The organism is Vibrio sp. 1159 (assembly GCF_033340395.1).
Taxonomy (GTDB): Bacteria; Pseudomonadota; Gammaproteobacteria; order Enterobacterales; family Vibrionaceae; genus Vibrio; species Vibrio alginolyticus.
Genome location: NZ_JAWOWL010000001.1, coordinates 57,672 through 115,342, shown reverse-complemented (window position 1 = coordinate 115,342; position 57,671 = coordinate 57,672). Strand labels below are relative to the sequence as shown.

General features: G+C 46.2%; 55 protein-coding genes and 2 pseudogenes (2 of these 57 cut by a window edge). 27 read left to right on the top strand and 30 right to left on the bottom strand.

The genetic code is table 11. The features are described 5' to 3' along the window. The 3 genes in view from R7127_RS00530 to R7127_RS00520 are tightly spaced (each overlapping or abutting the next) and all read left to right on the top strand, a layout consistent with a single transcriptional unit that may run on beyond the window. Positions 1-6 carry the end of a glycosyltransferase family 4 protein gene (locus tag R7127_RS00530; RefSeq protein WP_318142747.1) on the top strand. It extends 1,026 nt beyond the left edge of the window, so the window shows 6 of its 1,032 coding nt (coding positions 1,027-1,032); its start codon lies off the left edge, out of view; it ends in the stop codon at positions 4-6. Continuing rightward, a complete protein-coding gene (gene coaD, locus R7127_RS00525; protein WP_025533183.1) occupies positions 3-482 on the top strand; it encodes a pantetheine-phosphate adenylyltransferase in 480 nt (159 codons plus the stop codon). The genes R7127_RS00530 and coaD overlap by 4 nt, the downstream gene beginning before the upstream one ends. Then, positions 479-1,402, top strand: coding sequence for a glycosyl transferase family 90 (locus R7127_RS00520; protein ID WP_318142746.1), 924 nt, complete (start codon positions 479-481; stop codon positions 1,400-1,402). Before coaD ends, R7127_RS00520 begins: the two co-directional genes overlap by 4 nt. Positions 1,403-1,420: 18 nt before the next feature. Here R7127_RS00520 and mutM read toward each other — a convergent pair whose 3' ends face one another. The 6 genes from mutM to R7127_RS00490 all read right to left on the bottom strand — a co-directional run bounded on the left by mutM (position 1,421) and on the right by R7127_RS00490 (position 6,175). After that, positions 1,421-2,230 carry a bifunctional DNA-formamidopyrimidine glycosylase/DNA-(apurinic or apyrimidinic site) lyase gene (mutM, locus tag R7127_RS00515; RefSeq protein ID WP_025533184.1) on the bottom strand — a complete coding sequence of 270 codons (810 nt, stop codon included), beginning with the start codon at positions 2,228-2,230 and terminating at the stop codon, positions 1,421-1,423. Between the two features lie 95 nt (positions 2,231-2,325). Then, positions 2,326-2,802, bottom strand: coding sequence for a hypothetical protein (locus tag R7127_RS00510; protein WP_025533185.1), 477 nt, complete (start codon positions 2,800-2,802; stop codon positions 2,326-2,328). Positions 2,803-2,988: 186 nt separating this feature from the next. Continuing rightward, a complete protein-coding gene (gene rpmG / locus R7127_RS00505; protein ID WP_004410866.1) occupies positions 2,989-3,159 on the bottom strand; it encodes a 50S ribosomal protein L33 in 171 nt (56 codons plus the stop codon). Positions 3,160-3,172: 13 nt separating this feature from the next. After that, positions 3,173-3,409 carry a 50S ribosomal protein L28 gene (rpmB, locus tag R7127_RS00500; RefSeq protein ID WP_005384783.1) on the bottom strand — a complete coding sequence of 79 codons (237 nt, stop codon included), beginning with the start codon at positions 3,407-3,409 and terminating at the stop codon, positions 3,173-3,175. A 304-nt stretch (positions 3,410-3,713) separates the two neighbouring features. Then, complete coding sequence (gene radC / locus R7127_RS00495; RefSeq protein ID WP_025533186.1) at positions 3,714-4,388, bottom strand: RadC family protein; 675 nt, start codon at positions 4,386-4,388, stop codon at positions 3,714-3,716. 113 nt (positions 4,389-4,501) lie between these two features. Next, positions 4,502-6,175: a methyl-accepting chemotaxis protein gene (locus tag R7127_RS00490; protein ID WP_025533187.1), complete on the bottom strand. Its 1,674-nt coding sequence runs from the start codon at positions 6,173-6,175 to the stop codon at positions 4,502-4,504. A 319-nt stretch (positions 6,176-6,494) separates the two neighbouring features. On the opposite strand from R7127_RS00490, the gene coaBC reads away from it, so the two are divergent. From coaBC to R7127_RS00475, 3 genes are all read left to right on the top strand, one after another. Beyond that, complete coding sequence (gene coaBC / locus R7127_RS00485; protein WP_025533188.1) at positions 6,495-7,694, top strand: bifunctional phosphopantothenoylcysteine decarboxylase/phosphopantothenate--cysteine ligase CoaBC; 1,200 nt, start codon at positions 6,495-6,497, stop codon at positions 7,692-7,694. 160 nt (positions 7,695-7,854) lie between these two features. Further along, positions 7,855-8,445 (top strand): nucleoid occlusion factor SlmA, encoded by a 591-nt coding sequence (slmA, locus tag R7127_RS00480; protein ID WP_014230582.1) that lies wholly within the window; start codon positions 7,855-7,857, stop codon positions 8,443-8,445. A 5-nt stretch (positions 8,446-8,450) separates the two neighbouring features. Then, positions 8,451-9,401, top strand: a complete 951-nt coding sequence (locus tag R7127_RS00475; RefSeq protein ID WP_025533189.1) for a Kdo(2)-lipid IV(A) acyltransferase — start codon at positions 8,451-8,453, stop codon at positions 9,399-9,401. A 73-nt stretch (positions 9,402-9,474) separates the two neighbouring features. Here R7127_RS00475 and pyrE read toward each other — a convergent pair whose 3' ends face one another. Together pyrE and rph are read right to left on the bottom strand one after the other, a co-directional pair. Further along, a complete protein-coding gene (gene pyrE, locus R7127_RS00470) occupies positions 9,475-10,116 on the bottom strand; it encodes an orotate phosphoribosyltransferase (RefSeq protein ID WP_025533766.1) in 642 nt (213 codons plus the stop codon). A gap of 110 nt (positions 10,117-10,226) precedes the next feature. Further along, positions 10,227-10,943 carry a ribonuclease PH gene (gene rph, locus R7127_RS00465; RefSeq protein ID WP_025533765.1) on the bottom strand — a complete coding sequence of 239 codons (717 nt, stop codon included), beginning with the start codon at positions 10,941-10,943 and terminating at the stop codon, positions 10,227-10,229. A gap of 199 nt (positions 10,944-11,142) precedes the next feature. Between rph and R7127_RS00460 the strand changes: the two genes are divergently transcribed. From R7127_RS00460 to R7127_RS00430, 7 genes and pseudogenes are all read left to right on the top strand, one after another. Further along, positions 11,143-12,009: a YicC/YloC family endoribonuclease gene (locus R7127_RS00460; protein ID WP_020335715.1), complete on the top strand. Its 867-nt coding sequence runs from the start codon at positions 11,143-11,145 to the stop codon at positions 12,007-12,009. Between the two features lie 315 nt (positions 12,010-12,324). Beyond that, positions 12,325-13,575 (top strand): tyrosine-type recombinase/integrase, encoded by a 1,251-nt coding sequence (locus R7127_RS00455; RefSeq protein ID WP_203344852.1) that lies wholly within the window; start codon positions 12,325-12,327, stop codon positions 13,573-13,575. 1 nt (position 13,576) lies between these two features. Then, positions 13,577-13,914 (top strand): annotated as a pseudogene (locus R7127_RS00450) (hypothetical protein). 195 nt (positions 13,915-14,109) lie between these two features. After that, a complete protein-coding gene (locus R7127_RS00445) occupies positions 14,110-14,412 on the top strand; it encodes a type II toxin-antitoxin system HigB family toxin (RefSeq protein WP_203344851.1) in 303 nt (100 codons plus the stop codon). A 31-nt stretch (positions 14,413-14,443) separates the two neighbouring features. After that, on the top strand, positions 14,444-14,815 hold the full coding sequence (locus R7127_RS00440; RefSeq protein WP_000354815.1) for a helix-turn-helix domain-containing protein: 372 nt from the start codon (positions 14,444-14,446) through the stop codon (positions 14,813-14,815). Between the two features lie 25 nt (positions 14,816-14,840). After that, on the top strand, positions 14,841-17,249 hold the full coding sequence (locus tag R7127_RS00435; protein WP_203344850.1) for a TOTE conflict system archaeo-eukaryotic primase domain-containing protein: 2,409 nt from the start codon (positions 14,841-14,843) through the stop codon (positions 17,247-17,249). Positions 17,250-17,717: 468 nt separating this feature from the next. Then, positions 17,718-18,404 carry a hypothetical protein gene (locus R7127_RS00430; protein WP_203344849.1) on the top strand — a complete coding sequence of 229 codons (687 nt, stop codon included), beginning with the start codon at positions 17,718-17,720 and terminating at the stop codon, positions 18,402-18,404. A gap of 125 nt (positions 18,405-18,529) precedes the next feature. On the opposite strand, the gene R7127_RS00425 is transcribed toward R7127_RS00430, so the two are convergent. From R7127_RS00425 to R7127_RS00390, 8 genes are all read right to left on the bottom strand, one after another. Beyond that, positions 18,530-18,991 carry a preprotein translocase subunit SecB gene (locus R7127_RS00425; protein WP_203344848.1) on the bottom strand — a complete coding sequence of 154 codons (462 nt, stop codon included), beginning with the start codon at positions 18,989-18,991 and terminating at the stop codon, positions 18,530-18,532. Further along, complete coding sequence (locus tag R7127_RS00420) at positions 18,984-19,511, bottom strand: type II toxin-antitoxin system MqsA family antitoxin (protein WP_174170359.1); 528 nt, start codon at positions 19,509-19,511, stop codon at positions 18,984-18,986. Before R7127_RS00420 ends, R7127_RS00425 begins: the two co-directional genes overlap by 8 nt. 9 nt (positions 19,512-19,520) lie before the next feature. Next, positions 19,521-19,964 (bottom strand): hypothetical protein, encoded by a 444-nt coding sequence (locus R7127_RS00415; protein WP_203344847.1) that lies wholly within the window; start codon positions 19,962-19,964, stop codon positions 19,521-19,523. A gap of 38 nt (positions 19,965-20,002) precedes the next feature. After that, positions 20,003-20,452: a hypothetical protein gene (locus R7127_RS00410; protein WP_238938848.1), complete on the bottom strand. Its 450-nt coding sequence runs from the start codon at positions 20,450-20,452 to the stop codon at positions 20,003-20,005. 5 nt (positions 20,453-20,457) lie between these two features. Beyond that, positions 20,458-23,598, bottom strand: a complete 3,141-nt coding sequence (locus R7127_RS00405) for a DUF3427 domain-containing protein (RefSeq protein WP_203344846.1) — start codon at positions 23,596-23,598, stop codon at positions 20,458-20,460. Positions 23,599-23,608: 10 nt separating this feature from the next. Continuing rightward, positions 23,609-23,941, bottom strand: a complete 333-nt coding sequence (locus R7127_RS00400; RefSeq protein ID WP_203344845.1) for a MarR family transcriptional regulator — start codon at positions 23,939-23,941, stop codon at positions 23,609-23,611. Between the two features lie 293 nt (positions 23,942-24,234). Then, entirely contained in the window at positions 24,235-25,974 is a 1,740-nt protein-coding gene (locus tag R7127_RS00395; protein ID WP_203344844.1) for a DUF927 domain-containing protein, read from the bottom strand. Further along, complete coding sequence (locus R7127_RS00390) at positions 25,961-26,203, bottom strand: helix-turn-helix transcriptional regulator (RefSeq protein WP_045610741.1); 243 nt, start codon at positions 26,201-26,203, stop codon at positions 25,961-25,963. Before R7127_RS00390 ends, R7127_RS00395 begins: the two co-directional genes overlap by 14 nt. A 393-nt stretch (positions 26,204-26,596) precedes the next feature. Between R7127_RS00390 and R7127_RS00385 the strand changes: the two genes are divergently transcribed. Further along, positions 26,597-27,910 (top strand): ATP-binding protein, encoded by a 1,314-nt coding sequence (locus R7127_RS00385; RefSeq protein ID WP_203344843.1) that lies wholly within the window; start codon positions 26,597-26,599, stop codon positions 27,908-27,910. A gap of 143 nt (positions 27,911-28,053) precedes the next feature. On the opposite strand, the gene R7127_RS00380 is transcribed toward R7127_RS00385, so the two are convergent. The 7 genes from R7127_RS00380 to R7127_RS00350 all read right to left on the bottom strand — a co-directional run bounded on the left by R7127_RS00380 (position 28,054) and on the right by R7127_RS00350 (position 36,287). Next, positions 28,054-29,172, bottom strand: a complete 1,119-nt coding sequence (locus tag R7127_RS00380) for a hypothetical protein (protein ID WP_203344842.1) — start codon at positions 29,170-29,172, stop codon at positions 28,054-28,056. Positions 29,173-29,182: 10 nt separating this feature from the next. Further along, positions 29,183-30,187, bottom strand: coding sequence for an SEC-C domain-containing protein (locus R7127_RS00375; RefSeq protein ID WP_318142744.1), 1,005 nt, complete (start codon positions 30,185-30,187; stop codon positions 29,183-29,185). A gap of 18 nt (positions 30,188-30,205) precedes the next feature. Beyond that, positions 30,206-31,555 carry a type II toxin-antitoxin system HipA family toxin gene (locus tag R7127_RS00370; protein WP_203344840.1) on the bottom strand — a complete coding sequence of 450 codons (1,350 nt, stop codon included), beginning with the start codon at positions 31,553-31,555 and terminating at the stop codon, positions 30,206-30,208. Beyond that, positions 31,545-31,835, bottom strand: coding sequence for a helix-turn-helix domain-containing protein (locus R7127_RS00365; RefSeq protein ID WP_203344839.1), 291 nt, complete (start codon positions 31,833-31,835; stop codon positions 31,545-31,547). The genes R7127_RS00370 and R7127_RS00365 overlap by 11 nt, the downstream gene beginning before the upstream one ends. Before the next feature lie 548 nt (positions 31,836-32,383). Further along, a complete protein-coding gene (locus R7127_RS00360; RefSeq protein ID WP_318148275.1) occupies positions 32,384-33,667 on the bottom strand; it encodes an FAD-dependent oxidoreductase in 1,284 nt (427 codons plus the stop codon). A 42-nt stretch (positions 33,668-33,709) separates the two neighbouring features. Then, a complete protein-coding gene (gene nhaC / locus R7127_RS00355; protein ID WP_318141890.1) occupies positions 33,710-35,194 on the bottom strand; it encodes a Na+/H+ antiporter NhaC in 1,485 nt (494 codons plus the stop codon). Positions 35,195-35,327: 133 nt separating this feature from the next. Then, entirely contained in the window at positions 35,328-36,287 is a 960-nt protein-coding gene (locus R7127_RS00350; protein ID WP_318141891.1) for an ornithine cyclodeaminase family protein, read from the bottom strand. 331 nt (positions 36,288-36,618) lie between these two features. On the opposite strand from R7127_RS00350, the gene R7127_RS00345 reads away from it, so the two are divergent. Continuing rightward, positions 36,619-37,239 (top strand): helix-turn-helix transcriptional regulator, encoded by a 621-nt coding sequence (locus R7127_RS00345; RefSeq protein ID WP_318148274.1) that lies wholly within the window; start codon positions 36,619-36,621, stop codon positions 37,237-37,239. 31 nt (positions 37,240-37,270) lie between these two features. Here the strand turns inward: R7127_RS00345 and R7127_RS00340 are convergent. The 7 genes and pseudogenes from R7127_RS00340 to R7127_RS00310 all read right to left on the bottom strand — a co-directional run. Then, positions 37,271-37,357, bottom strand: a pseudogene (locus R7127_RS00340) (transcription elongation factor GreB); the annotation flags it as partial. Between the two features lie 239 nt (positions 37,358-37,596). Beyond that, entirely contained in the window at positions 37,597-38,022 is a 426-nt protein-coding gene (locus tag R7127_RS00335; protein WP_012841209.1) for a phosphate-starvation-inducible protein PsiE, read from the bottom strand. A gap of 166 nt (positions 38,023-38,188) precedes the next feature. After that, on the bottom strand, positions 38,189-39,028 hold the full coding sequence (locus tag R7127_RS00330) for an ABC transporter ATP-binding protein (protein ID WP_005394930.1): 840 nt from the start codon (positions 39,026-39,028) through the stop codon (positions 38,189-38,191). A gap of 35 nt (positions 39,029-39,063) precedes the next feature. Further along, positions 39,064-39,921, bottom strand: coding sequence for an ABC transporter ATP-binding protein (locus R7127_RS00325; RefSeq protein WP_005394932.1), 858 nt, complete (start codon positions 39,919-39,921; stop codon positions 39,064-39,066). A 9-nt stretch (positions 39,922-39,930) separates the two neighbouring features. Beyond that, the gene (locus R7127_RS00320; RefSeq protein ID WP_318148273.1) at positions 39,931-41,757 is read right to left on the bottom strand and encodes an extracellular solute-binding protein; all 1,827 of its coding nucleotides are present in this window, start codon (positions 41,755-41,757) and stop codon (positions 39,931-39,933) included. Between the two features lie 38 nt (positions 41,758-41,795). Then, a complete protein-coding gene (locus R7127_RS00315; protein ID WP_318148272.1) occupies positions 41,796-42,839 on the bottom strand; it encodes an ABC transporter permease in 1,044 nt (347 codons plus the stop codon). Position 42,840: 1 nt separating this feature from the next. Further along, on the bottom strand, positions 42,841-43,866 hold the full coding sequence (locus R7127_RS00310) for an ABC transporter permease subunit (protein WP_065646536.1): 1,026 nt from the start codon (positions 43,864-43,866) through the stop codon (positions 42,841-42,843). An 820-nt stretch (positions 43,867-44,686) separates the two neighbouring features. Between R7127_RS00310 and R7127_RS00305 the strand changes: the two genes are divergently transcribed. The 12 genes from R7127_RS00305 to recG all read left to right on the top strand — a co-directional run. Next, positions 44,687-47,287 carry a TonB-dependent receptor plug domain-containing protein gene (locus R7127_RS00305; RefSeq protein ID WP_048624621.1) on the top strand — a complete coding sequence of 867 codons (2,601 nt, stop codon included), beginning with the start codon at positions 44,687-44,689 and terminating at the stop codon, positions 47,285-47,287. Between the two features lie 65 nt (positions 47,288-47,352). Then, on the top strand, positions 47,353-48,117 hold the full coding sequence (locus R7127_RS00300) for a DUF3450 domain-containing protein (RefSeq protein WP_006741812.1): 765 nt from the start codon (positions 47,353-47,355) through the stop codon (positions 48,115-48,117). A gap of 3 nt (positions 48,118-48,120) precedes the next feature. Next, positions 48,121-49,482 carry a MotA/TolQ/ExbB proton channel family protein gene (locus tag R7127_RS00295; protein ID WP_318141895.1) on the top strand — a complete coding sequence of 454 codons (1,362 nt, stop codon included), beginning with the start codon at positions 48,121-48,123 and terminating at the stop codon, positions 49,480-49,482. Between the two features lie 9 nt (positions 49,483-49,491). Continuing rightward, a complete protein-coding gene (locus tag R7127_RS00290; RefSeq protein WP_005379363.1) occupies positions 49,492-50,019 on the top strand; it encodes a MotA/TolQ/ExbB proton channel family protein in 528 nt (175 codons plus the stop codon). Positions 50,020-50,044: 25 nt separating this feature from the next. Further along, positions 50,045-50,452 carry an ExbD/TolR family protein gene (locus R7127_RS00285; protein ID WP_005379359.1) on the top strand — a complete coding sequence of 136 codons (408 nt, stop codon included), beginning with the start codon at positions 50,045-50,047 and terminating at the stop codon, positions 50,450-50,452. A 4-nt stretch (positions 50,453-50,456) separates the two neighbouring features. Beyond that, positions 50,457-51,089 (top strand): energy transducer TonB, encoded by a 633-nt coding sequence (locus R7127_RS00280; protein WP_006741809.1) that lies wholly within the window; start codon positions 50,457-50,459, stop codon positions 51,087-51,089. A 9-nt stretch (positions 51,090-51,098) separates the two neighbouring features. Beyond that, entirely contained in the window at positions 51,099-52,322 is a 1,224-nt protein-coding gene (locus tag R7127_RS00275; protein WP_047009404.1) for a tetratricopeptide repeat protein, read from the top strand. A 285-nt stretch (positions 52,323-52,607) separates the two neighbouring features. Further along, entirely contained in the window at positions 52,608-53,231 is a 624-nt protein-coding gene (gene gmk, locus R7127_RS00270) for a guanylate kinase (RefSeq protein ID WP_005394946.1), read from the top strand. A 181-nt stretch (positions 53,232-53,412) separates the two neighbouring features. Further along, positions 53,413-53,685 (top strand): DNA-directed RNA polymerase subunit omega, encoded by a 273-nt coding sequence (rpoZ, locus tag R7127_RS00265; protein WP_005379346.1) that lies wholly within the window; start codon positions 53,413-53,415, stop codon positions 53,683-53,685. A gap of 39 nt (positions 53,686-53,724) precedes the next feature. Continuing rightward, a complete protein-coding gene (spoT, locus tag R7127_RS00260) occupies positions 53,725-55,845 on the top strand; it encodes a bifunctional GTP diphosphokinase/guanosine-3',5'-bis pyrophosphate 3'-pyrophosphohydrolase (RefSeq protein ID WP_005394948.1) in 2,121 nt (706 codons plus the stop codon). Between the two features lie 52 nt (positions 55,846-55,897). Continuing rightward, positions 55,898-56,581: a tRNA (guanosine(18)-2'-O)-methyltransferase TrmH gene (gene trmH / locus R7127_RS00255; RefSeq protein WP_017820702.1), complete on the top strand. Its 684-nt coding sequence runs from the start codon at positions 55,898-55,900 to the stop codon at positions 56,579-56,581. A gap of 252 nt (positions 56,582-56,833) precedes the next feature. Further along, on the top strand, positions 56,834-57,671 hold the start of the coding sequence (gene recG / locus R7127_RS00250) for an ATP-dependent DNA helicase RecG (RefSeq protein ID WP_318148271.1). It continues 1,244 nt past the right edge of the window; the window shows 838 of its 2,082 coding nt (coding positions 1-838); the start codon lies at positions 56,834-56,836; the stop codon falls past the right edge of the window.

The following is a 57,671-nucleotide window of genomic DNA, read 5'->3' as shown; positions in this document are numbered from 1 at the left end:
CGATGAAAAAAGTCATATACCCAGGTACTTTCGATCCAATCACAAATGGTCACCTTGATATCATTGCTCGTGCCGCAGACATGTTTGATCAAATTGTTATTGGTGTCGCGGCAAGCCCTTCTAAAAATACGCTTTTTAGCCTAGAAGAACGCGTAAAACTGGTTGAAGAATCAACAGCACATTTAAGTAATGTATCGACAGCCGGTTTTAGTGGTCTACTTGTTGATTTTGCCAGAGAACAAGAAGCAAACGTATTGGTACGCGGCCTGAGAACAACGGTAGACTTTGAATACGAGTTCGGCCTTACCAGCATGTACCGCAAGCTGCTACCGGGAATGGAAAGCGTGTTCCTTACCCCAGCCGATGAATATGCTTTTCTCTCTTCCACCATTGTTCGTGAGGTTGCTATTCATGGTGGAGACGTAAAACAGTTTGTACCTGAATGTGTTTATACCGCTATCAATAAAAAGGTAGCACAATGAGTTTCAGGAAATTTAAGTATTACGCTGCAAATGGTCTGCAAGTCTTAGTTCCTAACGCTATTAGAAGTAAGTCAGCTCGTCATCTTATCGATAAATACCCGATGGATTCCTATATCCAAGAGCGAGTTGACTACTACAACAAGGTTAACGAGTCATTTGAACTTCCTGAAAACGAGTCGACACGTGTTGGCGAATACAAAAAGACAGGCGGTACAACATACTACTTCGACCTACACAAAGTGGTTAAGTCCTTTCCAGCTCAATACTTTTTCCAGTTTTTGAACGGTGATATTCGTTATGTCCCAGAATATCCATGCTTTCTTAAAAGCCGACCGATTGGTGAGGGGAATGAAAACTCGGTATTACTAAAGCTGAATGAGATTCGCCATTTCTATTTTATAGACGACAAGCTCTCTTTTAGACAAAAAAAAGATATCGCTGTATGGAGAGGCTTGGGGGAAAAACCGCATCGTAAAGTAGTGATTGAGCAATTTTATGATCATCCTAAATGTGATATCGGTCGCACGGCTCCCATCGAAGGGCATCCAAGCGAGAAAGGTTTTCTTTCAATCCAAGATCAGTTGAAATGTAAGTTTGTGCTGGCTATTGAAGGCAATGACGTTGCAACTAACCTCAAATGGGCGATGTCATCAAACTCGCTGGTGATCATGTCTAAGCCTAGATATGAAACTTGGTTTATGGAAGGTCGCTTGCAAGCAGGTATTCACTATGTAGAGGTGAAAGCTGATTACTCTGATTTGATAGAGAAAATGGAGTATTACATCGTTCATCCTGAAGAGGCGGAGACCATCATCCAAAATGCACACGAATGGGTGGAACAGTTTAAAAAACCTCAACGAGAAAAATTAATCTCTCTATTAGTGGCAAAGAAGTACTTTGAAAAATCAGGGCAAATATAATTTGCCCTGCTCCATATTTCACTTCTGACACTCATCACAGAAGAACGTATTACGCTGACCAATTTTTTGCTCTTTAAGCGGCTCTCCACATTCAGTGCAAGGTTCACCCGCTTTACCATAAACCAACAGTTCCTGGGCAAAATATCCAGGCTTGCCATCTGCCTGTGCAAAATCCTTGAGTGTGGTACCACCTTGATTTATTGCGATTTCTAGCGTGGCTTTGATGTTGGTAACCAGTGACTTCCACTCTTCTGCTGCCACTTTACCTGCAGGTCTGGTTGGATGAATCCGAGATTTAAACAGGGATTCATTCGCGTAGATATTGCCAACGCCGACAACAACTTTGTTGTCCATAATGAACTGCTTTACAGCAACACGCCTGCCTTGCGCTTTTTCTGCCACATATTCAGCATTGAATTCGTCAGTTAACGGCTCTGGTCCCATATGATCAAGTACGGAGTGAGACTCACCCGGCGCGCACCATAACCACGCTCCAAATCGACGCGGGTCGTTGTAGCGCAGTACTTTGCCATTAGTCAGCTTCAGATCCACATGATCATGTTTAGCCGGTGGAAAATCGGCATCAAGCACACGTAGCGAGCCTGACATACCCAGATGAACAATCGCGGTTCCCTTATCAGTCTCAATCAACAGGTACTTGGCACGGCGCCGGATTGCACGAATCACTTGCCCTTCAAGCTGTTTCAGTTCCTGGGGGATATCCCAGCGTAGTTTGGGGGTACGAAACACAAACGCCTGGATCGTTTGATCAAGCATATGCGGCGTGATTCCCATACGGCTGACTTCGACTTCAGGTAATTCAGGCATTGTTGGCTCCGTTCAATTGTCTATTCTTATTAATCTGCTCGGCTAGCATAATCGAAAACACGTGGATAAATACAGGGATGATTCAAGCAGTCATATTACTTAGGAAGGAGGTAACCATCATCCACTGAAATCGCAATCCATTTATCTTGCCAGTTCTTAAACAGCCAAAAATCGCTTAAGCGGTAGAAGGTGATACGCTGTGGTTCATCAAGATCCTGGTACCATACTTCGATCGACTCTGGCGCCTTAAGTTGATGTTTCAACGTCTCATATTGCTGCTCAGTAAGCTCCGTGCCCTCTAAAGACTGCCAGCGAGCCACCAGCTCTTCAGAGGGAATACTCACTTTAATATTGGCCTGCCACTCGCCGTTCTTAAGTTCTAATTCCCAACCACTATAGTAAATCGCACGGACGTAGTGATCAGATCGTAGTAAATTAGGATATGGATCCACCTCTTCTGATAATAAGTAGGTTTTGATCCACATCGGCGCATTTAAGATCACGATAAAAGCGATAACACCTAGGATAAGGATATTGTTCCATCGGCGGCGACGAGCCGGACTAACGCGCATAATCACTCCTAATTTCTGTAAGCCACAGTAAATTAGCAAAGCAGGTAAATATTGACTAGAAAATCTGTAAACAGATGCAGAAAAGCAATGAAGAAGAATAGTGAGGATGAATTCGAGGAACTGGAGGCAATAAAAAACCCAACTCGAAAGCTGGGTTTTTCAATACGTAAAAGAGTCAGAAACCAATTATTTGATTTTTGCTTCTTTGTACATAACGTGCTGGCGTACAACTGGATCAAATTTCTTGATCTCAAATTTGCCTGGCATGTTACGCTTGTTCTTATCAGTTGTGTAGAAGTGGCCTGTACCTGCAGAAGATACTAGACGGATTTTCTCACGAACGCCTTTCTTTGCCATTGCTTATTTCCTCTTAAACGTTTTCGCCACGTGCACGCATGTCTGCAAGAACAGTATCAATACCTTTCTTGTCGATGATGCGCATACCTTTAGCAGATAGACGTAGTTTAACAAAACGTTTTTCGCTCTCTACCCAGAAACGATGAGTTTGTAGGTTCGGCAGAAAACGACGCTTAGTAGCATTTCGTGCGTGTGAACGGTTGTTACCCGTTACTGGACGCTTACCAGTTACTTGGCATACTCGTGACATGAATGTCTTCTCCAAAATCGTTTCAGCTCGATATCAACCTTGGTGGCCGAACCTCTCTATCTCTCAAAAAGAAGTTTAGAGGTTAAGAACCGCTATGGAAAATCCATACAAGGCTATCAAAGGTCGCGCATTATACTAACTTGACATGCATTGCTCAAGACCCGAACAGATCCTTTTTACAGGTTTTCGTGATCTTTTTTTAGACAGCAGGTTTTTTCTAGCAGTCCAAGCTGAATTCAGTTTAAAATTTAGTGGCGTGGATGATAGCAGATTTTTTGCAACTAACAACCTAAAAAACGCACAGTTATATCCATCCTCTTCCAGCAAAAGAGACACTTTCTCCATCGCCGATGACGAAATGGTCCAAAATGCGAATATCTACCAGTGCTAAAGCGTCGATTAAACGGCGAGTAATTCTTCTGTCAGACTGGCTCGGCTCCGCCACACCAGACGGATGATTGTGTGCGAGAATCAAGGCTGCGGCGTTATGATGTAAGGCTCGCTTCACCACTTCTCGTGGATAAACCGACGCCGCATCCAACGTTCCTTCGAATAAGATTTCATCTTTTATAACACGGTGCTGGTTATCGAGAAAAAGAATGTAAAAAGCCTCTCTTTGCCGATCTCTTAAAATGGAAGAGAGATACAGTTTCGTTTGCTCCGGACTGGTTAAGGCATCACCACGCTTTAAAGTTTCCGCTAAATAACGCTGAGTCATCTCAAGCACGGCTTGTAGTTGAACATATTTAGCTTGCCCTAAACCTTTATGTTGGCAGAAATCTTTCTCTGACGCCGAAAACAGCTGCCTGAGCGAGCCAAAATCCTGAATGAGGAAATCCGCTAACTCAATCACATTCATGCCTTGCGTGCCTGTACGCAGAAATATAGCGAGTAATTCAGCATCGCTTAACGCTTGTGGCCCTCTCAGGAGCAACTTCTCCCGAGGCATCGACTCATTCGGTAAGGATTTGAGTATCATCGACTGTCTCTTTATAGGTATGAGCCCCTATTCCACAAAACAAAAAGCGAAAGTCGAGCATGACTTTCGCTTTTTTAGTTCCGTTCTGATTTTCTGTGTAATTTAGTGGTTCATCAAAGTTTAAAATTACCAACCAGATCGTTAATCTCGGTTCCGGATTGCGACAGCTTAGTACTGATCGTCTCCGCGTGTTGCAAGGTGTCAGTAATGCTATTTACGATTTGTTGAATCGCGACCAAGTTATGATTGATGTCTTCAGAGACGGCGCTCTGTTCTTCGGCTGCCGACGCAGTCTGAATTCCCATATCCCTGATGGTGCCAATGGATTGATGAACACTCGATAGAGACTGCTGGATAAGCGCTGATTCTTCTGCCGTTTTCACTCCGCGTTCTTGGCTTGCAGACATGGTGGTTACAGCACGTGAAACGCCGCTTCTCAACTGTTTCAACATGTCTCCAATTTCATGGGTGCTGTTTTGAGTGCGGCTGGCAAGCGAGCGAACTTCATCGGCCACCACAGCGAAACCTCTCCCTTGCTCTCCCGCCCGCGCTGCTTCGATCGCAGCGTTCAACGCCAGTAAGTTTGTTTGCTCAGCAATCTCTCCAATCACATCCAATACTTTAGTGATTTGATCTGTCTGCTGGCTCAGCGCCAAAATAGCATCCGATGTGCTGTTAATTTCCGCAACTAAATCAGTGATGCCATCAATCGCCTGCTCTACTTCACGCTGAGCTTCCGTCACTTGGCTGTTCGCATCTTCTATTGCCTCTGCCGTTGCACTGGTATTACTGGCGACTTCTTTTGCGGTCATACTCATTTGTGTTACCGCTGTCACCACCTTATCGGTTTCCAGACAATGGCTTTGCATCTGGTCACTCGCTGTGATGGTTTTGTCATTCAGCTCTTTAGAAACACTCTGTACAGTCGATGCAGAACGGTGAATGTCTGTCATTAACGGATGCAGCTTATCCATGAACTCATTGAATGCTGCAGCCAATTCTCCTACTTCATCTTTACTCTCTACTTTTAACCGAGCGGTTAAATCACCACCGCCAGCAGCCACATCTTTAAGAGAATGGGCCACATGTTGTAAAGGCTTGATGCCTTTGGAGACTACGATGCTAGTTAGGATACTGGTAAAAATGAGGCCAATGACCGAGATCATCACGGCAAATAAAGTGTTTTGATTCAGCTCCTGGATACGTAGCTCACGCTGCTTGGCAACCTGATGGTCAATATCATCAATGTAAATGCCAGTACCGAGAACCCAATCCCATTTCGACAAATACTCTGCGTAACCTAGCTTGGGTGCTTGTGCGTCGATGGTTGGTTTATGCCAAGAGAAAGACAAAAAACCATCGCCTCTTTTTGACGAATCAATTAAGCCCGCAATCACAGCCACACCATTTTCATCTTTTAGGTTGTACAGGTTTTTACCTTCTAGTGATGGCTTGATGGCATGCAACGTATTCACGCCTTTGGAATCGTAAGCAAAGAAGTAACCATCACTTTCAAAGCGCATCGCCCTTAAAATTTCTTTCGCGGCCTCTTTATTGCTGCCGTTTACGTCAGCATCATAAAGCGGCTTAATCGCGGTTACCGCCATCATCATGTGAGCAGCCAGCTCTTTCTTGCGAGTCTCGAACAACTCATGCCTATCGCGAACCAACTCCTCTTCTAGACTGTTACTACTATTGATGTAATACACCACCGATATCAAAGTAGTGATCAACAGTAAGGGAATTAAAGTGATCAGCAACAATTTATTTCGACTTTTTAATATCATGAACTATGACCTTATTTTTCTTTTCAATCATTCAAACTAGGTTCAAATTTGCCGGGAAGTATGCGGAATTTTTATGGCTGCTCAACCGAATACTATTCCGAGTTTGATTTCGATTAGTTTCTGGTGAGAAATACTCCAAATGACTTCAAATTAAGAGTTCAGAGCGTGGTAACTGAGCGCTATTGCCAAGTAATTCGATATAGGAATGGTGGTTGCGACGGTGTTTTCAGCACGAGCTAAAACCGCTTCTTAAGGTTATTTGGGGTGGCAGAAGTTTGAGTTGTGCTAAACTCGTCGCCAGAAAAATTGGAGATCTCACATGCAAACACTAGCAGGAAAGAAAATTCTACTCGGCATCAGTGGCGGTATTGCCGCGTATAAATGTGCGGAGCTAACTCGTCGTTTAATAGAGAGAGGCGCACAAGTGCGCGTCGTGATGACCAAGGCGGCTCAGGAGTTTATTACTCCACTCACCATGCAAGCGGTCTCTGGCCACCCAGTCTCTGACAGCCTATTTGATCCCGCCGCTGAAGCGTCGATGGGGCACATTGAATTGGCAAAATGGGCCGATTTAGTCTTGCTCGCGCCAGCAACGGCTGATTTGATTGCTCGACTGTCGGCAGGGATGGGAAATGACCTGTTGACAACTCTAGTGTTAGCCACTGATTCACCAGTTGCGGTGTCTCCGGCAATGAACCAACAGATGTATAGTAATGTGGCCACACAAGAGAACATCGCCACCTTGGCTCGTCGGGGCATGCACATTTGGGGGCCAGGCGCTGGCGAACAAGCATGTGGTGATGTCGGACCTGGCCGTATGTTAGAGCCAATGCAACTGGTGCATATGTGTGAGCAGTTTTTTCAGTCTAAAGTGCTCGAAGGAAAATCAGTACTGATCACCGCCGGTCCAACTCGCGAAGCGATCGATCCCGTGCGTTACATCAGCAACCACAGTTCTGGCAAAATGGGCTTTGCACTGGCGAATGCAGCAGCGCAATTGGGGGCTAAGGTTACGCTAATAAGTGGTCCTGTAAGTTTAAATACACCTACAGGCGTTGAGCGCATTAACGTATCAAGCGCTCAAAACATGTTTGATGCTGTAATGGCGCATGCCACCAGCCATGATGCATTTATCAGCTGCGCTGCAGTAGCCGATTATCGACCTGAAGACATCGCGTCTCAAAAATTGAAAAAGACCGAAGACAACGACCAGATGGTCATCAAAATGGTCAAAAATCCTGATATTGTTGCGTCGGTTGCAGCAATGACAGACAAACGCCCATTTACCGTCGGCTTCGCCGCTGAAACTAACGATGTCGAAACTTATGCTCGCGGTAAGTTAGTGAAGAAAAACCTTAATATGATATGTGCAAATGACGTATCGGTTGAAGGGCAAGGTTTCAACAGCAATAACAACGCGATAACACTTTTCTGGCCAGAAGGCGAACTCGTACTCGCTTTAGAATCTAAAGAGGCACTGAGTTTTAAAATCCTCGAAAAAATGCACACATTAATGTAACGAGTGCTCATTTTTTGATAATAAACTGGCGAAAATTTAGTACAAACATGACAATTGAGGGTGTTGTAACTCCCAATCCACCCTCAGTAGTCTAGTTTGATCCGACTTAGCGTCTTATAATCCCCTCCGCTCAACTTTGTATTTTGAAAGGAAATAACTAATGGCCGGCAGTAAAAAATCCAATCGTCGTGAAGAGATCTTGCAAGCGTTGGCACAGATGCTTGAATCTACAGAAGGCGCTTCACGTATTACTACGGCAAAACTGGCGAAACAAGTTGGCGTTTCAGAAGCGGCGCTCTACCGCCATTTCCCAAGTAAAGCGCGTATGTTCGAAGGTTTGATCGAATTCATTGAAGAAGCATTAATGACTCGTATTAACCGTATTCTTGACGACGAAAAAGATACCTTAGAGCGTATCCGCATGGTGATGCATCTGATTCTGGTCTTTTCGGAGCGTAACCCGGGGCTGACACGCATTCTGTCAGGTCATGCTCTAATGTTTGAGAATGAACGCCTGCGTGAGCGCATCAATCAGCTATTCGAACGAATTGAAACGCAGCTGCGTCAGATCCTACGTGAACGTAAACTTCGTGAAGGGAAATCTTTCCCTGTAGAAGAACGCATTCTTGCGGCACAGATCTTGGGCCAAGTTGAAGGAAGCCTGAACCGCTTTGTTCGTAGTGACTTCAAATATCAACCTACTGCCAACTTTGATGAATATTGGGCATTGCTCAGCGCACAAATTAAGTAGAGATTATGAGTAAAGACAAACAAATGCAGCCAGAGTTTTCTCTTTCCCTTCTCCATCCACGCAACTGGGGCGTATGGATAGGGTTTGGACTACTGGCGATCATCGTGAATATTCTTCCTTACCGCCTGCTTCTTTCGTTGGGCCAATCCGTGGGTAAGCTCGGTATGCGTTATGGTAAAAAACGAGTACACGTCGCAAAGCGTAACCTTGAGTTGGCTTTTCCGGACAAGTCTCAAGAAGACATCGATCGTATCGTTACCGAAAACTTCAAAAACACCGGCATGGCACTGATCGAAACCGGCATTACCTGGTTCTGGCCAACTTGGCGCTTTAAAACGCTGCTAGTGGAAAAAGATGTTGGTGCTCTGAAAGAAAAGGCGCAAGAAAGAAAAGGCGTCCTACTCTGCTGTGTGCATGCATTGAACCTTGAAATTACCGCACGTGCTTTTGCGGTTATGGGGTTAGCTGGCTACGGCGCATTTCGTCCACACGATAATCCAGCTTATAACTTTATCCAGTACTGGGGCCGTACTCATAACGGCAACAAACTGATTGACCGTAAAGACGTGAAAAAGATGATTCGCGTGCTGCGGAGTGGTGAACGTCTGTTCTATCTACCTGACCACGATTACGGACGCAACAAATCGGTGTATGTGCCATTCTTCGCAGTAGAAGATGCTTGTACCACCACAGGTACGAGCATTCTGGCTTATACATCGAAGTGTGCCATTGTTCCGGGTTCAGGCTTCCGTAATGAGCAGGGCAAATATGAAATCATTGCAGATAAATGCATTGAAGCCGATTACCCGCAAAAAGACGAAGTTGCCGCCGCAGCGTACATGAATAAATACGTGGAAGAAGTCATCTTACGCGCTCCTGAACAATGGATGTGGCTGCATAAGCGCTACAAAACCATGCAGGATGAAAACGTGCCAAAAGGCATTCGCTACAGATAAGTGGTAACAAAATAAAAAGGGGCTGATGGATATCCACCAGCCCCTTTTTTACGTTTTAAAGCTTCAGAATAGATTAAATGCCGTATTCCGCGCGGTATGCTTTTACAGCATCTAGGTGCTCTGCAGCGTTGCCTTTCTCTTCAAGGTAAGTCACTAGGTCACCCAAACTCACGATAGAGATCACCGCACAGCCGAAGTCGCGCTCAACTTCCTGAATCGCAGACAGCTCGCCTTTGCCTTTTTCTTGACGGTCGATAGCCACCAACACGCCAGCTAAGTCAGCACCGTTCGCCTTAATGATTTCCATCGATTCACGAATTGCGGTACCTGCTGTGATCACATCATCAACCAGCATAATGCGACCTTCAAGATCCGAACCGACCAGGTTGCCACCTTCACCGTGGTCTTTCGCTTCTTTACGGTTAAAGCAGTAAGGCGTGTCGATATCATGGTGGTCCGCAAGTGCTACTGCTGTTGTCGTCGCGATAGGGATACCTTTGTATGCAGGGCCAAATAACACATCGAACTCGATACCTGAGTCTGCCAATGCTGCTGCGTAGAAACGACCAAGACGAGCAAGGTCGCGACCTGTATTGAAAAGACCAGCGTTAAAGAAGTAAGGGCTCTTACGGCCTGATTTCAAAGTAAACTCACCAAACTTAAGAACTTCTTTCTCAAGTGCAAACTCAATAAATTCACGCTGGTATGCTTTCATGGATTTCTCTCAATTTTCAGTGTGTGGATATCAGTATTAAAGTTCTAGGACAAAAGCCCTATAAATACGCAAAAAAATAGCTTCCTTTGCGGGGAAGCTACTTTTAAAAATTAATTTTCTAACGCCGCCTTCTGCGCCGTGACGATTTCGCTGATGCCGATTTTCGCCGACTCCAGCAGTGCCATCAGCTGCTCGTGACTAAACGGTTCGCCTTCTGCAGTGCCCTGGATTTCGATCATCTTGCCTTCTTCTGTCATGACCACGTTCATGTCAGTATCAGCGGCTGAATCTTCAACATATTCAAGGTCACACAGTACTTCATCACCTAGCAAACCAACAGAAACCGCCGCTACGTGGCCTTTCATTGGGTTTGCTTTTAGCTTGCCGCTCTCAATTAGGTGCTGGAACGCATCTGCCATCGCAACGCTTGCGCCACTGATTGAGGCAGTTCTTGTGCCGCCATCCGCTTGAATTACGTCACAGTCAACGGTGATCATAAACTCGCCCATCGCTTTTAAATCGACAACAGCACGTAGACTGCGCGCGATAAGGCGTTGGATTTCCATAGTGCGGCCACCCTGCTTACCGTTTGCCGCTTCGCGACGAGTACGAGAGTGTGTTGCACGTGGCAGCATGCCGTATTCTGCAGTTACCCAGCCTTTACCTTGGCCTTTTAGCCAGCGTGGTACAGATTCTTCGACGGTCGCATTACACAACACTTTGGTATTACCGAACTCCACTAACACTGAGCCTTCAGCATAAGCGGTGTAGTTTCGAGTAATTTTGATTGGGCGAACTTGGTCCGCCTTGCGATCGTTTGGACGCATGGGCATCTACCTTAAATATGAGGAGAAGACGATTTGGTTGGGCGAGGATTATAGCGGAATCGATTCCGGATTCCTAGGTCACAAGTCATGCAATCGATGCACATTTCCCTAGTACATCGCGCTACATCCCGCGCACCTATTCTCACTCCGTGATACACTCTCTAGGTAATTTTCAAAAAATTGAAGACAGGAAAATTCGATGATTTACAGTATGACAGCGTATGCGCGCAAAGAAGTGAAAGGCGATTGGGGTTCGGCGGTATGGGAAATCCGCAGTGTAAACCAGCGCTACCTGGAAACTTACTTCCGCATGCCAGAACAATTCCGAGCACTAGAACCCTTGCTACGCGAGCGTTTTCGTAAGCGCCTGGCTCGCGGTAAAGTTGAGTGTAACCTTCGTTTTGAAGCGAACCCAGCAGCGAAAGGAGAACTTAGCATCAATGAAACTCTGGCAAACCAAGTGATTAAAGCGGCAGAGCAAGTGATGCATATGACGGGCGAACTAAGCCGCATCAACCCATTCCAAGTCATGCAATGGCCAGGTGTGATGGAAACGCCAGAGCAAGACATGGATGAAGTAAACAAGGTTTTACTGAGTGCTTTTGATGAAGCTTTGAGTGAGTTTATTGATGCTCGTGGCCGTGAAGGCGACAACATGAAAGCGCTTATCGAACAACGCCTAGATGCCATTACTGCAGAAGTAGTAAAAGTTCGCGCACGCATGCCAGAAATCCTGGAGTGGCAACGTGAGCGTCTGTTCTCTAAATTTGAAGATGCCAAAGTGGAACTGGATGCTTCTCGCGTGGAGCAAGAGCTTATCCTTTTGGCGCAAAAATCTGACGTCGCAGAAGAGCTGGATCGTCTCGACTCTCACGTAAAAGAAACGACTAACATTCTGAAAAAAGGTGGCGCTGTCGGTCGTCGTCTGGATTTCATGATGCAAGAGTTCAATCGTGAATCGAACACACTAGCGTCCAAATCAATCAGCACGGACATTACGGCGTCTGGCGTCGAGCTAAAAGTTCTGATTGAACAGATGCGCGAACAGATCCAAAATATCGAATAGTTTTTTCACCCGTCCAAGAATGTCTTAAAAGCCCTGTTATTTGCTTGTAAATACAGGGCTTTTTTATTTCCCCCGCCCAAATCGGTTTGCAGACGTCCGTTACCAACTGCCTGTTTAGTGGTGGGCAGAATGGTGGGCAGTCCCCTCATTTTTGCTCAATAAGCATTTTGCGGTGAGCAAATTGGTGGGCAGTAAGTTACCCAATTTTCGCATTTAACTCGCCACCACAACAGGTTAGCTGCTGATTCAATAAGCAAATCGGTGGTGGGCAGCCATTATTGCCCCCTCCATTATTTCAGCAACTATGGAGTAAACATGGGAAAACTCACAGCAAAACAGGTTATTGCATACAGCAAAGCCGACCCAAAAAAATATTCAGATGGTGAAGGTCTATACTTTTGCGTCCGCAAACAAGGCTCGCCTTATTGGATGATTCGCTACACCACAGCCAAAGCAAGACGAGAAGCAACCTTGGGGCAATTTCCTTTAATGTCGTTGGCAGACGCCAGAATTGCCGCCGCATACTTTCGAAAGGAAGTACGTGACGGCATAGATCCTCTTCTAGAAAAACAGAAAATCGAGTTACCTGACATTGAAACCGTGGATCAACTGTTCCATGACTGGTATCGAACCGATCTGAGTAGACGACTAAAGCATCCCAAGATTCCGTATCGGGTTTACACCAAAGACATAAGCCCTGTCATTGGCATTAAGTGTATTGCTGAGGTGACCGCACGAGACGTGCGCGAAGTATTAGAACGCATTCGAGAAAGTAACCGCCCTACCATTGCCAACGACACCTTGATGTACATGAAGCAGTTGTTTCGACATGCGATTAAACTCGATTTAACGCTGAATAACCCCGCCGCAGCGTTTACCGTGGACGATGCCGGTGGCGTGGAGTCCAGTAAAGACAGGATGCTCAGCAAAGAGGAAATTCACTACGCCTTTAGCGTGTTTCATACCCATATCAATAGCTTTGGCCGCGATAACTACCTCGCTTGCTGCCTGTTTTTGGTGTTGGGCGTGCGTAAAAGCGAACTGTGCGAAGCCATGTGGCGTGAAATGGATTTAACCACGGGCGTATGGGACCTACCCAAGGAACGCAGCAAAACTGGCGTGCCGATAAGCATTCCCTTACCGCGCCAAGCCATTGCCTGGTTTAACGAGCTGCAAATCCGCGCTTGTGGCTCGCCTTATGTTTTCCCAGCCAGACGAGCAAGCCATCGTCCACATATGGGGCCAGATACGCTGAACCGCGCCATTTCTAAACTCTTTGGTCGCGAGCCAGGGCGCAAAAAACAGCCTCCCAATAAAATGGGCAAACTTGAACACTTCACCGTACACGATCTGCGCCGCACCTTTCGCAGCCTTGCCGCCTCTTTGGGCATTGCAGGCAATGTGGCCGAACGCTGTCTTAACCATAAGCTAAAAGGCGTTGAGGGTATCTACGACCGCCACGATTACTTTGAAGAGCGCCGTATTGCCCATCAAACCGTGGCTGATGTGGTTGAACCGCTAGTGAACTTTGAGCCACATTCGCAACAGCACGCAGGAGGGCATTAACATGCAATTTATGATGCGACTCGCCCCATTACCTTTCCAATAGCCGTGCTGGCAGGGCTTGGCTGGTGTATTGGCATTGCCCTACTCGAACAGTCTCATGGTATAGGCTACGCACTTACTCGGCATTGCCTGATGGTATTCGTGGTACTCGCTCCTTGGCTAATGCTAAAACTCATGTTCTACGTGATTGTCAGTTTAGGACGCAAACTGGGGCTCATCCCGCCTCCACGTCCAACGCACAGCTTGGGGTATGGAGAATCACTCTATTGGTTCAGAGTCTTGGCCTTCTTCGATGGCAAACGCAGCCGCATGCCGAAAAGGCCTATCAGGCGAAACTAACAAGCCCCCATTTGCTCACTTACCGTGGGCAGTTGGGACAATGGGGCAACACTTGATATGCCGAGCTTTAGAGGGTGAATAAGAGGAAATTAAACTGCCCCAAGGAATGGGGCAATTGGGGATGCGGTAAAAACTCCTAACCACATCAAAAATACCAAACTTGCAAAAGTCCCAATATGGGACTACCATCTATTTATGAGAATTATCGCACTATCAACCTTAAAAACATTTTGGGAAGACAGCCCAGAATACATTGACGCTAAAGAGCCAACTTTAGCGTGGTATAGGCATGTATTAAACGCTAATTGGGGATCACCGGCGGATGTGAAACAGGATTTTAGAAATGCCAGCATCCTCAAAGATGGGCGTGTCGTGTTTAACATTGCCGGTAATAAATACCGGTTAGTTGTTTGGATCAATTATGCCTACAAAGTGGTTTACATACGGTTTATCGGCAGCCATGCGCAATACTATAAAATTGATGTGCAAACGATTTGAAGCCAAAAGGTAGTAACAAGAGGTAAATATAATGGACATCAGACCTATTAAAACAGATGCCGACTACCGCGCGGCATTAAACGACATCGAAAACCTAATGATGGCGGAGCCTGATACCGTCGAAGGCGAAAAGCTGGACATTTTGGTTACGTTAGTTGAAGCCTACGAAGCAAAGCATTTCCCAATGGATTTGCCAGACCCTGTTGAGGCAATAAAGTTTGAGATGGAGCGCAAAGGCTTAACGGTTAAAGATCTTGAACCCATGATAGGTAAAAGCAATCGTGTTTATGAAATCCTAAACCATAAGCGATCACTCACGCTAAAAATGATTTGGAAACTTCATGAAGGGCTAGGTATTCCAGCAGAGTCGCTGATCAAACCGCCGCAAGTTCGCGCTTCATAGCGCTGCACATAAAAATTATGTTGTCATGAATGACGCTCGCTACCCAAACATTTCTGCTATTGATAACAGGCTAGCTGAGCTTGAAAACGAAAAGCAGCGGCTTCTCGCATTAAGAGAGGCTTTGCGTAGCGCTCAAAACGAGCGTTCAGTACAGACATTCACGCCAGAACAAAAGGTCGCCCTATTCAGACAACGATTTCGTGGACGAAAGGATATCTTCGCCAATCGTTGGCAAAACCAACAGGGCCGCAGTGGCTATTCCGTAGCCTGTGATAATGAATGGGTAAGCAGGATATGCAACAAACCCCGTATTAAATGCCAAGACTGTTCACACCGAAAGTTTAGCGAACTAAACGAGCACTTTATTTACAGGCACCTTGCCGGTCATCAAGTGGTTGGTCTGTATCCCTTACTGAAAGATAACTCATGCTATTTGTTGGCAGCAGATTTTGACAAAGGCTGTTGGCAAGAAGAAGTCAAAGCAATGTCTAAAGCGTGCCAAGCGTTTGATATTCCACACGCGATAGAAATCTCGCGTTCTGGCAACGGAGCGCACTTATGGATCTTTTTTGACACCAACATCCCAGCTAACCAAGCTCGGGCACTTGGTTTCGCTTTGCTTGATAAGGCCATGGAAATATTTCCAAATCTATCGTTTGACTCCTATGACAGGCTATTTCCTAACCAAGATGTCCTTCCTGAAGGAGGGTTTGGCAATCTCATTGCGCTACCACTTCAAAAGGAGGCTCGCCTTTCAGGCCGTAGCTGCTTTGTTGACAATGACCTGAATGCGATTGACGATCAATGGCAGTACCTTGCTGAGCTTAAAACGCTCACGCAATCGAGTATTGTTCAACTCATAACAACCATTTCACCCAATACCCTATTACTGTCCGAACAAGGTCTAATAGACAACCGCCCTCCTTGGGAAATCACAGCCAAAGCCGCACCAATAAAATTAGAGTCTTTGCCGAAAACCGTGACCATTACCTTGGCCAACCATATCTACTTTTTGATGAGCGAGTTACCTGGGCCACTACTGGCAGGACTCAAGCGATTAGCGAGTTTTTCTAATCCTGTGTTTTTTAAAACACAAGCGTTACGCTTTTCAACCCATGGCATTCCAAGGTTTATTTCCTGTGCCCGTATTGAAAACGGTTATCTTGCACTACCGCGTGGCTGTCTCGATGACGCGATTGCTTTGCTACAAGAGCACAGTATTTCGCCACTGTTTGACGATAAGCGTGAAACCGGCAAACCATTATTAAAACTTACCCCTGAGTTCACTTTGCGAAAGAACCAGCGTGACGCAGTGGCCGCAATATCTAAACATGACTTCGGTATTTTGCATGCGCCGACCGCATTTGGAAAAACGGTTACTGCCATCGGCATGATCGTAAAACGCAAAGTAAATACCCTAATACTGGTTCATAGCCGACAACTGCTTGAACAGTGGCAAGAGCGATTACGCACGTTCCTACCCGACGTAAACATTGGCAGTATAGGCGGGGGTAAAAGAAAGCCGAGTGGCATTATCGACATTGCCACCTACCAAAGCTTGGTTAATAAAAAAGACAACTCCATCACGCCTCTCATCCAAGACTACGGCCACATTATTGTTGATGAATGCCACCATCTGTCTGCGCCAAGGTTTGAAATGGTACTCAACGAGGTAAGAGCAAAATATGTATTGGGCCTAACAGCAACGCCAGAGCGACAAGATGGCCATCAGAAGATCATTTTTATGGCGGCAGGGCCCATTCGCTATAAAGTGAAACAAAGTCCTGATGAGCAATTTACTCAAACCGTGATGATTCATCAGCTCTACGATATACCGCCAACTGAGCTAATAAAAACAGATGTGCGCCCAAAAATAAGCGATGCCTACCGCTGGCTCGTCGATAACCAACAGCGCACTTCAAAAATTGTCTCAGACGCCTCTCAGTGTGTTCAAAATGGCGGACACCCGCTAGTCCTTACAGAGCGCAGAGAGCACGCAGAGTACGTACACTCACGACTTACCGAGATGGGTATAAGCACTGTCGTACTCAAAGGCGCCATGAAAGCTGCCGAACGCAAGAATGCTGACAATCATCTGCAATCGGCTCAAGTTGTCGTCGCAACAGGAAAATATGTGGGTGAAGGGTTTGACCTACCAAGACTGGATACGTTGTTTTTGGCCATGCCAATCGCATGGAAAGGTACATTGGCCCAATATGCCGGTCGTATTCATCGTGAATCGGAAGGAAAAACACAAGTCACCATTCACGACTATGTAGACTGCGCCCTCCCTATGCTGCAACGCATGTTTAAAAAACGCGAGAAAAGCTACAAGGCAATGGGGTACGCCCTTGAGTACATTGATGGTAACAGTGACAAGCAACCTTCACTGAAGTTAGAAAACGTCCCTTCATCAAATACCAAGCCAAAATAAACAGCAGCACTTCATTAAACACTTCCCCATGCCTTTCCCCCATACGCCAAAACCACTATCCGTTTGGCTTTTGGATCGAAACGCCAAACAGGGAAATCAGCCCATTTACTGTTTGGCGTCTCAATTAAAATCCAACGCTGCTAAGCCTTGCCGGTACTGGCACAAAGCAAGGTTTGGCACTTTTTGCACCCTAAACCAACCTCGAATCCAAAGTACAAACTGTTTGTTTTTTCTAACCCAGAATGCAAACGATCGTTTGGCGTCTCGATTTTTTTGCACTTGGCGAACGCAGCCAAACAGCGCTGTATTGGACTATGTATATCAAACAGTTAGCCGCGCACGGGTCATCATAAAAAACCGATTTGACTGGTTAGTTTGATGGCCATTTCTTTCATCTAATTCACCACTGAGTCTTCACCCGACGACTGAAAATAGACGGCATGACGAACCAACAAGGTGATAAGTGACGTGTTATGGGCAAGTGCTAACGATTTGGATAGAGAATGGATACAGCAGGTGGTCACTTTACTGGTTGGGCATGGCGCATTTACCCTCTACCCAGCATTAAGCCAGTGCGATAATGCAGCCGAACGCCTAACCCGCTGGCTGACCTATCAGTTACCGCGCGTTAAACAAGCTCACCTAGGCTGCCCGATTCACCAATGGCTAAATAGCATTGGCGCACAAGTGATCGTAGAAAAATGGCAAAGCCCCGAGCAGTGGCCAAACCTCTATTGGCTACCTTTACCTGAGGTTGATGGCCACCCGCAAGGCGGCTTGGTTTTGTTACCGGCACATTTGTTACCGGTATATTTGGATTACACGAGCCAAACCAGAACATTACAAGCAAACACACCGGCCAACGCCTGTATTTTTTGGTGCATCACGCCTTTGTCTAAAACAGGAAAGCGCGCTACCTTGCACCCCAAACAGCAAAACCGCGCCTTTTGCCTGCCCAGTTCGCCAGAGCAAATGGGAAAATCATGTACGGGGTTATTACTGAGAGGTTTTAGAAAGGAGAGCCAAAAACGAAACGGCAACGTGATCAGCCACCAGATAAACCTAGCTCTACTGCACCACCTTTGTGGGCCGGAGAATGATGTGTGGTTGAAAGCGAATTTTGGTGCCATAACTCATTACGGTACCAAAAATTAGAAGCCTGAAAAACGAGTAACCCCTCACAGGGCGCTGTTCTGACGGGTAGCGGGAGGGGTGTTGTTGATGCGATTTTAATATCAAAAGCGCCAAATAGCTCGATATTATTTGATGTCGCTTTTTAGTTACTGTTTGCTAAATTGCACAGTTGGTAAAACAACCCTTGGCAAACGCAGTCGTTCACATTGAGTACTTAAGAACTCGCGCCAATAAGGCCAAACATGGTAGCTAGCATTTTTCAGTGCAAATTCATCAATCGATTCCTGCTCTAGTTCTGCTTCGACTTGGTATTCTGCAATAAAGTCTGCTTCAACAAAGGCTTTAATATCAGGATCGCCATTTTCCTTAGGATTCACCCAACGAGTCCCCAAACGGATATAAATGCGTACCAGATGGCCATCGCCATCAATATCGATCAATTCACTTCGAAGAACAACATGCATTTGTTGCACTAACAACGCTTCAAGTTCCGTGGATTTTGGGTCAAAGTCTTCAACACACTTAGCTTGGCACGATTTAACGTATACATCCTGTATCACTAAAGCATCAATAGCCTGTTGTAACGATTTTGATACTTTTTTAACCATAACACGCCTCTAGTTCGAGTTCGTGCGATGCAACAATTCTCGTCTTTCGAGCAGTAGATGAAAAATCCACTACAGCTACATTTTTCCAGCTGGTCTGGATATTACGCTCAACACCCGCATCCAACATTAACTTATCTAAAGCAGCTGGCACTTCCGCCGCTAAACGGAGCAGTTTATCCATTGCGTCTGATTGCATCACATCGTCTGATTCGTACTTGGAAAACGCAACAGGGCCACCACCAAACACTTTTGCAGCATCAGCCTGTTTTAAGCCCCAGCGTTTACGCAAGACCTGGAGTTCATTACCCGTTAACAAGCCTTGCACCTGCTTTTTAAAAGCAATCATTGCACGCTTGTTAAAGCGAGCTTCAGCAGTACCAGCCTGTTCACTGCCGCAGCAATCACACACTGCATACTGGCTGTCAATTTGGCCTTGCTGACCTAAATGCTCAACTGTAACCCTCTCGGTATGGAGAGTTAATTGGCCCATCTCACAAATTGGACAAGTTTGACTATTCATCACATATCCTCAGCGCGACAAATGACAAGAAACCAGTAATAACAATTTACCTGTCTTGCCTATCGCAAATTTCACATAGTATTCGTAGCGCATTTCTTTATGCGCATACTCCACCCATTCATTTCTAAACAGCCGATAACTATCACATGCAGCCCAAGAAATAGCCTTATCAGTTTGACCAACTATGCACCATTCTGATTTTAGGTAACTTCCTGAACTCAGAGCGGCACAAACTAGCTGTTTAACATCATCAATATCGAATCCCATTGTCTGAACATCTTTTCTACAACGTTCAGTCAATAGCTTAGTGTTGTCACCAGCGGTTGAGAGCAATGCCTTAACCAACTCTGATGAATAAAGAGGCCCGTCTGCGATATAGATTCTGTCACTGCCAGCTTCATTAGGTGGCTGCTCATCAATATAGGCGCTTACATTTATCGCATTATTTACCATAATGGTAATTTAATCCAGTTAAAGTTGAACATTTAGCCTCACACCATTGCCGCTTCGTACACTTTTTCAACCTCGGTAAACTTAGTGACGCTCTCTAGGCGAGTTAAGGTTGTGAGTTTCATCGAGTTTTTCATTGGGCGATGTGGCACATTGGTCACTGGCGTTTGCAGTGATAGCGGTTTGCCAAGCTCAAATAAATAATACAAATCAGCAGAACCTGACTTCTTACCCGCTTGATCTTCGGTAATGGCGTAGCGTGGTAACACGGTGACTCGTTTAACCGGCCACAGTTTGTCAATTTGCTTGGATGAACTTTGAGTGTCTGAGGTAGACGCCAACGCTAAATAGCGAATTTCCTCGGCAATATGCTGCTTAAATTTCTGCAAAAACGTGCTTTGCGGCAGGTGATACCACTGCGCTGTACCTTGCTCAAATTGTTCAAAGTAGCCATTATCACGGCCGCGTTGCCCACCCAATGCCACTGTCATCTAGACTAGCCCACTGCCAACTTTGCGGCTTGTTGCCACATAAAGTGGGGCATAGGCTCTTTTAACTGCCAAGTAATACTCATCGGCTGTGACCCCGTATGCGATACATACTCCACTTCACCATAATTAACAAAACCCATAGTGCGGCCGTATTCATCTTTGCTTTGTTCACGAACAAATAAAAACTGTCGCTTACCCATTCTTTGATGCTGGATGTACTCCAAACCGCGCCCTTTGTCGGGCCTTGCACTGTTCTGTGACTGCCAGTGAAAGAGATGTTCGTTGATCGCGTAATCGTGATACATAGTGGTTGGCGAAAATTGCTTTTCATTTTTGTCTAAGGTGACAAACATCAGTTCAATATTCTGATCTTTCAACACAAATACCCCTTCGCGTGCTGGAGGTTTGCGCTCAAAAGTGGTCGCTCCAAATGCCACCAATATTTGCTCACGCGCATAACGTGCATGCAGCCTCAATGCGACCTCTGGCAAAGCCTGCATTGTTGGTTGCTCATGCTTGGTTTGTGCGAGTTGCCAATTCACAACATCCAGTAACTCTGCTTTTAACTCGCAAGCATTCAGTTTCGCTAAACTCTGTTCAATGGAATCAAAACCGCACTCTGGCCCTGTTTTTTGCCAAAAATCGTAATGACACATCAAGGCGTAACGATGGTCAGCATCTTCAATAACAAAGTTACTTTGACAAAGCTGTTTTAAGAAACTCAAATAGGCATGATCATCACAGGTCAAAATTCGGTTATGAATGGCCTTTCTGAGCATTTTCAACAGTTCTTCTTCAACTGATTTTTCGTTGATTTCATCTTTAGCTTGCTGAACTAGCTGCGACCAACTCCCTCGCTTATAAAGCTCATTCAAGTCGATGTGAGGATTTAAAGTTAAGAAATTCGACAATGTTAACGGCAGTGTGGAATGCTGAGGATATTGGCGGATCATCGCGACTAGGCGCTTCAACGTTAATGAAGCTTGACGAATATTGCTCAGTACCATTTCTTGCGTGCGCTTGCTTAACTCAATGCGACAACCGAGTGGCGCATGAGGGAAGCCTTGCTTGATTTCATCACTGATCGCGCGATGACTTTTACCGACTAAAGCTCTAAATTTATTGGCAAAGTCGTATTCAGGACGTGAATTACCAACAAAATCCATCACGGTACAACATTCTTTGCCTTCGGCTAAGCGCAAACCTCGGCCAAGCTGTTGCAAGAAAATAGTCAAACTTTCTGTTGGCCTTAAAAACAATAAGGTATCAACTTCGGGAATATCGACACCTTCGTTAAAAATATCGACCACGCAAAGCACGTTAACGCTGCCAGAACGAATCGCTTGCTGCTTTTGTTGCCGCTCTTGGCTGTTATCACTAGTCAACAAATCCGCTTTAACGCCTTTTAATAAGAGTTGCTCTGTCATGTACAGTGCATGTTCTTTGCTCACACAAAAGGCCAAAGCTTTCATTTTGCTAATATCGGTGATGATCTCCTGCATACTCAGCAAAATCTTATTAAAACGAACCTGGTTGTGGGTGTAAAGATGGGTCAGCTGAGCGATATCGTATCGCCCACGACTCCACGGGATAGTTCGAAGGTCAGTATCATCATCAATACCAAAATACTGAAATGGGCAAAGGTGACGACGATTAATAGCTTCCGGCAAACGGATCTCTGCCGCAATCACACCGCCAAAATCCGCTAGAATATCGCCACCATCATGGCGCTCTGGTGTAGCTGTAAGGCCGAGTAATATAGCAGGGGAAAAATGCTCCAGCACTGCGCGATAACTAGTCGCAGCAATATGATGCACCTCATCAATCACAATGTAGTCATAATAGTCAGCCGTTAGGTTAAGCTGTTCCAGCTGATTGTTCAGAGTTTGGATAGAAACAAACAGCTGCCGATAATGCTCTGGGGTATGCCCGCCAACCCACAACTCACCAAAAGCACTATTACGCAATACGCCACGATATGCCGCTCTGGCTTGTTTTAATATTTCTTCTCGGTGCGCGACAAACAGGAACTTAGCTTGCGGTTTTTCTTTGATAAAACGGGCAAAGTCAAAAGCTGAAATAAGGGTTTTTCCGGTACCCGTTGCCGCCACCACTAAATTACGAAAGCGCTGATGCACACTGCGTTCAACGGCCAATTGCTCCAATATGTCACTCTGATGCGGAAACGGCGAAATATCAAAGAAATGCGTAGGACTAGCCTCAAAATCTCCGCGCTGCTGGTTCAAGGCTTTTTTGAGCTTTTCGCTACTTGTTACATCGCCACTAAAGTGTTCAAAATCATGAGAAGCCCAATAGGTTTCAAAAGTGCTCAATGATTTATTGATAATGTGTGGGATTTCTTGCGAAGTAATTTTTAAATTCCATTCTAAGCCATTGGTTAGCGCTGAATGGGAAAGATTGGAAGAGCCGATATAACCAGTGTGATAACCCGTGTTGCGTAAAAATAGATAGCTCTTTGCATGTAACCGTTCACGCTCAGTGTTATAACTCAGCTTCACCTCGGTATTGGGTAAGTTCGCCAAATACTCAACCGCTTTCGCGTCAGTCGCCCCCATATATGAGGTAGTAATAATTTTTAGCTCGCGGCCGCTAGCAGTAAACTCTTCTAACTCTTTGCGAAAAATTCGGATCCCTGCCCACTTAATAAATGACACTAACCAGTAGATTTTATCCGCAGACAAGATCTCCCGCTTTAATTCAGATTCGAGCGACAACCCTGCATTACTGCCACAAAACAGCTCGCTTTGGCTTAGACCTGTTAAAGGGAAAATGTCGTTTATGTAATTTTTTAAATCGGCTGAGACAGGATTTTCGAGCTCATAGAGCGCAGTTAGAATTTTACCTTGACTGGCAAGCAAGTTGTCTTCGATAAAATCATCATCCTGAATTTGTGTTTTTAACCACAATAACAATTGGTTGGACAAAGTAATTTGCTGTTGCAGCCGATCATCACCCGCTGGCACCGCATCAATCGCATACTCAAGAATGTGTGAGAGGAAGCGAGATAACCATGTTGATGCTTCACTGCTATTGAGCTCACGTTCGCCGACATAGAATCGCTCTCGGTCAATACGACTCTCGATAAGCTGCGTTATAAGCTGCTCATAAATTCCGACTTGTTGCATGATATTCCTTTTATTCTAATGGCTGGATCAATAACAACATCGATTGATATCGCAGTTTTACCGCCAGTCCATTTTGTGATTTTGTCATTTCAACCAAGTTGTACTTGCCCAATGTTTTCAGTGTTCTCGACACATTACTGACCGCTCGACCTGTGAGCATGGCCAGCTCAGTGACCGATTGCGGCTGTTGTTCGGCGATTACTTTTAACATCTGCTGGTTTTCTTTCGACAGCAGATTGGCCACCGATTTCAGTGAGTCGAACCAGATATCAACGGGGAAATCGGGGTCGGGCGTTTGCCCTTTAATGCCAATCACGCAGCGCGATTGTTTTGCGTTTTTCATTACTCGCATAGCTTACTCGAATCGTTTGCTCACTAGGTTCCCAGCAAGTAGATAAAAAAGCGCTTGGCCAATAAAAAGACTGTACGCTTATACATAACCAGAACATCTTATCAACCACTGATAATAGAGCAAGGATATTTTCCGTTTAGGGCGACTACAAACCCAGTGTTCAGCAAGTACACAACCAGTACACTGGCGGTATTGTCTGCCTTAGCCTTTAATCCTCGCCCAGCCCTTAGGTTGACTGGCGGTACACTAAAAGGCGACAAGCCCTCACAGGGCTCATCACCTTTTTAGTCATCCAATATACTGCCTTTCACGCAGTACATTCGTGGGCGGGTGTTGTCGGGCAGGCTGACTTTGCGCTGTGGTCGGTTGCCATCGGGGACTAGGTAGCCTGCGGCCATCAGCGCTTTGGCGGCGCGATCTGGGCTTAGACCTTCGGTGGCTTCACGCCAGCCAGTTGGGTAAAACAGGTAGAGGGTTTGTGGGCCTCTGGTATCTATCCAACCCGCGCGTTGGCGTACTTGGCTGCTGTAACCGTTTTGTTTGGGCGCAAAGCGGCTTTCGCCATGTTGCTCAATAAAGCTGCGCACTTGGCGAATGGCTTGTTGGTCTTCATTGGCGGCCACACCACCGCGGGCGAGTATCCATTGGTTAAGCTGATTTAAGCAGGTGGCTTCGACACTTTGGGCTGGCCAATCGAGCACTTTGGCTTGAATGGCTAACAGGCCTGCGCTAGCAAGTAAGGCAAACTTTTCGGCTACTCGGCGCACTTGGCCGTCAGCCTCGGTTGGTAAGCTAGCTAAAAAAGGTTGGCGTACGTTTTGAAAAACGGGTCGCACCTGCGCGCTGTGCTGCGTTAAATACCGTAACCAGTCCAAGGCCAAACTGCCGTAATGTTGGCGACTTTGCTGTTTTAGGTGATCGGCTAAATCGGCGGCGTTCATACCATGACTCTGGTTAAACACGCCCATTTGCGCACCAGCATCGGCACTGAGATCAATCACTCGCACTTGCTGGCCAGCTTTTACGCGCTTGCCGATACTGGCAAGATGGCTTTCAAGCGTCACTTCGCCAGTGGATAAAAACACCAAGCGCCAACGGGCGGGTAAGCGCATTTCACCGTATTTGCCTGCACGGGTTTTACCTTGGCCATTGGCAAGCATGTAAGCGACATCACCTGCCTCTTTTGGGTCAACTTCGCCCATTTCATCGAGCGCCAGCAAGGCATCGTTATGCGCTAATGCTGTGCCTTCTAAACCGTTGGCCGTGGCACGCCAACTGTGGCGCAGTTGATTAGGTTCGCCCCACACCGATAATGCCGGATACAGCGCTGCGGTTTTACCAGTACTGCTGGCACCATAGAGGTGTAAACCAAAACCATCCACTCCGCACAAGTGCAACAAAGGCGCGGCCAGCGCAGCGCAGACACCAACAATCAATAGCGGGTTATCCAGACAATAACGGCCAACGTGCTGCCGCCAACTGTCGCTACTACCTTGTTGAATAAAGCCTTCTATCGGGTGCATGGTTTGCAGCACCATGCGCGGGTTGTTGTGTTCGCTTGGGTAAAAGGTGAGGCGCGGATGCACATAAGCGTGGTGATGCCAGCCAATGCAGTTCACGCTAATGGCCTTTTGCGTAGCCAGTTCGCCCATTTGTTGAATAAACAGCGAGAGCAACTGCCGCGCTTTGACACTGTTACTCAGCCGCATGCCTCGGCTAAGTAATATCCGACGGTACTCGCTGCCGTCTCCGGCCAATAGTTCTGCTGGCATGGCCCAGTAGCGATGGCGATTGTCATCGTCTAACCAGTGCAATAAATAGCCGTAGTTGTCCCCTTGCGGATCGCGAGTACGAGCAGCTACTTGCAGCCAAGAACAGATTTTGACAGGGCTATCTTGCCCCGCTGGTTGCATCACCAGCCAGTTTTGCGCGTTATAGGCAAAACCAGCCGGTAATGTTGGCTCGTTGCTAGGCATATCACTGGCAGATAATTGGTTTAATGCTGATGGTTTATCCACGGCCATAAGCAGCACCGATACGGCGGGTTTCAATCCACTGGTCGATATCGCTTTCTAACCAGCCCACGGCACGCGCGCCAATACGAATGGAACGGGGAAATTCACCATTGGCCATCAGGGCATAAATGGTACTGCGGCCAAAGCCTGTTTTTGCCTTTACCTCGGGCAAGCGCAAAATCCGCTGCTGACGCGCTGGGTGTAATGTGTTTGTGGGTGATTGTGTGGTTGGGTTCATCGTTTGCTTCCTCACTGATCTGTTAAGTTCAGTTAGGAGTTTGCCAGTACTAAACGGACGCAGTAGGCAGATAAATGCCCGGATCGTGCAGCTTTCTGAGGGTACAAGTAGCTACTTGCCCCAGAATTTACATAATGCCCCAAGTCATAAATACCCTGTGGGCAGGGTTAGTGTGTGCCTAAGTGGCGTGAACTAAGGCTTTGCCCAGACTGCCCCAAAAGCCCAAGGGATGAGTGCCAAAAGCTTTTTCAAAAAGGGAGAGTCTTGCTCAATTAGAACGCCACAACACTTTTACGCGCATAAAAATGTAAAATATCACACTTTTCTGCGCGTAAAAGTGTAGACTGAGTTATACTACAGGCAGTTAACAGTCTAAATTGGCGGGAAATGACAATGCAGCGCAACTTACTAAACGCCCTAATAGCATGGAAAAATCAACCGGTGCGCAAGCCATTATTGATCGATGGTGCAAGACAAACAGGTAAAACCTATCTGCTACAAGAGTTATTTGGGAGCACCTTTGCCAACATCCTTCGTATCGACTTCCTTGAAAACCCTGCCTACAAAGAAGCGTTCGATGGCTCGTTGTCACCTGACGAGCTAGTAATGAACATTGAGTTGTTAACCAACCAAGCGTTCAACCCAGAAACCGATCTGCTGATATTAGATGAAATTGGCGAATGTGAACGTGCCGTTACCTCACTAAAGTACTTTGCTGAAAAAGCACCGTCCTATTTTGTCGCTGCCAGCGGCTCGAATATTGGTTTGCTCAACACCTTCCCTGTGGGCAAGGTAGAACAATACAATTTACGACCACTGACCTTCCAAGAATTTATTTACGCATCCAACGAGCAAGCGCTGATCAAAGCGTTTGATAGTCAAGCAAGCACACCGGCAGTACACACCAAATTGATGGACAAACTCACTGACTACTTTTTTACTGGTGGTATGCCGGAAGCCGTTTCTGCTTGGTATCAGTATAAGGATTCAAGCATTCTAGAGCGTGTTGAAAAAGTCACAAAAATTCATGCCGATTTAGTGGAAGGTTATCGCCGCGATTTTGGTAAGTACGCGGGCAAGGTCGACGCCACACTGATTGAATCGGTATTTAATAGCATTCCAGCCCAGCTATCACTTGTCAGCGATGAGTCGGTTAAACGCTTTAAATTTAAGCATGTGCATGAGCGTAAATCTCGTTATAGCGATTTTGAAACCGCGATCCATTGGCTTAACTGCTGCCGCTTAGCTTTGCCAAACTACCCTATTGAAGGATTGCCGAAATCTCCGTTAGCGGCCTATAAAAAAGAAAATATGGTGAAACTGTTTCTGTTTGATGTGGGCCTGCTTAATCATATGCTCGGCAGCAGTTATAAAGAAATTAAGCAACAAAACTATGAATACAAAGGTTATGTGGCTGAAAACTTTGTGCAACAAGAGCTCACTGCCATTGGCGTTGACCCAAGCTATTCATGGAATGACGCCCGCGCCGAAATCGAATTTATTTTGGCGACCGATGAAGGCGATATCGTCCCTGTGGAGGTCAAAAGTGGTAAACGTACAAGAGCAAAATCGTTGGCATCCTACGTTGAAAAATGTACTCCAAGTAAAACCTTTAAGTTAACGGGTACACAAGGCTCATCCGCATTAGAGCAAACCAATATCGTGATGCCTTTGTATTTCACTCAGTATTTACCACAGAGATGGTAAAAGCGCGTTGCTTAGACCCCGAGGTCTACACAAAGTGACTTCATAGGTAACAATTTGTAGACCTTTGGTGGGCTTACAACCTTTCAACCAACCCTCAATCGGTTTTTTGCTAACGTCATTTGGCCAGCCTATCGCCTCATCGTTTAAAGCAAATCACTCAAGCGATTTAACAGTGCTTTACGGCTATTATTCGCCACAACAAAGCGCTTAAAGCGTTGTTCAAACGCCGCTTCATCCGCTTTGAACTGATAGGCCTCAAACAGCTGATGCAGATAGCGTGATGCCGCATCGTAACCACTGGCGCAAGTTCGATCCGCTTGCTCTTGTGATTGCTGCCAGTAGTGCTCACGTTGATTGTAGATATCCGTCAACGCTTTTTCTTTTTCCGCTTTTTCGATAGCTAATTTTTTTGCGAGTGCTGCGGCTTGCTCTTGCTGTAATTGACTTTGCGCTTGCTCAATGAAAGGAGAAATGACGGCGGAGGTTAACCAGTATTGATAGATCTCGTCTGTGTTGACAGGTTCTTTTCGCGTCAGCGCTAAGGCTTGGTGACGGGTTAGCTGGCCTTGCTCAAACAACGTGCGTAATAGCGTGTCTTTCTCTGCTTGCGAGAGATTATGGATCCATTCATCAAATTGAAATTGGGTTTGTTTGGCTAGGTGACTGGGTTGCTCCTTCAGCACCATGGCGAGTGCCTTAACCAATGCTAAGGGAATATCATACAGCGCTGCAAACGCCTGCTCCTCTTCACTGAGGTGCTCAAAATCGAATTGAATTAACGGCACTCGCTCAACGCCATCATTAAAATCAAACGCTTTGAGCCACATAAAGTACACAAGGCGCCAATCCCCTTGCATTAACCCGCCGCGTAAAGCGGCTAAATGCTGGAAAAAGTCGTCAGCATGCTCATCGTCAAAATACTCATCATACTCATCAAGGGAAAAAATCAGCAACTGCCACTCATCGTTTTCGTGAACATGAAGTCCATCACTTGAAAAGCCAAGTAACGCATCTGGAAGCGTTCCTGCTGGTAGCTTGATGTATACATCGATTGAGCCCCAATCGGCATAGTAAAAACCGATATCAAAGTATTTTAACATCAGCTCAAAAGGCTCGGCCTTTAGATCACTGTAGGTGTAATACACCTGAAAGGCCGTAGCGCTGATCTCGGCACGGCTTGAAATGGCTCTGAGTGCTTGACGTGCTTTAGCATCTAAATACCCATCCAGACGCTCAAATTTATAGTATTGATATTCGCTCACGATGACCTTGCTATCTATTTATGGTGAATTGAAAAGTTTGTTTTAACAAAGGCTGTACCTGAATCACTCTAGCGACTTGTTCAGCGTTTATATAACGTCTTGGGTCAATCGTTACAAATCCCCAAAACTGCAAAAATCGCTCAATAAATCGTGATTCGATGAGCATACTTAAGTTTCTTTCTGGCGAGAAGTAATCATCCGTAGGGAATACCAGCAATAGATCAGGGAAAGCTGTCATCACCTCTTTCACAAGCTGATCCACACTGTTGTGGCTTTGAATACGCCACAGCATAAACAGCCAAAAAGTGCGCAAGTCGACATCGTATTCAAAACCGTCCAAATAGCTCCAGTTATATTTGCTGATGGCGACCTCTAACATAGGTTTGAAAAAGGCCTGTATGCCTAGCGCTTGATACTGCTTTTTTGCTGACTTTTTAACATGATAACGACCGCTTCGCCGGTAAATAATGCCGCTAATTTCGGCTAGCACTCTGGTGTAGTGCAAGGCATTGAATTTGTCTTCGTTGCTACCCGCAAACTCGCTAATGCTTATATCACGTTCGAATTGAGCAACGGCAAACTCAGGCAACAACTCACTGGCCTGTTTGACTAACTTAGCGGGTAAGTTGCCTTTACTTGTGGCTTTGAAGGAGCCTTCTTGCGCCATAGCTTCATCAAGAATGAGGGCTAAATAGCGCATCACTGGGCTGGCAGAAAGAGAGTCGGGAGTGCAAATTGTCACCCACTTTAATTCATCAAAAGGCGCATAAAGCCAATTGGCCATTTGTGTTGGCGTTACGCCACAAAAATCGGGATGAGGTTGATTATTGCGATCTTGCACTTTGTGCTGCAAAGCGGCATTGAGTTCATCAAGACTCAAATTTGGGTTCATGGCCAGCATAGCTTCAACATCATCGAAAACTTGGGCATGTTGCTTGGAAACGCTGCTCATACAACAACGTTTAAATTTTTTACCACTGCCACAATGGCAAGGATCGTTTCGGCCGAGCTTCATTACTGTCCCTTCTTATTGTTATAGAAAAAGCGCTGCATTTTCTTGTTTACGCTGATCCAATGTCTTAGCAATCGCAGACACTGTTGTTTTACTGATCCCTTGTTGCTTGGCAAGATACGTAAATTGGCTGATGGCTTCTGCGACTTCTTCAAAAACTTGCTTTGCATCATTCCAATTCGCAAAGCCAGCACTAGTAGCAAGTTTTTGCATCACCTTAAGCGATGGCGCTTTGCCATAACCACCGAAAGCAGTGGCGTGTTCGTTGAATGGATGCGGGCTGTAGGTAACATCGTAAAAAGGTGCAGGGTTCCATTGACCGTCATCCGCTTGCAAAAACGCCCAGTTTTTACTGTGGTCGTCTTGATTAGACGACAGCAGGTTAAAAACGGCACGGCGAAATTGCAGCTGCCCAGCAGCGGGGGATTTACACAACTGACGGCTGGCTTTGATCAAGTCAATATAATCTAAGCTTGGCGTTCGAAAGTCTGCATCCAGCAGCCCGCAAGCGCTGTGCATATGCAATCGACCTGCACTGCGCTTTCTGCCTAAGTCGGCCTGTTCAGTGACATAATCAAAACGCTTAAGCGCCAACCAAGCAGACGCACCGCTTGTAGGTGGTGCTTCAATGAGTTGCCATTGCGGCGGTTGACACTTAGCAACTTCTGCCATTTGTAAATAAACCGCCTCACACAAACCTTCTTCATGGCCAAGTGCGAGATTTTTAGAGGTAAACTTCACCAGCCAAGCCTCATCTCCAAGCAGAGCGAAGGTTCGACAATGCTTTATTTCCCCAGCAGGCATATAAATTTGTGCCTTAGGTCTGGCCCCACCCGAACTACCTCCGGCGACTAATGCAGCCAATACCTGTTGCGTATGCCCATCTAACTCATCGTGGTTGCTATCCATCAAATCTGACATTGAAGCATCGAACAGCGTTTGTGCTTCTAAGCCCAAGGTTGCTAAATCAATGTCCGCGTATGTCGTGGCTGAAAACTCAGACACCGGAGAAAAAGACAGCGCTCCCATGCCTTTATCACCGACAAAGGCCAGTCTATCCATCGCCGTTAATTGATTAGGTAGGATGCCCTTTTGCCGGAAAATACGATCTTGTAACAACATGCCCCAGCCATCGGGCAAACAATCTCCAAATACGCCATGTACACCTTGGTGCGGCGCTTTAGGTGCGGCTTGAACTAGCGTATTCGCTTGCAAGGTAAACGGTGATAAATTGCCAAACTGCTGCAAATAGTCGTCAGTATACTGAAAAAAAACGCCTTGCCGATTCTGCGCCAAGACTCCAACAGATATCTGCTCACCTGAGCTTAGCGTACGAGTAACATTAAGCTTCTGAATCGGTTTAAAACTCATCTTTTAGCACCTCATCAATACTCGTGGGTATAACAGCACGTTCTTTGCTAGGTTGTGTGAGCTGATAGAGCCTCTCTAGCGAATCAAGGGTCTGCCATAGCAACAGCAATTGGCGAAATGAAATTTGCCCGGTCAGCTCAAATTTCTTAATGGTGGCCGCAGGTACACAGCTTCGCTCAGCCAATGCAGCGCGCGACAGCTTTGCCTGCTTTCGTAACTCACGTAAATAAGCCGCATAGGCTTGGCTTACATCGGTATCATCAAGTAAGGTAAATTTCATCCGCAAAGACCAAATAGATACAGTTATATCTATAATAGCAAAATAAAACAGAAAGTGGATATCATTGTATCCATTATAAAGTGAAATGTTGAAAAAATTACTCGATAAAGCCCTTCAAAACTGCTATGTTTTAGCTCTAACAGCAGCATAAAAACGGCACTGTTTTTCCATTGCTAACCACTAAGATTTAGTAAAAGCCATAGGCAAGTGGTGGGCAGTTTGGTGGGCAAACAGGCATTTTTGAGCGGTTTCTTTTCGATAACTTATTGAGTTTGTTAGAGTCTAGGCCGCTACTCAATGAGCAGATCCAGAATATAGAATAGATTCAGACCAGTTCCATGCCCATGTATAAAGCCCTTAATTAAAAGGGCTTTCTTATTTCGCTCTTCTATACACATCCATGGAATTCATCATCAACCACGAATCTGCGGGGCCTAATCAGGCGCAGGTAAGTGGCAATATATCAATGATGTGCCAGTGTGAATCGACATGTGAGATCTCCGTTCGACGTGCGTTTTTATCACGCTACTATCTTCTTTCTGTGGGTCTTAAAATCGGTCTACCCGATACGGCTTCATGTCAAACTCAGGCTCCACTTGGCGCAATAGGCTAATAACCAACTCTGCACTAATGGCGGCTTGAGTCAGCCCCAAGTGCTGATTCCCAAAGGCAAACAATAACCGTGGATGACGCGGGTGCTGGTCTATCACTGGCAACGAATCCGCCAGAGTCGGTCTATGTCCCATCCATTCACTCACTTTAAGAGCAGGGTTGTTTAATCGAGGCAATAGTTGCCTACTGTGATGACGCAGCAGATTAAACCTGCGAGCAAACTCAGGTAAACGCAAGCCACCTATTTCAGTGATCCCAACCACCCTTAAACCAGACGCCAAAGGGCTCATCACAAATTTACGCTCCGCAGAGCCAATCGGATGTTGGAGTGGCGGCGTCTCCATGTCGGCAATCTCTATCGTCAAGTGGTACCCGCGCTCCGCTTCAAGTGGAACAGATATCCCTGTTTGTTCTAACAGAGGCTTACCCCAAGCGCCGGTGCAAAGCACCACATGCTCGAACTTATTTTGACTCGTCGCCGTAACCACCCCAACGGCGTTCTCTTGCGGAAGAATTTCACTCACTTCTGTTTGTTCAAAACACCCACCGCGCGCTTGAAAAACCGCAAACAGTTGCTTCGACAGTAAGTAAGGATCTTTCACTCGACACGCATTAGGGAAAAACAGAGCGTGACTGACAGTCTCAGCCAGCTCTGGCTCTTTTTCCCTCAGTTGTGCGCCCTGCAGTAGGACACTTTCTATGCCCCATTGAGCAAGGTAAGCAGCATGCGTTTTGGCCTCGTCTAACTTATTTTCTGACTCCCATACCAACAGGTAACCTGACGGAACAAGATATTCTTCGGCCCCTATATCAGACAAGCAGCGTTGCCAAGCAGGAACGGCCGCTTGATTGAGTTGGTAGAGCGCTTGTCGGCTTGCCTCCACTCGTGCAGAAGAAGCCGAGCGAACAAAACGCGCCAACCAAGGCAGGGCTTGAGGTAAATACTTCCAAGGAAGGGCCAACGGCCCCTTGGGATCCATCCACATCCTTGGCGCGGCAGCCAGTGTCTTTTTCGTTGCCAGAGGGTCAATCAGTTCTGTAGCTAAATAGCCAGCATTACCAAACGAAGCGCCTTCACCCGGCAAACCCTTGTCAAACAAAGTGACTTGAAAGCCATGACGCTGTGCTTCTAGGGCGGTACAAAGCCCCACCACTCCAGCCCCCACTACCGCAACGGTGGGCTCGTCGTTAAAAGGGGTATGTTTCGCGGATTGTGTCATGTTCTACCTACTGGCTTAGCTAAAGAATGTATTGGCTACGGTTTAATGGGTACTGCTACTCGCTGGTGAGACAGGCTCTGTGCTTGCCGGCGCCTCTTGCTCCACACGCTTTGAGAACCACCCTGTCTGGGCGTATAAAATGCCAATCGCTGGTGATAACCAACAAGCAAACGCCAACGGAGCATACAACAAAGCACTGTAATCGCCTGGTGCGACAATCAGCCCCAAGGTTCCCATCACAAATGCACCACCCGCATTCCAAGGGATCAATGGCGAGACTAAGGTTCCGCCTTCTTCTATCGCTCTGGAAAGGTTGAGTCGGCTATAGCCCAACTTGTCATATTGCGGACCAAACATACGCCCAGGTAAAGCAATCGAGAGGTACACATCACCCGACACGGCGTTGGTCGCAACGGAAGTAAGAATGGCATTCGTTTGTAACCCTTTGAAACCTCGTGTCGACTTCATCACGGCATTCACGACCGACTCCAAACACCCAGTTCGCTCCAGTGCACCACCAAATGCCAACGCAAACATCATCAAAGTGATCACCCAAGTCATAGAGGTAACGCCACCGCGATTTAGCAAATTATCCAGCGCGTCCGATCCGGTTTCTATCTTGTATCCACTGTGGGCAAACGTGAGAATGTCATTCAGGTTGTAATCGTAATTATGAACCGCGACACCAGCGCCAAGAACAAAGCCAAGAAACAGGGCTGGGATCGGTGCTATTTTGTAAAACGCCAATAGCATCACCACAAAGAGCGGCAGTAAAGGCAACAAACCGAGTGAGAAATGACTCTCCATGCCCGATTGAATCGCGGTGATTTGTTGTAGCTGTTGTTGAGCGTCAGAGGTCGCATCCCCCATCACTACACCACCAAGAATCGAGTACAGCGTCAAAGCGATCAGCATAGCTGGAATGGTTGTCGGCATCATATTGCGAATATGAGCAAATACATTGGTTTCGGTTACGGCGGCAGCAAGGTTAGTGGTATCCGACAACGGTGAGATCTTGTCGCCGAAAAAAGCGCCTGAGACAACGGCACCCGCCGTCCAATATGCTGGAATACCAAACGCAAAACCGATTCCAACCAACGCCAGGCCGACCGTGCCCACGGTTGTCCAGCTCGAACCAATCGAAAGAGATACCAAAGAGCACAACAGCATGGTGGCTGCCAAAAACCACTCCGGCTCAATCAAGACTAAGCCGTAATAAATGAGGGTTGGCACGGTGCCACTGGCTATCCACGTACTTACCAGCATCCCTACCACAATAAGGGTTGCAATGGAGGGCATCGCCACATGTAAGACACGGAATGCACCGGATTCGATGTCCTGCCAACGCAGCCCTTGGTACCAGCCAACTAACGCGGTAATAGCAAAACCAATCGCTAACGCGATATGTGGAGTAAAGTCGTCATAATAAAAAATCTGTGTCGCTAACAAGCCAATGGTGAGGATAATCGGTACGACGGCCAAGCCTAGTGGTGGTGGCGCCGTATAATCTGAGTTCTTTGTAGTCATAGGTCTTTTTCCAAATCACGTCGCGAGGGACCGCACCTGAAAGGTGCGGCGCGCATGGAAAGCCTGATAGCGGATAACAAAGCCGCAAGCAGGGCAAAAGAAAAGCCAAGATATGCGTCGGCCTGATTACGATTTACGCACCCTGTACTGACTGATAAGCCAAAATCGCACCCGCCAGATCTTCACGAGAGTCGCCAACCGATTTAAACAGCGTGATCGCCGTTTCTGGTTCGTCGAGCTCTGCACGTCCTGCATGTTGGCCACGACACAACACCGAAAAGTCCGCTAAAATCTTCTCTTCGGTAATCGCTCCATCACGGATAGGCATGATCAACTCGCCCGTTTCAACCAGTGCCGCCGCCTTCACATCCACGAATACATTCGCTCTCTGCAATGCTTCGTTGTCGGTCTCGCGCATTGTCGGCGTAAAGCTTCCCACCAAGTCTAAGTGCGCGCCCGGCTTCAGCCACTCACCTTTAATAAGAGGCTCGGTTGAAAGCGTGGCACAACTAATGAGATCGGCTTCGCGCGCGACCGTTTCCAGTTGCTCATCGGAGCATGCAATGGCATCAACGCCCTCATCACGCAATTCTGTCGCCAATTGCTCTGCCGCAGCCGGATTAATATCCCACACATGAACAGTTTCAATTGGACGTACACTCATATGGGCTGGTACTAGGCGTCGTGCAACGCGTCCTGCCCCAACCATCAACATTTTGCTGGCCGTTTCACGCGAGAGGTAACGAGAAGCCAGTGCCGAGGCCGCCGCAGTTCTGCGCGCGGTGAGCTCATTGCCATCGATCTGAGCCAGCATTTGCCCTGTCTGACCACAACTCAGTAAATAGTGACTGCTGAGTCCAGGTTGATTACGCGCAGAATTCCCCGGAAAGACATTCACCTGTTTTACGCCCAAGTACTCGCCTTCAATCCATGCCGGCATTAATAACAAAGTCGCGTTAGGGTCTTGCGGTACATTCATCGTGTGATGGTGACGAATAGGCGCCGTTACATCACGGGTAAAAATATCTTTTAAAGCGTCGACCAATGGTAGCCAAGCCAGTGCGTTGCGAACCTGTTGCTGGTTAAGTTGCATGTCATTCTTCCTTCCTTGTTAATATATTGTTATTTTATCTATTAATAGCGCCATTCATTTGTCCGAGACTCTGCGGTATTTAACCCAGACTCCGGAACTGAAAAACTTTGGGAAAGGAAAAGCTACATTGGGCAAACTAAGCGCGCGGATACAAGTAGGAAACTCACTGTGAATCAAACTCAGATAAGAAGAAATGTTATTGCCAGACGCCAGGGCCAACACCTGCACAGCTACGCTCAGGTATTGTTAGGCTGGCGAGGCACAATGGCGTGCGAGTTTGAACGCGAAAGTGGAAATATAGGCCATGGCACAGTGGCGATAGTGCCCGATAATGCCCCCCCATTTTTATAATGGCTTAAGTGAAGATAGTGAGTTATTAGTCATCGACTTAGCGCCGGCTGACCCTTACATCCAAGCGCTGGAACAAGCGTGTAACTTGTCATTAAAGGAATCGGTATTTCAGCAGCCGTACTTCCTAGACTTGGGTACAGAAAGTCAGATATTGCTGGATTTTGCTGCGCAGAAAGTCAGTCAGGGGCAAATGTCACCACAGATAAACTGCCAGCTCGTGTCATTATTTTTAACGCAGCTTGGGCAAATGTCATCCAGTGTCACCTCACCAGCCCCGCATCGTCGCTTAGAAGCCAGCCATTTGAATACGTATATCGATCAAAACATCTCAACGGCGTTAACCAATGCTCAGCTAGCTCAGGCCATGCACCTCAGTGAAAGCCATTTTTACTGCTTATGCCAAAGGCAGTTTGGAGTGACACCACAAAAATACGTGATGCAGCGACGCATGCAAAAAGCACAATTTTTGCTGCGTAACAGCCATATGCCTATGACAGAGCTCGCCGCCGAAGTCGGGTTTGCGCAGCTGTCGAGTTTTTCTCGTGCCTACAAACGCAGCTTTCAGCATTCGCCTAGTGACGTACGCCGAAAGTCGCGCTAAACGGAGTACGCCATAGGCTGAGCAACCTCATTTATGAGTAGCGAATGGCGTTCACAAACCACTCTTTGTAACCTTCTGGGGTTTTGACGCTAAACTCATCGTCGACTTCTATTTTTAGTCTTAGACCCCTCATGGGCATTGCCCCTGTGTATCTATCCATGAACAGGCCACCAGCATTAACAAGCAGTTTTCTAGTGTCCAAACTGATTCAAAAAGTCTTCAAATATGAATAAAAAGCTTAATGTTTTGTTTTTTTTAATAAAAACACACGCTCAGAAAGACAGTTCCAAAACATTGAATGATCTAAAAGTCATCGAGTATTGAAACAAAAAAGCCCCGCTAGTGCGGGGCTTTCTTTTATTCATCTTTTTCCAAGGTTCTGTTATCAACGTAGGGCCAATAATGATGCCCGACTCTGATGAGCAAGGTTGCCGCAGCTAAGATAAACGCTGCCAGAGATAACCACACAACCAAAACCGCATCCAGTTCTTTCATTCCTAGTGTGATATAGCGGGCGATCGCCATCATCGCGATATAGATAGGATAGCGTACCGGAATTTTACCGTTCATCACGAACTGCTGCACCATGGCGAGCACTTCCAGATAGATAAACATCAAAAGAATATCCGTGAGTAAGACACGCTTCTCGACAAATACGTGTACAAACTCTTGCATCATGGCGTACAACGTCGCCAAGGTAATAGAGACTAGTAATACCGCCTCCAAAATATGGAAGATTTTCAGGAACGGTCGACTAAAGGATTTCGGTAAATTCGACGGCATGGTCCATTATCCAGACAAAGAAGATAGGCCTTGAGTTTAGCATGCAACGATCTTCAATCAATCATAATACTCAAGCGCCAATCAACACCAAGACCTAACATAGGCCTATAAAAACGCTCCGCTTATTTGGCGGAGCGTTTTTGTGTTATAGGACCTGTGGCATCACTTACGCCACTTGCTGCTTTTTTTCAGCCAGGCGCTTTTTCTTCCGATATTTAGGGTGGGTGATCGGAATCGCAGATAGGAGTTTCTTAGTGTACTCATTTTGCGGGTTTGCATAAATTTCTTTCGCGCTGCCTGCTTCTACCACTTTACCAAAATACATCACGGCAACTTTGTCTGAAACGTGTTTCACCACAGAGAGATCGTGAGAGATAAAGATGATCGCCAAGTTCATCTCTTGTTGCAGTTGTAGTAATAGGTTCAAGATTTGTGCCTGTACCGATACATCTAGCGCAGATACCGATTCGTCACAAATCAGTAATTTAGGCTTCAATGCAATCGCACGAGCAATACCGATACGCTGACGTTGGCCGCCTGAAAACTCATGTGGATAGCGGTTGACTGCCGTTTCTGGCAAGCCCACTTTGATTAAAAGCTCTTTTACCCACTGTTTGCGCTCGGCTGGCGTACCGATTTTATGAATAACAAACGGCTCTTCTAGAATCATACCGATGGTATGACGCTGATTGAGTGATTCCATTGGGTCTTGAAAGACGATTTGCATGTCTTTACGCAGCGATCGCATCTCTTTGACAGACAGTTTAGTGATGTCTTTACCTTCAAAGAAAATCTTACCTTCCGTTGGCTCGTATAACTTTAAGATCGTGCGACCAAGGGTGCTTTTACCACAACCTGACTCACCAACTAGCCCCAGTGTTTCACCTTCAGAAACAGACAGTGAAACCCCGTCTACCGCTTTGATGGTGTAGCCTTTCTTGAACAGCCCTTTACCAGAAACAAAGTGCTGCTTAAGATTTTCAATTCTTAATACTTCTTTTGCCATAACATCCTCTTTTATGACTCGTTCACTTTGCCCAGTTAACTGGCAAACATACTTGCATCAATAGGCTTGATATCGATCATCTGCTTCGGCTCATTATCTAAGCTCGGCATCAACCCCATCAAACGCTCCGTATATGGGTGCTGTGGGTTATCAAACAACTCAAAAATTTCTGCTTTTTCGACAATACGCCCACCATACATCACGGCAACATCATCACACACTTCAGCCACAACCCCGAGGTCGTGAGTAATGAAGATCATCGCCATGCCTGTTTCTTCCTGAAGCTCATTCATCAGTTCAAGGATAGACGCCTGAACCGTAACATCCAACGCTGTAGTCGGTTCATCACAAATCAGAATGTCCGGCTTACAGGCCAACGCCATCGCGATCATGACACGCTGGCGCATACCGCCAGATAGGTTATGGGGATACTCATTCAATCGCTTCTCTGGCATTGGGATTTTGACTTTTGCCAGCATCTCAATCGAGAAAGCCTCCCGCTCCTTTTTGTCGAGCTCTGGTCGATGGAGTTCAAGCACTTCACATATTTGACGACCAATAGTGTGTACTGGATTGAGCGCCGTCATCGGATCTTGGAAGATGATCGAAATGCGATCGCCACGCATGGCGTACATCTCTTCCGCAGGCAAATCAACTAGGTTGGTGCCGCGATAATTCACTTCACCTTTGATGATGTTGCCATATGGCTTAGGTAAAAGCCCCATGATCGACATTGAGGTTACGCTCTTACCACTGCCTGACTCTCCCACCAGACCGAGTGTACGTCCAGCTCTCACATCAAAGTTCACACCATGCAGCACCTTCACTGGTCCATCATCGGTGGTGAATTCAACTTCGAGATCTTTAACACTTAGGATTACATCGTTTTCCATAACCAATCCTTACAGCTTATAAGTGTCATCTACGACGACGACAGGTTCAAAAGCTTTGCCTGATTTCATCGCTTGTTTGGTTTCTTTCTTGATATCGCTATCAATCCAGTAAGTGCCATCCCCTATGATGCCACCACTAAACAACGCCTCTGTCATGCGATTCATTGGCTTATCAGGAAACTTTAGCCAGCGCCAGTGACCGTAGCGGACATAAGGAATCATGTAGCCTGTTACGATAACGTGCGCATCAATGATGTCACGCTGAATCTCATGACCTAGCTGGATCTTTTTATCCATATCCATGCTAAAACGATACTCGATGATCTTTTCATCCAGCTCTGGCGTGCTGTAGTTTGTGAAAGAGTTAGTTTGCGGCTTGTTCGCATTGACTGAATGGAAGTACTCCCAATACGTTGGGATCTCGGACGTACCCATATCTAAGAAAGCCAAATCGTGCTTTTTCTCACGTACGTATTTGAACATGGATGAGCCATCAACCAACTTGAGCTCAATATCCAGCCCTGCTAGCTTGGCTTGCTCACGCAAAAAGGCAATACGAGGAGTATGAACAGGTGTTCCGTAGGTCAGCTCGAAGCTTAAGCGCTCACCTTTATCATTGACACGAATACCATCGGAACCAATTTTGTTAAAGCCTGCGGCTTCGAATGCCTCGGCCGCTTTTGCGGGGTCAAATTTCGGTGCTTTCGCGTCTGGTAGGGTGTATTTACCATGGCCATAACCCGTCGGGTTTGGCTTACGGGAGTAGTCACCACGCATGATGTTCTCAATCATGCCATCAAAATCAATTGCGTAAGTAATGCCCTTGCGAACGTTTAAATCATCCAGTAAAGGCATCGCGGTGTTCATCCATACGCCGCCCGCACCGACTGGAAATTGGTTGTAACCCCAGAACTTTTGAATGTAGCCTTTTTGGTACGGTTCTGTGTTCGATTTATCGTGCCATAGACTTGGCAGAACCAGACCAAATGCATCCAACTTACCCTTTTCAAAATGCTTCATCGCAATATCGCTATCGCGGATCACCGTGATGCGAATCTTGTCGACATTGTAGCGATTTTGGTAGTACTTATTGCTGTAACCCCACCAATCTTCGCCAACATGTTTGAAAGTCACACTTCTACCTTTTTTGATATCATCTAGGTAGTACGCACTGGTCGTTGGTTCACTCTTAAAGTTGTAGTAACGGACAAAGTTGTCGTGAATACCATCACCATTTTCATCCTTTGAAGGGTTGGCATAAAAGTGTGCGGGACGTGGGCGTAAAGCCCCCATTCTTAGCAACAATTCTTCCGGATTGAACTCTTTCGCGGCCTTAACAGCAAACGTATAAGCGTCGTACTTAATAACATCCGCAATGGTTTTGTTGTAATAATCGTTGTACCAAGGTTCTAGGATATCCTTAGAACGATAAAACTTAAGCATGAATACAAAATCGTCGGCAGTCACAGGCTTGCCGTCCGACCATTTAGCTTCTGGGTTGAGTTTGAAATAAACGGTTTTATTGTCGCCAGCTAACGCCCACTCATTAGCAAGTTCAGGGATGAACTCTAAAGTGTCTGGGTGGCGAACCACCAATCCAGGGGTTTCATCCAAGATAAAGGAACGCAACCCCGCATTGGCGTCTGGGCCAACACTACGTAACGTCTGTGGAAAACTTGACATGAAGGTGCGATAGGTCCCTCCACGTTTCGCTTCAGGCGAACCATATTGAGGCTCATCCCAGTTTGTTTGCCAGTTTAAGTCAGTCGGAAGCGTTGCTGGCATTGCACCAAAACTCAGGGCGCTCAGCGTGGACGCTAAAAATAATTTCTTCATAAAACTTCCCTTTTTTATGTTTTGCTCACAATGCTCGCTTAAACATAGCGTGTGAATTTTTTCGGGTCGAAGGCCGCTCGAATGGCTTCACCAATAAAGGTCACCATTACCAACACGAGTACAATTGACGTCACCACTGAGGCAACAATCCATGGCGAGTCTAGGTTAGATTTACCTTGTTGTAGCAGTTCCCCCCAACTTGGCGTTGGTGGCATCAGACCTAAACCTAGATAATCCAAAGCGGTCAGCGCAGTGATGTTTGCTGCAATAGTGAACGGCGCCAATGTCACGATCATCACCATCGTATTCGGTAGGATGTGATTAAACAAAATACGTCCCGTCGATGCCCCTAAAGCACGTGCCGCCATTACGTATTCTCGTGCCGCTTCTTTATAAGTCATGGTCCGCATGTACCATGTCATACCCATCCAGGTGAAAAGCACGTTAATAGCGACAAAGAGAGCGAACGTCGGTTGAACGATTGAGACAAGAATCATAATGACGTACAAAAACGGCACCATTGACCAGATTTCGATAAGTCGCTGTACAAACAAGTCAAATTTACCGCCCCAAAAACCCATAGCACAACCAACTGCGGTACCGATCGCGTAGGAAATTGCCATGGTGAGCAACGCAAATCCCATTGCCGTTCTGAATCCGTAAACAAGTCGTGCCAAAATATCGCGACCTATCACATCTGTACCTAAATAATGCTTGTTTTCGGCACTAGGCGCTGTTGGCGGGAAATCACCACTAAAATCCTGTTCATATGGGTTCCATGGCACAAGCGGCAAAATAACAAAGTTGTCGCTCCCTTCGGCCTCAAACGCTTTTTGCAGTACGCGATAATCCGCTTCGCTGGATGACTCTTGGCCGAATTCACTGCCTAAACGGACATCACTGACAACAGGAAAATAGTAGCTACCATCGTACTTGAAGACTAGCGCTTTACTATTAATCAGAAGTTCAGCAAAGAGCGACAGGATCAACATGATTGAGAGAATGACAAACGACCAATAACCTCGTTTGATCTCTTTAAAGTGGCGAATTTTCTTTTGAGTTAATGGACTAACTTTAATCATGTTACGCTCCAAACTTCACACGTGGGTCGACTAAAGCAACACAAATATCTGAAATAATGTTACCAATGAGCAGCAACAGCGCATTAATGGCGACAATACCCATAACAACAGGGTAATCACGCTCCATGATTGATTCGTAACCCAATAAACCAATGCCATCAATATTGAAGATAACTTCAATCAGGAAGGCACCGGTCATGAAGAACAACAAAGAGTTACCAAAGTGACTCGCGATTGGAATTAAGCTGTTACGCAACGCGTGCTTACGAACCGCCTTTTTGAAAGGTAAGCCCTTCGCGATAGCTGTACGGATATAGTCTGAAGAAAGGTTTTCCATCAGGTTGTTTTTCATCGTCATTGTCAGTGTTGCAAAGTCGCCAATGAGGTAACAGATTAAAGGCAACACCGCGTGCCACATGATGTCCTTGGCGCGTTCAAAGAAAGTTTCGTAATCGTCGAAGTCATCGCCGACAAAGCCTCCCATCGGAAACCATTCCAAGTGATAACTAAATAGCGTGATGAGCAATACACCCACCACATAGCCAGGCAAGGCATAGCCCACAAAGATGAGTATTGAAGAAGCGGAATCAAACACAGAGCCGTGCTTGAGCGCCTTGTAATAACCAAGAGGGATCGAGATAAAATAACTGATAAAAAAGGTCATGCCGCCATAAAATAACGACACAGGTAAACGCTCTGCAATCATGTCAGAGACAGGTTCGTAGTAACGTGTTGACTCACCAAGGTCTAGCACGATCAAGCGACTTAGCCACTCCACATACGCTTCTGTCACTGGCTTATCTAGACCGTAAAACGCATTTAGCTCAGCGATTTGATCATCAGAAAGGGCGGTATTGCCACCAGCAGACGTCATTGATGCGGCACCATCCCCTTGAGACTGCATTTGTGACAACATGCGTTCAACAGGTCCGCCCGGCACGAAACGAGTGATAGCAAAGATAAGAATAGTTATCCCGAGAAACGTTGGTATCACCAACGCCAAACGGCGTAAAAAGTACGACAGCATATACAACTTGCTCCTTGTCTACTGTCCAATTCAGGCGGAGTGAAAGAGGAAGTTCCCCGCCCAAAGTGGTGCATATTTATCTCGTAGTAACTAAAACTGTTGAAACACACTCCCTGCGTTTCAAGAACCAGACTTTTCTACTACTGCAATAATTTCAGCGTCATATTTATCTTGAATCCACATCAGCTTCAAGTGTTTGAAACCAAAACATGACAAACTTCCTCCGAAGTCGAAAAACAGAAATGTTTTTGTAAAAAATTATAAAAAACCACAAAAATAATTCACACAGAATATCAATCTAGGCTGTTTAGAGCCAAAACCCTACATAAAAATGCAAATACATGGAATAAATAGACATATCCACCACATGTATATTTGACCTAAAAATACGAGTGAGCCCTTTTACAGCAATGGGTATCATATTTTGATACCACCCTATAAGTTCGAGTCACCAAAGTATGGATTCGATATAAAACTCATCTCAGAACAATTCACTGGAAAAATATCTTTTTTCAGATTCAATTACCCACTAAAAAACCATAGGCAAGATAAGTCATTAAAGTTTATAAGAAACACAAAATACGGTGTTTTATTGAAATTTGATGTCGCCTTGGTAAGGCTATTTAGTTTTTTATTCCGCGTTTTAAACCAACCCTGGTTATTTACATCTTTTTTACATTTAAGCATCCCCGTTTACCACTGGTTTGACTTCCTTTTTTCATCTCGGTTATACATTGGCCGAACGTTAACGAAATATTAACGTCACAATTGGCCGCTATGCGGCCAGACATAGGAAATAATAATAATCGGAGCAACAAGGATGTATAAAAACACAACCGCTTTATCTGTTGCGATAAGCCTTGCGTTGGGGACAGCAGCAGTCGTAGCCCCAGCAACAGCACTGGCAGAAGAGCAACAAGTTGAAAAACTTCAAAAGATGAAAGTTACTGGTTCGCGTATCTCCACGACGGATATGGAAGGTCCTTCACCAGTTACTGTTATTAATAGTAAAGATATTGAATCTAAAGGTTTTAACAGCGCGCAAGACGTGTTGAACAGTTTGACTCAAAACACCGGTGGTGTAATGGCTCAAACGAACTCTTTCTCATTCACACCTGCAGCACAGTCAGTCAACTTACGTGGTCTTGGCGCTTCACGCACATTGATTCTTATCGATGGTCGTCGCCTTCCTCAATACCCACTGGCTCAAGATGGCACATCTAACTTCCAAGACATTGGTCAAATCCCTGTTGCCGCTATCGAGCGTGTTGAAGTAATGACTGATTCAGGTTCCGCTATCTACGGCTCCGACGCGATCGGCGGTGTCGTAAACTTCATTTTAAAGAAAGACTTTGATGGCGTTTCTGTAAAAGTACGTGCGGGTGACGCAACAGATGGTGGCTACCAAAATGGCCGTTTAGACGTTGTTGCCGGTAAAGATTTTGACGATAAACGTATTCTCTTCGTTGGCCAATTTGCGGGCAACGAAATGCTTAAGCAATCTGACCGAGATGATTGGGCTGGCGATGACGGTTCTAGCCGTTCTCAGCTAAGTGGTTACTCTAGCTACGGTGCAAACTTTGAAGGCGCAAACGGAACACTTCTAACACCAGCTGATGCTGGTTCTTCATGTAAAGAAGTCGTTGGTGATGCCGCTATTGAACGAGCGGATGGCAAGTGTGGTGTTAACCGCTCTGCATACCGAACGTTGAAACCAGAAAATAAACAAGTAGACCTGCTTTTACGTGGTGAAATGGACATTAACGACAATGTCACTGCCATGGCAGAAGCCCGTTTTGGCTACAAGTCTACAGAATCTGAATTCGAACCTAACCCTTACAGCGTAGAAGTTGATGCCACTCACTTCCGCGGTGAAGGTGAATACACTCGCCGTATGGTCGAATTTGGCCCACGCGAAAGTAACACTGAAGCCGATTCTTTTGGCTTAACCTTAGGCTTGAACGGCCTGCTTGCTGATGCGTATGATTGGGACCTATCAGCTGGTTACTCTGAGCAAAGCGTTGAAACAAGCAACCCAGCAATCTTCCTAACTCTTGATCAAGCCGTACAAAATGGCGATGTCGATCTTCTAGGGCCTATCTCTCAAGACGTTGTAAACAAATACAGCGGCACGTCAAGCAAAGAAGCCTACTCAAAGCTTTACTCTGTTAACGGCTCACTGGCCGGTGATTTGGTTGAACTGCCTGCTGGTATGTCTGGCTTTGCTGTTTATGGTGAATGGAACCGTACTGACTACAACGAAACGATTGATGCGACAACAGCGGCTGGTGGTTTCTCTGGTCTAGGCGGAACATCAGGTGGCGGTGACCGTGATCAGATTGGTCTTGGTGTCGAAGCCCTAATTCCTATCATTGAAGATTTGGAAATGACTGTCGCTGGTCGTTATGACCACTACTTCGACGACTCGGCAACAGGCGGAGCCTTCACTCCTAAAGTAGCACTAGCATACCGTCCTACTGACACTCTATTGCTTCGTGGTAGCTACGGTCTAGGTTTCCGAGCTCCTGACTTGAAACGACTATTTGGTGATCAAACTCGAGGCTTTGGTTCTGGTTTTGACCCTGTGCTTTGTGCCAACGCTGGTGGTAGCGGCCCACAAGATAAAGATAAGTACCCAGAGTGTGATACTCAATACTTCGATACGCTTAACGGCCCTAACTCTGAGCTGAAAGAAGAAACAAGTACAAACATTAACTTGGGTCTAGCTTGGGAACCTGTGGATGACCTTGGCGTAACCGTTGACTGGTACCACATCAAGATGGAAGACGTCGTAACAGCACCAACTTACCAAGACGTAATTAACGATCCAGGTAAATACCCAGGCACAGAAGTAGTTCGTAATACAGACGGTACAATCAAGTCCGTATCTTACGGCCCAGTCAACCAGTCATATGAAGAGCGTTCTGGTGTTGACCTTGCTGTGAAATATGCTTACGACACTAATGAGTTCGGTTCATTCAATACGCGCGTAGCTGTAACTAAGATCTTGATTGCTGAATATCAAGAAAACGACAGTGAGCCAGTAACAGATGAAAGAGATTTCATGCCTGAATACACCGCAACGTTAAACCTTGGCTGGGCATACGAAGATGTCGCTATCAACCTATTTGGTAAATACCGTGACCGTATGTGTTCAAGCTATGCGAACCGTTACTACTTTGATGACTGTGACTCTGCTAAGAAAGCTGGTTACAAAGCAGAAATCGCTAGCATGACAACATGGAACCTAACGGCTTCTTACCAATTCAACGAGAGTGGTCGTGTAACTCTTGGTGCTATCAACATGTTTGACAAGGTACCGCCTGCCGATCCTCTAAATGATACCTCTCCATTCTATGCAACTGGATATGACGATCCAATCGGCCGTCAGCTTTACATCGAGGCATCATACGACTTCTAAAAAATATTTGGCGCGGGTTTTCCGCGCCCTTTTCGACTGACTAAAACACTGACAAGGATGCAACCATGAAATTCAAGGAATTTGGTCTCAGTGCCATAGCTGCAGCATTGCTTACTATCAGTAGTAGCTCTGTAGCGGCCAACTCTGGTGCTGTCGTTTCCACACAAGCAAAAGCAAATCAATCTTCAGAAGCTTCGCAACAAAAAATCGACAACTATGCCGAAAGCACTGAAGGCATGTTGGCAGAATACAAAGGCTTACTTCGTCAAATCGACAGTATGAAAGTCTACAACGAGCAAATTAACCGTATGGTTCAATCGCAGCAAGGCGAGTTGGACTCATTAAATAACCAAATTGCTCAAATCGATCAAACGGCAACAGAAGTGGTGCCACTTACATTAAAAATGATCGATGCACTCGACGAATTTGTGACTCTCGATCTGCCTTTCCAGAAAAAAGAGCGTAATAAGCGAGTTCAAGAACTGCGTCGTCTCATGGATCGCGCCGACGTAACAACTTCAGAGAAATTCCGTAAAGTGATGGAAGCGTACCAAATTGAAGAAGGCTTCTCTCGCTCAATCGAATCTTACAAAGCTAGCCTAGACCGAAATGGTGAAATCGTGACTTACGATTTCCTACGTATTGGTCGCACAGCACTTCTATTCCAATCTCCAGACGGTGGTGAGACAGGTATGTGGAACCAACAAACACGTCAATGGGAAACATTACCAGAAAGCTACCGCATCGCGGTACAGCAAGGCCTTCGTATCGCGAAGAAGCAAGCGCCACCAGCGCTAATCAAACTGCCTGTATTTGCTGGGGAGGAATAAGAGATGAAAGGATTCAAAACTCTAGCCGCTGGCCTACTAGCAAGCTTATTTATGGTTTCTGGCGTACAAGCAGAAGCGCCTAAAAGCTTATCTGAACTACTTAAAAACGTAAAATCAGAAAGCATCGTTGAGTCGAAAGAGAACAAAGCCCGTGAAGCTGAGTTCAAGAACAATCGCGATAAGCAAGCGGCATTATTGCAACAAGCTCGCGAAGAGCTAGCTGCACAGCAAGCACTGGGCGATCAACTTAAAGCGACATTTGATGAAAACGATAAGCAGCTGACTGAACTAACAGAAACCTTACGTGTTCGCTCTGGTACTTTGGGCGAAATGTTTGGTGTGGTCCGCCAGTATGCGGGAGAGTTTAAGGGCTTATTTGCAGCCTCTCAAAACGCTGTTCAGTTCCCAGAGCGTGACGCTCTACTAACGAAACTGGCTGAAAGTAAAGAACTGCCGTCAACACAAGAGCTAGAAGCATTCTGGCATACCATTCTTCAACAAGTGGTTGCCTCAGGCGAGACAGCAACAACCCAAGCAACGGTTGTTTATGGCGAAGGTAAAGAAGCGGTTCGCGATGTCACTCTTGTCGGTGAGTTTAACGCGATTGCCGATGGTAAGTACGTTACTTATGTACCTCAAACAGGTAAGTTCGAAGAACTCTCTCGACAGCCTCGCACCAATATTACACGTCATGTTGCAGGATTTGAGTCAGCGTCAAACAGCTATGAGCCACTGTTTATTGACCCATCCCGTGGTGTAATTCTGTCTCTACTTGTACAAAGCCCTACCGTTCAAGAACGTATTGATCAAGGTGGCATTGTAGGTTACGTCATCCTTGGTATGGGTGCAGTTGGCGCTATCATTGCTCTTGTTTGCTTCCTACGCCTTCAAGTGATTGGCGGTAAAATGCGTAAGCAAGCGAAATCAGAAACCGTGATTCCTGGCAACCCATTGGGTGAAGTTATCCAAGCTTACCAAGAGCACAAAGGTGACAACCTTGAAGATCTGGAAGCGAAGCTGGACGAAATCATTCTACGTAATGCTCCAAGCATTGAGCGCTTCATCAGCTCAATCAAGCTTTTTGCTTCTGTAGCTCCTCTACTTGGTCTACTGGGTACGGTAATGGGTATGATCGGCACATTCCAAGCCATTACTCTGTTCGGTACCGGCGATCCTAAACTGATGGCTGGCGGTATTTCTGAAGCTCTTGTTACCACTATGCTAGGTCTGGTTGTCGCAATTCCATTGCTGTTCCTTTACACCATCGTACACAGCAAAGGTCGTCGTTTGGTTCAAACTCTTGAAGAACAGAGTGCAGGCTTCATCGCTCGCTATCAGGAAAAACTGCATAAAGCCGAAAGCTAAGGAGGCGTTATGTGGTGGTTAGTTGGAGAACTTGAATCAATTAGGCGCTTCTTGGGAATGGGTGGCGATGTACTCGTCGCCATCTTCATCCTCAGCTTTATGCTGTGGGCAGTATTGTTAGAACGTTGGTTCTATTTTGCTGCCGTCGCTCCAAAAGCCATGAAAAAAGCCGTTGGCTCATGGCAAGGGCGCTCAGAGCATCAAAGTTGGAACGCTAAGATGATCCGACAAGAAATCGTTTCTCGTCAGGATATTGAGAATAAAAAGGGACTACCAATCGTGAAAGTATTGATTGCACTCTGTCCCCTACTGGGTCTACTCGGCACCGTTGTCGGCATGATCCAAGTATTCGACATCTTAGCGGTAACAGGAACAGGAAGCCCTCGAGCAATGGCCTCGGGGATCTCAAAGGCAACAATCCCAACTTTAGCCGGGATGGTGGCTTCTCTATCAGGACTGTTCTTTAGTTCACGTCTTGATCATTTAGCCAAAGTCACAACGCAAAAGCTGGAAGATAAGCTAAAGCATATTGCCTGAGTAAATGGAATTAGAGGTATAGGTCATGAAAAGACGCTATAGCAGTGATAGCAGTGATGAAACCGCTATCGATATGACACCGATGCTCGACATCGTATTTATCATGTTGATCTTCTTTATCGTAACAACATCGTTCGTAAAAGAAGCAGGTCTAGAAGTAAACCGTCCGACGGCAAGCTCAGCGCAAACCGTTAAGAAAGGTAACATCATGGTCGCAGTTGGTGCGGCGGGTGATGTTTGGGTTGATAAACGCCGCATCGAAGTGGACGCGGTTCGCGCGAATATTGAACGTCTTCGTGCAGAAAGTCCTGATGGCGCAGTTGTTATCCAAGCCGACACTGAAGCAAATGCTGGCGTAGTCGTGAAGGTTATGGACCAGATCAAAATGGCAGGTGTAGAAAGCATCTCCATTGCCGCAACCAATAAGGATTAAGCTTATGCGGTATCTGGCCTCAATTGCACTGGCGCTCATTGTCTCCCTCGGGTTGTTCTGGGGGATGGACAAGCTAGTAAACAAAGAGCGCCACGAGTTAGTGTCGAATGATGACCTGCGTATGGTCGAGTTTATTCGCATTAAACCAGAAGAAAAAATACAGGAGAAAAAACGCGAACTTCCAAAACCACCACCACCTAAGCGTCCGCCGCCGCCGCCAGAAATGAAAGTGACAGCGACAGTAAAACCGGTGATGGAGCAGACTCCAATGGACATGCCAAAACTTGACCTACCCGTAAATGTTACAGGTGGCTCGGTGCTTGGACATTATAGCCAGGGTGGAGGTGCACAATTAGCGGGTAGCGGAGGTCCGACCCCTCTTGCAACATTCCAGCCTCAAATGCCTAGAAAGGCTGCGAAAGCAGGAATTGAAAAAGGGGTTGTCTTACTAGAGTTTACTGTAAACGCACGTGGTGCCGTAGAGGACATCAAAGTTCTTAAAGAGCAACCACGACGCTTAGGCCTCGGTCGAGCGGCAAGAAAAACAGTCTCTAAATGGACATTTAAACCAAAATTGGTTGACGGGAAACCTGTTAGCTCGCGCCTATCGCAAGAAATAGAGTTCTCAACCAATTAAGGAGTCACGATGAAAAGTTTATGGAAAAGCAAAGTGGCTTCTTTAATTCTCTTCGCAGGAGTGGCATTTGCCGCTCCTACGATGGCAAAAGAAGCTCCTCAGTTATCAGATCGGACATTTCGAACCGTCAACAAAGTGCAAGAGTTGATCGCAACTGAAAAATATTCAGCGGCGAAAGAAAAACTAGCAAGCGCTTTAGAAAGCACAAGTTCGAAAAAATACGACCGAGCAGTTTTACTTCAGCAAACGGGCTTTTTGTATTCGCTACAAGACAATTATGTGCAAGCCGCGAAATACTTTGCCGAAGCATTAAAGCTCGATGCGCTTCCCGTTCCAGTCGCTCAACAAGTTCGCTACAGCTTGGCTCAACTTTACCTAGCTGAAGAGAAGTACACGTTGTCTGTGAAAACGATGAAGGAATGGTTCAAAGTTGCAGAAACAACCAAAGAGAAGCCTCAAGCTCATGCTTATATCACGTTAGCAAGCGCTTATGTCCAGTTGGAAGATTACAGAAATGCAATCCCACCAACCAAAAAAGCAATTGCGATGAGCAAGAGCCCAAGTGAGTCTTGGTACTTAATTCTCGTTGCCTCTCACTACGAGTTAGGACAGCTGAAAAGCGTTGCCAGTGTGCTTAAAACCCTTACTTCAAAGTACCCTCAGAAAAAGCGTTACTGGATGCAACTTTCTGGCGTTTATATGGAGTTGGGTCAAGAGCAAAACTCTTTAGCAACCTTAGAAATGGTTTACAAAATGGGGAAACTGGAAGGAGAGAAAGAGTACTTACGTTTTGTAAACTTCTTAGCTTACCAAGGTATTCCATATAAAGCGGCCAAAACTCTTGAGAAGGAGATGGCATCTGGAAACATTGAAAAGACGAAGGAAAACTATGATCGCTTGGCCAGCTTCTGGCAGCAAGCTAAAGAGCTAGATAAATCGATTCTCGCTTATAAAAAGTCATATAACATCGCTCCTTCTGCTAAAACGCAAATTCAGATTGCTCGCTTAATGGTACAAGACAAGCAGTATTCTGAAGCGACTCGCTTTGTAGAAAACGCAGCATCGAATGCCTCTAAAGAGCAAAAGGCAGAACTTGAATACATTCGCGGAATGGCCTATTTCGAGCTTAAGCAGCCACAAAAGGCCTTACAGGCAATGAAAGGCGCGGCTCAATCGCCAAAATTTAGGTCTACCGTTAGCCCTTGGATAAATTTCCTAGAATCCCAAGGATAATTTGAAGATTAAGTGTGAGTCAGTCGCACGCCTGGGGAAGTGAAAGCTTCCCCTTTTTTCGTTTGTTTGTGCGCACGCGAGCTCTTTTCAACATTTAAGTAAGACGAAAAGATCAACTGGTAACAAAATAGAGATCATGATACTCTTCGCCTCCATTTTTCTGGCGCGATTATCACCAATATCCATCCCTTTGGTGGTTGATTTATCATTGCCAGTGCTATCGTTAAAAGAATGTCGGACTTTCCTTCGGCACTCAATCAATCCAATCAAAAGTGGAACAGTATAATGGGCAAAGGTACTCTCTATATCGTATCTGCACCTAGCGGCGCAGGTAAATCTAGCTTGATCTCAGCGATGTTGGAACGCAATCCAACCTACGCAATGAAAGTGTCTGTGTCTCATACCACGCGTAACATGCGACCTGGTGAAGAAAATGGTGTCCACTACCATTTTGTAGCGAAAGATGAGTTTGAAGCCCTGATCGCTAAAGGTGATTTCCTAGAATACGCTGAAGTGTTTGGTAATTATTACGGCACCTCTCGTGTGTGGATTGAAGAAACGCTAAATAAAGGTATCGACGTTTTTCTAGATATCGACTGGCAAGGCGCACGCCAAATCCGTGAGCAAATGCCAGAAGCCAAAAGCATCTTCATTCTGCCACCATCAAACGGTGAACTAGAGCGTCGCTTGAACACTCGTGGTCAAGATAGCGATGAAGTGATCGCAAAACGTATGGCTGAAGCCAAGTCAGAAATCTCTCATTACAGCGAATACGACTACGTGATCGTAAACGACGATTTTGATACCGCTTTGATGGACTTTAAAGCCATCTTGCGTGCAGAGAGATTGAAGGAAGAAAAGCAAGCTGCTAAATATAAAGGTATGCTTGACGCGTTGTTAGCAGAGTAACTTCAAAAAAGTCACGCTGTAAAACATAAAGAATTTCTCGTTTTTTGCTCAGTGCGAAAAACACCATAAACTACCTGAGAAAGTCCACAAACGGTGGCTTGTCTAATTGCTAGTAAATAAAGTAGTTAGGTTGTATACTTTCTCGTCATTCTAAAATTTTAGTTAACTATTTGGAGTCCTCATGGCACGCGTAACTGTTCAAGACGCTGTTGAAAAAGTTGGCAACCGTTTCGACCTAGTACTGATTGCGGCTCGCCGCGCTCGTCAAATGCAAACTGGCGGTAAAGATGCACTAGTGCCAGAAGAGAACGATAAGCCAACGGTTATCGCTCTACGCGAAATCGAAGAAGGTTTAATTACTAAAGAAGTTCTAGACGCTCGTGAACGTCAAGAACAGCAAGAGCAAGAAGCGGCAGAGCTAGCGGCAGTAAGCAGCATCGCTCACAACCGTTAATTCTGACTTTAGAATTCAACAACCTCCCGGGCCTATAATTTGTATCTATTCGATAGCCTCAAAGACGTTGCCCAAGAATACCTAACAGAGCCTCAGATTGAGGCTCTGCGTCAATCTTATGTGGTAGCGAGAGATGCCCATGAAGGGCAAACCCGCTCTAGCGGTGAACCATACATCATCCACCCTGTCGCTGTGGCTCGTATCTTGGCCGAAATGCGCCTTGATATCGAAACCCTCCAAGCTGCTTTGCTGCATGACGTCATTGAAGACTGTGATGTAACTAAAGAAGATCTCGAAGAGAAATTCGGCAACACTGTCGCAGAATTGGTTGATGGTGTATCTAAACTGGACAAACTCAAATTCCGCGATAGGAAAGAGGCTCAGGCCGAGAACTTTCGTAAGATGGTTCTGGCCATGGTGCAAGATATCCGCGTCATTCTGATCAAACTGGCTGACCGCACGCACAACATGCGTACGCTTGGCGCGCTTCGACCAGATAAAAAGCGTCGTATTGCTCGTGAAACGTTAGAGATTTACGCGCCCCTCGCTCATCGTCTTGGTATTCACAATATCAAAACCGAACTCGAAGAGCTGGGCTTTGAAGCGCTATATCCCAACCGCTACCGCGTACTAAAAGAAGTGGTAAAAGCGGCACGCGGCAATCGTAAAGAGATGATTCAACGCATTCACAGCGAAATAGAAGGCCGTCTGCAAGACTTCGGCTTGAATGCTCGTGTGGTTGGTCGTGAGAAAAACCTGTTCTCTATCTATAACAAGATGAAAACCAAAGAACAGCGCTTTCACACCATCATGGATATCTATGCGTTCCGAGTCGTTGTTGATACCGCTGATACTTGTTATCGCGTTTTAGGCCAAGTACACAGCTTGTATAAGCCACGTCCTGGTCGCATGAAAGATTACATCGCGGTACCAAAGGCGAACGGCTACCAATCGCTACACACTTCCATGGTTGGCCCACATGGCGTACCTGTTGAAGTTCAGATCCGTACTGAAGATATGGATCAAATGGCGGACAAAGGTGTCGCGGCACACTGGTCTTACAAAGACAAAGGCGACAAGTCTGGCACCACTGCGCAAGTGAAAGCTCAGCGTTGGATGCAAAGCCTGTTAGAGCTACAACAAAGCGCGGGTAACTCATTCGAATTCATTGAAAACGTAAAATCCGATCTTTTCCCAGATGAGATTTACGTCTTCACACCAAAAGGTCGTATCGTTGAATTGCCTTTAGGCGCAACGGCTGTCGACTTTGCCTATGCCGTACATACCGATGTAGGCAACTCTTGTGTTGGTGCTCGTGTTGATCGTAACCCTTACCCATTGAGTAAGGCATTGAAAAACGGTCAGACGGTGGAAATTATCAGTGCCCCTGGTGCGCGTCCGAATGCGGCATGGCTAAACTATGTCGTGACTTCTCGTGCCCGCACTAAGATTCGACAAGTACTGAAAACGATGCGTCGTGAAGAGTCGATTACTTTAGGTCGTCGCCTACTTAATCACGCACTTGGCCGCCACTCGATTGATTCAATTTATCCAGAAAATATCCAAGAAGTCTTGAATGATCTTCGCCTAGAAAGCATCGATGATTTATTGGCTGCTATTGGATTGGGTGAGTTGATGAGCATTGTGATCGCACGTCGTCTCCTTGGTGATACCGAAGAGCTCACGACAACAAGCTCAATCCCAACGGACTCGAAGAAGAAGCTTCCGATTCGCGGTGCAGAGGGCTTATTGCTGACGTTTGCAAATTGTTGTCATCCTATCCCAGATGATCACATTATTGCTCACGTATCGCCTGGTCGTGGTTTGGTTGTTCACCGAGAAACATGTCCGAACGTTCGTGGTTATCAGAAAGAGCCAGACCGTTATATGGCTGTCGCTTGGTCTGACGACTACGACAAAGAGTTTATTGCTGAACTTAAAGTCGACATGCTGAACAACCAAGGTGCTCTTGCAGAACTGACCAACGTGATCTCGAAAACAGGATCAAACATTCATGGTCTTTCGACGGAAGAACGTGATGGTCGTTTATACACTGTGACTGTGCTGTTGACGACGAAAGATCGTGTCCACCTTGCTGGTATCATGCGTAAGATTAAGGCAATGCCTCAAGCAACCCGAGTCAGACGCAGAAAGAACTAACCTCTATCGCCACCTACTCTGTTAGGTGGCGATTTTTTATACCTCAATAAATATGAACCTAGAACGTTACAACCGTATTCACCAAGTCCTAAAAACTCGCCAAACTGATCTGACACTTTGTCTCGAAGAAGTACATAAGCCAAACAACGTCTCTGCTGTGATCCGCACCGCTGACGCGACAGGCTTACACAAAGTTCATGCCATTTGGCCTGACAAAATGCGTACGCTGAGCCATACCTCAGCAGGCGCGCGTAACTGGGTTGAAGTGGATACTCACGATTCGATTGAAACTGCGATTACCGAACTCAAAGCGCAAGGTATGCAGGTTTTGGTGACCAATCTTTCGGACACCGCCGTCGATTTTCGCGAGATCGACTACACCAAACCAACGGCCATTATTTTAGGCAGCGAAAAGGTTGGCGCTTCAGAGCAAGCCAAACAACTTGCCGATCAAGACATTATTATCCCGATGGTGGGCATGGTGCAGTCACTAAACGTATCGGTTGCCAGTGCCGTAATTTTGTATGAAGCGCAACGTCAACGTGAAGCCGCAGGCATGTACGACCGAGAAGAAAGCGCTCTGCCTAAAGAGACAATCAACCGTATTCTCTTTGAACGTGGTCACCCAGTGCTGGCAAAGGTCGCGAAACGAAAAGGGCTCGTTTACCCACCACTCGATGAAGAAGGTCAAATCATCGCCGATGACGCGTGGTGGCAAGAGATGCAAAGCAAGTAACAGACTTTCGTCATCCTGAACGGCGGCGAAGGGGCGTGATTCAAGATCTAATTCTGGAGTATACAGATGCTGATAGTGTTAACTTCAGCGACATACTTGTTGGAAATAAACTCCTGATGTCGCTAGGCTCCTCGGAATGACAGGTTATCAGTCAAATCATGACACTAACTAAAGCATGACTATTTTTTCCTGTACAAAAACACAGCTCCATGGTTAACATACTGCTATGTTAACCATTTTCTTGAGCCCTCTATGTCCGCCCAAATGTTATCTGCCGTCCCATTAACCTCCCTTTCTGGGGTTGGCGCGAAAGTCGCAGAAAAACTCGCCAAAGTTGGCTTACATAGCGTTCAAGATTTGCTGTTTCATCTTCCACTGCGCTACGAAGATCGTACCCGTATTTACCCTATTGCCAAACTGCATGCTGGCCTTTGGGCGGCCGTGCAAGGCAAGGTCATGGCAGTCGACACCATCTTCGGTAAGCGCAAAATGTTAACGGTAAAAATCAGCGACGGTAATGGCACTATCACGCTGCGCTTTTTCAACTTTACCGCGGCCATGAAGAACAATTTCACACAAGGTAAGTTAGTACATGCTTACGGTGAAATTAAGCGCGGTGGCATGGGCTTGGAAATTGTTCATCCTGACTACAAGTTTTACGTCAGCGATCAAAAGCCCAATGTAGAACAGAACTTAACCCCTGTTTATCCCACCACCGATGGTTTACGCCAAATCACATTGCGCAACCTTACCGAACAAGCTTTAGCGCTGCTTGATAAAACCGCAGTTCAGGAATTACTTCCAGCCGGGCTGTATAACCATCAAATCACGATGTCGCAAGCGCTGCACACCATTCATCGCCCACCACCAACCATTAATTTAGATGAGTTTGACGAAGGCAAACATCCTGCTCAAATCCGCTTGATCATGGAAGAGTTGCTCGCACAAAACTTATCGATGCTGGCGGTGCGTAGCAAAGGCCAGAAGGATTCAGCGTTGCCTCTCGGTCCTTGCAATAAACTAAAAACGCAGCTTTTAGCCCAACTGCCTTTCTCTCCTACGAACGCTCAAACCCGAGTAGTACAAGAGA

Bases quoted from the DNA above. Each gene is read 5' to 3' on its own strand.
- R7127_RS00300 (WP_006741812.1), top strand. From the start codon at position 47,353: ATGAAATTCAAGGAATTTGGTCTCAGTGCCATAGCTGCAGCATTGCTT.
- R7127_RS00350 (WP_318141891.1), bottom strand. From the start codon at position 36,287: ATGCAACTTAACCAGCAACAGGTTCGCAACGCACTGGCTTGGCTACCA.
- R7127_RS00325 (WP_005394932.1), bottom strand. From the start codon at position 39,921: ATGGAAAACGATGTAATCCTAAGTGTTAAAGATCTCGAAGTTGAATTC.
- R7127_RS00335 (WP_012841209.1), bottom strand. From the start codon at position 38,022: ATGCCGTCGAATTTACCGAAATCCTTTAGTCGACCGTTCCTGAAAATC.
- R7127_RS00375 (WP_318142744.1), bottom strand. From the start codon at position 30,187: ATGAAGCTCGGCCGAAACGATCCTTGCCATTGTGGCAGTGGTAAAAAA.
- R7127_RS00280 (WP_006741809.1), top strand. From the start codon at position 50,457: ATGCGGTATCTGGCCTCAATTGCACTGGCGCTCATTGTCTCCCTCGGG.
- R7127_RS00400 (WP_203344845.1), bottom strand. From the start codon at position 23,941: ATGAAAAACGCAAAACAATCGCGCTGCGTGATTGGCATTAAAGGGCAA.
- R7127_RS00390 (WP_045610741.1), bottom strand. From the start codon at position 26,203: ATGAACCCAACCACACAATCACCCACAAACACATTACACCCAGCGCGT.
- slmA (WP_014230582.1), top strand. From the start codon at position 7,855: ATGGCCGGCAGTAAAAAATCCAATCGTCGTGAAGAGATCTTGCAAGCG.
- R7127_RS00330 (WP_005394930.1), bottom strand. From the start codon at position 39,028: ATGGCAAAAGAAGTATTAAGAATTGAAAATCTTAAGCAGCACTTTGTT.
- R7127_RS00410 (WP_238938848.1), bottom strand. From the start codon at position 20,452: ATGACAGTGGCATTGGGTGGGCAACGCGGCCGTGATAATGGCTACTTT.
- R7127_RS00385 (WP_203344843.1), top strand. From the start codon at position 26,597: ATGCAGCGCAACTTACTAAACGCCCTAATAGCATGGAAAAATCAACCG.
- R7127_RS00415 (WP_203344847.1), bottom strand. From the start codon at position 19,964: ATGGTAAATAATGCGATAAATGTAAGCGCCTATATTGATGAGCAGCCA.
- gmk (WP_005394946.1), top strand. From the start codon at position 52,608: ATGGGCAAAGGTACTCTCTATATCGTATCTGCACCTAGCGGCGCAGGT.
- coaD (WP_025533183.1), top strand. From the start codon at position 3: ATGAAAAAAGTCATATACCCAGGTACTTTCGATCCAATCACAAATGGT.
- R7127_RS00360 (WP_318148275.1), bottom strand. From the start codon at position 33,667: ATGACACAATCCGCGAAACATACCCCTTTTAACGACGAGCCCACCGTT.
- rph (WP_025533765.1), bottom strand. From the start codon at position 10,943: ATGCGTCCAAACGATCGCAAGGCGGACCAAGTTCGCCCAATCAAAATT.
- R7127_RS00445 (WP_203344851.1), top strand. From the start codon at position 14,110: ATGAGAATTATCGCACTATCAACCTTAAAAACATTTTGGGAAGACAGC.
- R7127_RS00305 (WP_048624621.1), top strand. From the start codon at position 44,687: ATGTATAAAAACACAACCGCTTTATCTGTTGCGATAAGCCTTGCGTTG.
- nhaC (WP_318141890.1), bottom strand. From the start codon at position 35,194: ATGACTACAAAGAACTCAGATTATACGGCGCCACCACCACTAGGCTTG.
- R7127_RS00405 (WP_203344846.1), bottom strand. From the start codon at position 23,598: ATGCAACAAGTCGGAATTTATGAGCAGCTTATAACGCAGCTTATCGAG.
- R7127_RS00295 (WP_318141895.1), top strand. From the start codon at position 48,121: ATGAAAGGATTCAAAACTCTAGCCGCTGGCCTACTAGCAAGCTTATTT.
- R7127_RS00435 (WP_203344850.1), top strand. From the start codon at position 14,841: ATGAATGACGCTCGCTACCCAAACATTTCTGCTATTGATAACAGGCTA.
- R7127_RS00395 (WP_203344844.1), bottom strand. From the start codon at position 25,974: ATGGCCGTGGATAAACCATCAGCATTAAACCAATTATCTGCCAGTGAT.
- radC (WP_025533186.1), bottom strand. From the start codon at position 4,388: ATGATACTCAAATCCTTACCGAATGAGTCGATGCCTCGGGAGAAGTTG.
- coaBC (WP_025533188.1), top strand. From the start codon at position 6,495: ATGCAAACACTAGCAGGAAAGAAAATTCTACTCGGCATCAGTGGCGGT.
- R7127_RS00345 (WP_318148274.1), top strand. From the start codon at position 36,619: ATGCCCCCCCATTTTTATAATGGCTTAAGTGAAGATAGTGAGTTATTA.
- R7127_RS00425 (WP_203344848.1), bottom strand. From the start codon at position 18,991: ATGGTTAAAAAAGTATCAAAATCGTTACAACAGGCTATTGATGCTTTA.
- trmH (WP_017820702.1), top strand. From the start codon at position 55,898: ATGAACCTAGAACGTTACAACCGTATTCACCAAGTCCTAAAAACTCGC.
- rpmB (WP_005384783.1), bottom strand. From the start codon at position 3,409: ATGTCACGAGTATGCCAAGTAACTGGTAAGCGTCCAGTAACGGGTAAC.
- R7127_RS00320 (WP_318148273.1), bottom strand. From the start codon at position 41,757: ATGAAGAAATTATTTTTAGCGTCCACGCTGAGCGCCCTGAGTTTTGGT.
- pyrE (WP_025533766.1), bottom strand. From the start codon at position 10,116: ATGAAAGCATACCAGCGTGAATTTATTGAGTTTGCACTTGAGAAAGAA.
- mutM (WP_025533184.1), bottom strand. From the start codon at position 2,230: ATGCCTGAATTACCTGAAGTCGAAGTCAGCCGTATGGGAATCACGCCG.
- R7127_RS00310 (WP_065646536.1), bottom strand. From the start codon at position 43,866: ATGCTGTCGTACTTTTTACGCCGTTTGGCGTTGGTGATACCAACGTTT.
- rpmG (WP_004410866.1), bottom strand. From the start codon at position 3,159: ATGGCAAAGAAAGGCGTTCGTGAGAAAATCCGTCTAGTATCTTCTGCA.
- R7127_RS00365 (WP_203344839.1), bottom strand. From the start codon at position 31,835: ATGAAATTTACCTTACTTGATGATACCGATGTAAGCCAAGCCTATGCG.
- rpoZ (WP_005379346.1), top strand. From the start codon at position 53,413: ATGGCACGCGTAACTGTTCAAGACGCTGTTGAAAAAGTTGGCAACCGT.
- R7127_RS00460 (WP_020335715.1), top strand. From the start codon at position 11,143: ATGATTTACAGTATGACAGCGTATGCGCGCAAAGAAGTGAAAGGCGAT.
- R7127_RS00440 (WP_000354815.1), top strand. From the start codon at position 14,444: ATGGACATCAGACCTATTAAAACAGATGCCGACTACCGCGCGGCATTA.
- R7127_RS00285 (WP_005379359.1), top strand. From the start codon at position 50,045: ATGAAAAGACGCTATAGCAGTGATAGCAGTGATGAAACCGCTATCGAT.
- R7127_RS00490 (WP_025533187.1), bottom strand. From the start codon at position 6,175: ATGATATTAAAAAGTCGAAATAAATTGTTGCTGATCACTTTAATTCCC.
- R7127_RS00420 (WP_174170359.1), bottom strand. From the start codon at position 19,511: ATGAATAGTCAAACTTGTCCAATTTGTGAGATGGGCCAATTAACTCTC.
- R7127_RS00315 (WP_318148272.1), bottom strand. From the start codon at position 42,839: ATGATTAAAGTTAGTCCATTAACTCAAAAGAAAATTCGCCACTTTAAA.
- R7127_RS00290 (WP_005379363.1), top strand. From the start codon at position 49,492: ATGTGGTGGTTAGTTGGAGAACTTGAATCAATTAGGCGCTTCTTGGGA.
- R7127_RS00475 (WP_025533189.1), top strand. From the start codon at position 8,451: ATGAGTAAAGACAAACAAATGCAGCCAGAGTTTTCTCTTTCCCTTCTC.
- R7127_RS00520 (WP_318142746.1), top strand. From the start codon at position 479: ATGAGTTTCAGGAAATTTAAGTATTACGCTGCAAATGGTCTGCAAGTC.
- R7127_RS00370 (WP_203344840.1), bottom strand. From the start codon at position 31,555: ATGAGTTTTAAACCGATTCAGAAGCTTAATGTTACTCGTACGCTAAGC.
- R7127_RS00275 (WP_047009404.1), top strand. From the start codon at position 51,099: ATGAAAAGTTTATGGAAAAGCAAAGTGGCTTCTTTAATTCTCTTCGCA.
- R7127_RS00510 (WP_025533185.1), bottom strand. From the start codon at position 2,802: ATGCGCGTTAGTCCGGCTCGTCGCCGCCGATGGAACAATATCCTTATC.
- R7127_RS00455 (WP_203344852.1), top strand. From the start codon at position 12,325: ATGGGAAAACTCACAGCAAAACAGGTTATTGCATACAGCAAAGCCGAC.